Genomic DNA, 56,912 nt, shown 5'->3' on the forward strand with positions numbered 1-56,912 from the left:
AGTGCACCGGCCTCGACGGTCGTGGTGATGTCCTGCGAGGCGGTGACACCGGCGAAGGCGCCGATGACGTAGGGGACCGCGCCGGAGTCGGAGCCCAGGTACGCGGCGGGGTTCGCCGGGACGAAGGTCGCCGAGAAGGAGTGGTCGCCGGTGGCCAGGCTGCTGCTGGTGAAGGACGCCTGACCCGCGGAGACCGGCACCGTGGCCAGCGTGGTGGTCGTACCGCCCACCGTGTCCTGGAACTTGACCGAACCGGCCGCCGAGGCGGGCGCCACCGACGCCGTCATGCTGACGGGGCTGTACTGCGCGGCCGTGCCGGAGGGCGAGACGGCCAGCGCGGTCGTGGTCGCCGTCGCCGGGGCGGCGTTGACCGTGTAGGAGACCGCGGACGACGTCGATCCGTTGTAGGCGGCGCTCGACGGCGTGAAGACGGCCGTCAGCGCGTGGGTGCCCGCGCCCAGGCTGCTCGTGGTGAGCTGCGCCTGGCCGCCGGCGACGGCCACCGGGCTGCCCAGTGCCGCGCCGTTGTCGCGGAACTGCACGGTGCCCGCGGCGCCGGCCGGGCCGATGTTCGCGGTCAGCGTGACCGGGGTGCCCGCGTCCACCGGGCCGGCCGGGCTGACGGCGAGGGAGGTGGTGGTGTCGGTGACCGCGGCCGGGTCGGTGTTCTGGTAGGCCGTGTTGGACGTGAACCAGACCGAGGCCGGGAAGTCACCGAGGCTGGTGCCGTTGAAGGCCGTACGGCAGGTGACGAGGAAGGTGTACTTCCCCGTCAGGGTGGTGAATCCGGCCGTGTTCGCGTAGTCGCGCATCGTCTGGGACAGCGGGATGATCAGCCCGCCCTCCGGGGTCGATCCGTACGTGCCGATCGGCGAGTTGCCGACCACGTTCTGGCCGCCGGCCGGGAAGCCCGAACCGGTCACCGAGACGATGATGTTGGTGGCGCTGTCCGGGCAGGGGCCGGACGTGGTCAGCGACATGCTGGAGGTGTCGGAGCCGGTCGCAGGGGTGACCGCCGCGGTGCCGATCTCGGCGGCGTGCGCCGAGGGGGCCAGGGCCAGGCCGCCCGCCAGCACGGCCACCAGGCTCGCAAGGCCACCCGCCAGGCTCCGCGAGAGCGTGTTCTTCCACACAGTCGTGCTCTCCTTCTGGGAAGGATTCGGAAGTTACGTGAGCGATGGGTCAGGCATGGGGGGTTGGGACGCTGCCGAGGGCGCGCTGTGGGACGCGCGCCACCGAGGCGTCAGGAGGTCTGCTTGCTGGTGTCGCCGCAGTTCGCGTTGGTCGCGAAGCCGTAGGTGTTGATCACGCTCTGCTGCTGGCAGATGAGCGAGTTCGGGCCGACGAAGACGGTGCTCCACGGCGCCGTCCCGATCTTGCTGGTCGGGATGACGTTGTAGACGTCGCGCTTCACACCGAAGTTGCTGTTGAGGGTGTTCGGCGCGAGACCGTCGACGGTGCCGAGGATCGCGCGGCCGCGGAGGTCCGCGATGGTCTGCGAGGCCTGCGAGTTGTACTGCGCGATGGAGAAGGGGACGATCGACTTGTCGTCGAGGACACGGCCGTCGTGCTCCTGGACGGGCGCGCCGCCCTTGGTGTCCTTGATGCAGGGGTAGACACCGGCGACCACGTCGGCGTCGGTGATCCCCATCTGGGACTCCCAGAAGCTGCGCGTACCCGAGCCGGCCTGCGGCAGGTACACGGTGAGGCTGTAGTTGGGAGCGCTGCCCACGTAGTTGGGGTCGCAGTGGTAGATGGCCTTGAGGTCGTTCAGCGTGAGCTTGCGCGGCACCGTGCTGGTGGGCGTGATCGAGTAGCTCACCGCGTCCACGGCGAACGGGACGTAGGTCAGCCCGGGGTTCGCGGCGCCCAGGTTGAGGCTGGAGGACCGGGAGAAGTCCAGGCACTTGTTGTCCGCCTGCAGCGAGTTCAGCAGGGCGGTGCGCCCGGCGCCGGACCCGTTGGGGCGGTTGATGGTGCAGCCCGGGGTGGTGGCGGGGTCCTTGGTGGTGATCTGGGCGGAGCCGGTGGCGTCGTACGAGCCGATGACCTTCTGGCCGCCGATGGTGATGGCGTTGGCCAGGCCGTTCATCACATCCTGCGTGGTGTCGGAGCCGACACCGGAGAGCTGGCGGTAGGGCGGCGGACCGGAGGGGTCGGCGACGGCCTGGCCGGCGCCGAGTGCGCCGGTGAGGAGACCGGCGATGCCGACGGCGGCGATGGCTGTCTTTCTCGTGTTCACGTGCGATACCTCTCGGTTAGGCTTTCGCCGGGTGATGCCCGGCGCGTGTTCGGACAGTTCGTTGGCGCGGACCTGTCGGTGTTCCGGGTTCGGGCATCACCTCCCTTGGTTTCCGGGTGACGTGGCCCCGGCGCGCCGGGCCGCGAGTCCCGCCGACAGCCGCGGCACCACCCTGGGCAGGAGGTGGCCGCCGGCCGCGGCGGCGAGCCCGACGACGAGGGCGATCAGGAGGGCGTAGCGCACGGCGCCGAGCGCCCATGCCGGAGTACGGATGGGGGGTCCTTCGGAGGCCGCGGCGGGCGCGCCCGCGGAGGGCTTCCCGGACGGCTGTGCGGCCGCGGGCGGGGAGGCGTCGGCGCCTCCGGCCGCGCCCGGCTGCCCGCCGGACGCCCCGGCGCCCGCGGCTGCGCCGCTCCCTGCCGTACCGCCGCCGGACGCGTCCGAGCCGCCCGCGTCGCCGCCGGGGCCGGGACCGGGACCTGCGGCCGAAGTGCCCGCCCGGGACGCGATGGCGTCGGCCGCGACGCGGGTCTGCGCGCGCAGGCCCTGCGGCAGCGGGGCGTACCCCGCGGGGAGCGTTCCGGCCGCCACCCCAGGCTGCTGGCCCGCGCCCGCCGCGTACTTCAGGAGTGCCGCGTAGTCCTGGCCCTCCTGCTTGGTCAGTTGCTCGGGCACGGTCGCGGCGTAGGTGAGGAGGGTGAGCGGGTAGGCGTTCGCGACCTTCGTGCCCGGGTCGGGGCTCAGCACTCCATCGACGCCGCTGGGCTTCATCGCCGCCTGGCCGGCGAGCAGACCGGCCTCGTCGGGGCCGACGAAGCGGGCCGCCGCGTTCTGAAGCTTCGCCGTCACCAGCCCGTACCGGCTCGCCGTCGCCGTGTCGGTCACGGCAAGGACCGCCCGCCGGCCCGCGCTCTGCGGCGGCGTCTTCTTGTAGCCGGGGGGCGTGGCGGTGGCGTCCCAGCTGGCCCGGGCCAGGGTGTCGCCCCGGGCGGCCGCGCGGGCGGCCGCGTGCATGTCGGAGGCGTACGGGTGCTTGTCCTGGATGCACAGGGGGTGGTCCGGGTGGTCGGCGAACTCCTGGCAGAACGGGTCGCTCTTGGGGAAGGAGTTCAGGGGCAGTTCGATGCCCCGGTAGTGCGGGTTGACCTTCATTCCGGAGAAGGCGGGGTCGCCGTGGCGTCCCTTGGTGTCGGGAGTGCCGTTCAGGAACTCCCGGGCGGCCGGGTCCTGGTCGACCCAGCTCCACAGCTGCCCCGTCGCGTCGGACAGCGCCTCGGACACCAGCGCGTCGCCGAGGCTGCCACGGAAGTCGAGGTCCTTGTAGGCGGGGTTGTACTTGTGGAACTCCGGGTCGTGGCCGAGGTTGAAGGGGTTCTCGGCGGTGCTCGTCGCGAAGCGCGAATTGCCGTCCTGATACGACTCGCTGAGCAGCTTGGCGATGAGCCTCGGGGTGAGGTTGAGGCTGGTCAGCCGTGCTCCGTCGCGCGCCTTGACCTCGGCGGGCGCGTTGAAGCCGGCCTGGCTCTCGATGAAGAAGCCGATGGTCAGTCCGGACAGCGCCACGGGCGCGTAGACGGGTTTCCGACCGGCCGGCACCCGGTCGCCGGGGACCGGACGGCCCAGGAAGACCATGCCGGGCGCGTCGGAGACCAGCTGGGTGCGAGCCGTGTCGTCGGTCACCCGGGCATACCCGAAGATCGTCTTTCTGCCGGTCCGGCACAGGGCCGGCTGCCAGCGGATGACGGCCTCGGCGACGATCTCGTGGCCGAGTGCGCTCCGTTCGTCGGCGCCGATCGGGCAGAAGCTGCCGATCGGTTCGAAGCGCAGCGGCACGACGAGGCGGTGCTTCCAGTTGCCGGCGGTGAGCGGCGACGACTGCAGCTGTCCGCTCGGCTGGGAGCGGTACGAGCCGCCGTCGACCTCGGTCTCGCCGCGCGGCACGACCACCAGCCAGCAGGATCGTCCCGGCGACCCGTTCGAGGCGCCGGCCGGCACCTCGCCGCAGCCGAGACCCGGCGCCTCCAGCGCCGTCTGGGCCTCGAAGTACACCTCGCCCTTGCCGTCGGGGCCGCTGCGGGCGTGGGGGACCTCGTTCGTGGTGCTCACGTCGTAGAAGTCGTTCCAGTTCCCCTTCGCGCTCACCTCGCCGGTGACGGATCTGAACGGGACGTACGAGATGCCGGTGCCGGTCGCCGGAGGAAGCTGCTGGGCCGGGTCCTTGAGGCCGCCGTACGTCAGCTGCCGGGTGTTGGTGAACGCGCCGGCGGTCGTGCCGATGTCCAGTGCGGACGAACCGCCGAACTGGCACTGCTCGGGGTCGGGTCCTGCTGCGCCGTCGCCCCAGCACTGCATGATCTGGAGGTAGTTGGCGGCGTAGGTGGTGTCCGAGATCGTGGGGGCAGCGCCCCGCCAGCTGATCTTCACCGCCTGGTTGACCAGGTTCCGGGTCTGGCTGACCGTCACCTTCAGATCCGCGTAGGGGCCCCGTCCGGAGACGGTCACCGCGGATCCGTCCCCGGCGGCGGCCCGGTCGGCGGCGTCGGCCGGCCACGGGGCCGAGGCCGCCACGGCGGCACCGATCACGGAGAGCAGGACGAGCGCGACGGTGGCCGATGTGCTGACGAAGCGGCGGAGAGCGGCGATCATGACCTGCCTCGCTTCAGCCGCCTGCTGAGCAGCGGCGGTCCGACGGTGAGCGCCACCAGAAGTACGCCCGCCACCGCCATGAGCGCGCTCTGCATGCCGCCGCCGATGCCCCGGGAGGTCGTGACGGGTACGGCGAAGGCGTCACCGCTGCCGCCGGCGGCCGCCGCGCCGTTCTCCCCGATGACCTGACCCGTGTCCGGGTCGATCGTGGCCCCACCGGGGCCGCCCGTGGCCCCGCCGCTGCCGGTTCCGGTGCCGGACGTCGTACCGCCCGCACCCTTGCCGCCCGCACCGGCGGTCGAGCCGCCGGAGCCGGTGCTGCCGCCGCCCGTGGCGCCCTGGGCCGAGCCGCCGGACGAACCGCCGCCGGAGGCGGAACCCGAGCCGTTGACGGTGGTCGGGGTCTTGGCGCCGCCCGTGCCGGTGGAGCACTGCGTCGTGCCCTTCTTGTCGCAGTCGGGCGGGTAAGGCGCCGTCTTGGCCAGCGTGTTGGTGCCGTCGCTGGAGAAGGTGGGGTTGCGGCAGTTCTTGATGTTGATGTTCTCGGGGTCCACGCCGGGGATCTTGCGGACCTGCTTCAGCCCGGCCTCCACGAGGTTGATCGGGAGGGGCGAGTAGCCGAGACGGTCGACCCGCTGCTGCCCCTGGCAGAGGAAGTAGTACGCGAAGGCGCCGAGGGTCTTGCCCTTCTGGGCGTTGAAGTTGGACTCCAGCTTGGTCGGGATGATCATGTAGCTGTAGCTGGAGAGCGGGTAGGTGCGCCTGTCGGTGTCGTTGTAGACGGCTTCGAGCTTCTGCGTCAGATACTTCGGCGAGGAGGGGTTCTCCTCGATCTGCGCCTTCGTGAGCGCCACCGCCACGTTCCTGGCGGTCGGCTCGGTGTAGTACCCGGCCTCGTTGAGCACCTTCGCCACCGGGAATCCGGTGGTGTACACGGCGAAGGAGTACTCGACGTAGGTGATGGTGCCGACGTTGCCCTTTTCGGCGACGTAGCCGGACACGCCGTTCGAGCCCGACTGACCGACGAAGCCGCTGCCCGGAACGACCGGGAAGTTCGACGTCTCCCCGCACGGAGTCTGGCGGCCGGCCCTGCGGCAGTAGGCGTCCCACACGGATCCGTGCTTCGTGCTCAGCCACTTGGTGAACTGCGCGGTGGTGCCGGAGCCGTCCGAGCGCACCACCGGCACGATCCGGCGGGCGGGCAGCGCCGCGGCGAGCGCCGGGTTGTCGGCCTTGATCGCCGGGTCGTTCCAGGTCTTGATCTGCCCGGTGAAGATCTTGGCGACGACCTCTCCGGACAGCCGGAGATTGGTCACCCGCTTGTTGCCGATCGTGAGGTTGTACATGAACGCGGTTCCGCCGGCCACGATCGGCATGTAGGCGTATTTCCGGGACGGCGGCGAGTCGACGACGCCCGAGTCCTTGATGCCGTAGGGGATCTCGGAGACGGCGTAGTCCACGGTGCCGTTGCGGAACTGGTTGCGGCCGTCGGACGACCCCGTGGGGTTGTAGTTGACCGTCATGCCGTACTGCTTGACGTTGGCGACCCACTGGTCGATGGCGTTCTGGCTCCAGGTGGATCCGGCACCCGAGATCGGGACGTACGTGGCGGCGACGGCGGGCTCGGCGCCCGGCATCGCGACGCCGAGCAGGAGGGCGGCCACGAGAGCGAAGGCGGTCACGACTCTCGGGAGGAGGCGTGCTGTCGTTGCCGGAGGCGATCCGGGCATGGCTGGTGACTCCTGGGCGGTGTGGTCGGTACGGGGCGGGGCGGTGCGCGCTGGTGCGGGTGCGGGCCGGCGTGCGCGGTGTTCGGTCACTCCGGGGGCCGGACAGGGGCATCGGACGGGCCGGCCGGTGGTGCGTCCGCGTCCGGGAAGCCCCCCGGCACCCCGGCCGCTTGCTGCCTGAGCTGTGCCCGCCTGCTCATGCGCTCGGCGTCGCGGCGCGAGGCCACCACGCGCCGGTGCTGCTGATTGCGGGTCAGCTCGCCCGGACCGCGCCCGCCGACCACCCGGGCCACCACGAACAGCAGGAGCACGAGGACCATCAGCAGCGCAGCGGAGCCGAACCCACGAACGATCAGGCTGGGCTGGGGAGATCCCACGAGTCCGAAGGTCGCCAGCGGCAGCGAGACCTGCGGACCGCTGAACGGATTGGCGTTCACGCCCTTCGCGAGGCCGGAGGTGAGCAGCACCGGTGAGGTCTCGCCGATCCCCCGGGCGGTGCCCAGGATCACCGCGGTGGTGAGCCCGGAGCGTGCGGTGGGCAGCACCACGGTCCACACCGTGCGCCACTGGCTCGCGCCGAGGGCGTACGACGCCTCGCGCAGCGAACCCGGCACGAGCCGGATGACCACGTCGGCGGCGCGGATGATGATGGGCAGCATCATCACGCTGAGGGCCAGAGCGGCTGCGAACCCGGATTTGTCGACGCCGAGGATGAGGATGACCGTGGCGTAGATGAAGAGTCCGGCCACGATCGACGGCAGCGCGGTCATCGCCTCGACGATGGTCCGTACGAACCGGGCGTACCTTCCCGGCACTTCGTTGAGGAACACCGCGCACGCCAGCCCGAGGGGCACCGTGATCACCAGCGAGATGGCGATCTGCTCCAGCGTGCCGACGATGGCATGGACGACACCGCCCTGGGTGAGCGGCTCCAGCGGACCGGTGCGCGACATGTCCTCGGTGAAGAAGTTGAGGTGCACCAGGGCCGACCTGCCGCGCCACAGGGTGTATGCGACGACCAGGACCAGCGCCGCAAGCACGAGCAGGGCAAGGCTCTGCCACAGCACCGCCGCGACCTTGTCCCGTACCGTCACGCCGTTCTCGTCGAAGGAGACCAGCACGGCGTACAGGCCGAGGAAGAGGACGTAGGCAAGGACCACGAAGCCGAGGAGCGAGTCGAACGGGGCGATCCAGATGAAGAGGAGGGCCGTGAGCGCCGCCGACCCGACGGCCGCGCCGGCCAGGGCGAGGAGGTCCGAGGCATGCACGGTCGAGGTGTTCCTGCGGACTTCGAGGGACTCGTGGTCCGCCGCACCGGCCGCCCGCCGTACGGTCGTCGGCGGCTGTGCGGGCGAGTCCTCGAGGAGGTCGGTCATCTCAGGCCTCCGCCCCGCTGCCCGAGCGGCTGCGGGCCGCGATCGAGGACGCGATGAAGTTCACGACGAGGGTCATCAGGAACAGCGCGAGCCCCGCGGCCATCAGGGCCGACATACCGAACTCGCTCGCGGAGCCGTAGCGCAGCGCGATCAGCGCGGACACGGAGTTGGCGCCGTTCTGCAGGACGTGCCACTGCACGACGAAGACCGGCGAGATGATCATGTAGACGGCGATCGTCTCGCCGAGTGCCCGGCCGAGGCCGAGCATGGTGCCGCCGATGACACCGCCCCAGCCGAACGGCAGGACGACGGCTCGGATCATGCCCCACCTGGTCGCCCCGAGCGCGAAGGCTCCCTCGCGCTCGCCCGGAGGCGCCTGCGAGAACGTCTCGCGCATCACCGAGCAGGCGATCGGGGTGACCATGAGCGCCACGACGATGCCGGCGATGAAGGTGGAGGACGTGTAGACCGTCGTCGTCTGCAGGGGGTCGTGCGGGTCGGACCCGTCGACCGCGAAGAGCGGGATCCACGAGAGGTACGCGGAGATCCAGCGGGACAGCCCGACGATGTGCCCCTGCAGGAAGAACACGCCCCACAGTCCGTACACCACGCTCGGCACGGCGGCCATGAGGTCCACGAGGCTGACGAGGGTCCGCTTCAGCTTCCGCGGCGCGTACTCGGAGATGTACAGCGCGGTGCCGAGCGCCAGCGGTACCGCGATGCTGATCGCCACGAGGCCGATGAGGACCGTGCCGGTGAGCACCGCGGCAATGCCGAAGTTGCGCGAGTCCGGCTCCCAGGCCGAGGTGGTGAGGAAGGAAACCTTGGCGACGCCGAGCGCCTGGGCGGCACGGTAGGTGAGGAAGACACCGACCAGCAGCATGATGACCAGGACCACGGCCCCGCTGCCGCGCGCCGCCCCCCGGAACACGCGGTCCGCCGGCACGTCCCTGCCACGCACCACTCGCGGCGCGTCCAGGGGGTCGGGACCCGGTCCGGACGGCTGTCCGACACCGGGCATGACAACGGTCATCACACCCCCGCCCCGGCCCGGACACGACCACGGTCACGGCCATGGGCCTGCGCGACGGCGTGGCTCTCGTCGTCCGGCTCTGCCCGCGTAGACCCCGCCCGGGGACGGGCGGGTCCGCGCAGCGGCACTCCGCGCAGCCGCGGCCGGTTCGGCATCCCCTCGGGCAACTGGGCCACGGGGACTGCGGCCAGGAACTGGCCGAGATTGAACTGGCACTCGCGATGGCGCAGATAGGGCCGCCCGGCGACGGCGCAGGCCCGCCCCTCGATCTCCACGCGCCACGTCCAACTGTGCGCCGCATCCGACATGCTCATGAGCACGCGGGCCCCCGCGACCTTCTCCCGCAGCTCGCCCACCGCGGCCTGGCACGCCGCGAGGCTGCCGAACGCCTCGACGCTGCGGCCCAGTTCACGGTTGTTCGCGCCGACCAGCCGCCATCCGACGGGCTTCTCCCCGCCATCCGGTCTCTGCGGCGATACGCGCACCACGTACAGGAAACGTGCCCGAACCATCGAAACCACCCCCTCCCGCTTCCACCTCTGCGCCAACCGCCACAGGTCGGAAGAACTCCCCGAGCGCACCCGACGGTCGCGGCTTGTGAAGGGCCTGTGTGCACAGATAGGTGAAGGCCGAACGGAGGGAAAATGAATGAGAGGCTCAGACGGACCCAAGGTAATCGTGATCAAGCCCCTGATGACGCTGCGCGGATACCAGGGGGCCGACGACGATGCGTCAGAGTGTCAGGGGCCGACTGCCGCTGCGTGCGGCATCGCTGTGGGGTCTCATGATCGCCCCGACCGGCGAGGGTGCCGGCCGGGACGTGTGTGAGGGTGACCTGAGCAAGTCGGGTCACCTGCGGCCGTCATCAGTACCAGTCCACCAGCACGGCCCGGCCCGCAAGGGCGGCTGCGATTTCATGGCGCACCCTCTCCGTCACTGTGCTCCGTCTGTGCCTGGACGGTGGACCCTCCAGTGTGCTGGAAGGTCAAGGGCCGGCCTGGAGGCGGGCGCATCGGTGAGCCGGCCGCCGCGAGCTGGGAGCTCCATGGTCAACGGAGCCCCGAGGCAGTGGCTCGCTCGCCTCCGCAGGCACGGCGTCCTCCTCCCGGCGGCGGCCGCGGTCGTCCTACCGATCACCTGCGGCAACGTCCGTCCTCCTTCGCCGCAGACCGGGTGCGCGCGTCCGGCCGGGCGCCCCGGCGTCATGAACCGGGTTGGGTTTCATGAGTAGCTCAGCTGCTCGGCCCAGTCGGCTCCGCGCCCCTCCGGGGTGAGGTCGAAGATGTTCCACAGTGGCTCAAGGGTGCCTACGTGACGGGGGTCCTGACCGGGTTCGGTGGGCGCGTAGAGCATCTCCGAGCCCCAGAAGTGGCGGATCTCCCCGCCGTCGCGCCGAAAGACATTCAGCATCGGCATGGCCGCACCGTCGGCCGTCTCGGCACGGTAGTCGCTGCTGTAGGTGTTGCCGGCCGAGGACAACAGGCGCAGCCGCCGCCAGCCGCGCTCCTCGGCGAATGTCAGGAGCCGCGAAAGGGGCGCTCTCGCCACGACCGCGAAATTGACGCGCTGGGTGACGTGCTCGGCCGCGCCGTCCAGCTGATCCAGCAGGGCCGTGCAGGAGGGACAGGGCCCCTCCTCAAGCTTCAATTGCGCCGTGCGGCCGCCTTTGGGCCCCGGTCGCTGGTCGCCGGGGTGACGCGGGAACATGTAGCTGTAGATCACCAGCGAGTCCTTGCCGGGCGCGAACAGCTCCGACAGCCTTACTTCGGCCGGGGCGCCGTCAGCCCCTTCCCCCTGGAAAACGTAGTCCTCCGGGACGAGACCACCGGATGGTAGATCACGCCTTGCGGCCGCGACCGCTTCGGTGGCACGACGCAGCTCGATCTCCTGCTCGAGTAGCCGGTCGCGTGCCGCACGATACGCCGCCGACTCTCCTGGAAAGGTAACGCTCATTGCCCCGTCCACCCTTTCTTGTCGCCCCATTCATCCCTTCAGCCAGATTTACTCCCTCGCGGCATGCGACGCGAACCGCTGATCAGGGCGGTGCGGCAACGGATTTTGTTGGTCGGGCCATGCCGACGTCCGGCACGTCCGCCGCCGGTATCAGCACCGAGCCGCCGTTCTCCTCCACCCTTCGCACGATCTCGTCGGCATCCGCGACGGCAAAGTACGGCAGCCGAGCATGCGCGCCTCCAAAGGCCAGGTGGGACCACCGCTCCGCAGCCCCGCACGACCCCGGCAACGATGCCCACGTCCACGGCGTCCTCCCCCAGCACCCGGCGCGGCGGGCCGCCAGATTCACACTCGAGTGCCCGCGCCCGCGTGCCGTTCGTGCGACGTCGCTGACAGCAGGGTGCGCCACCGTTCCGAGCGTCCACATCGCCGCACCCGGTGTGTGCGCGGGGTCTTTAACTGCTGCTCTTCAAAGTCGGATGAGTGAGCGTAACCATGTATGAGTGAGTGTCGTTGTCAGAGCATGAATCTCACGGAATGGGCGAAGACGCAGGGCGTGCATCCGCAGACCGCGTATCGCTGGTTCCGCGAAGGGACGTTGCCGGTACCGGCTCAGCGGGTCGGCCCGCGCACGATCCTCGTGAACGTGGAGGTCAACGCGGCGCCCGAGGCGATCGGCGGGCTGGGCCTGTATGCCCGCGTCTCCTCCCATGACCAGAAGACCGACCTGGAACGGCAGGTCGCCCGGCTGTCCCAGTGGGCGGCGCAGGCCGGCCACCGGGTGGTGCGCGTGGAGGCCGAGATCGCATCCGGTATGAACGGTGCCCGCCCCAAAGTCAAGCGGCTGCTGGCCGATCCGGACGTGACCACAGTGGTGGTCGAGCACAAGGACCGGCTGGGCCGGATGAACACCGAACTTGTCGAAGCCGCCCTGTCCGCGCATGGGCGCCGCCTCGTGGTCCTTGATGACGGCGAGGTCCAAGACGACCTGGTGCGCGACATGGTCGAGGTGCTGACCTCGTTCTGTGCTCGCCTGTACGGTCGCCGGTCGGCGAAGAACCGTGCCCGCAAGGCTTTGGAGGCCGCCGAGCATGGCTGACTCCGCACTGCGCACGATCGAGGCGCCGTTCGTTGCGCTAGGCCCGTCCGGGGTGGCGACCCGCACCAGCATCAAGGGCATGTCCCAGCGGGACCGTGAGGTGCTGCCCCTGGTGGGCGCACACCTGAGTTCGCTGGCTTGTGCCGACCTCAAGGCACGTTGCCGGGCGGGTACCGATCACGACAGCGACCAGTGGGCGGAGCGCAAGCGGGCCCTGACCGAGGAGTCGTCCTCCCGCTGGGCCGGGAGTATCACGAAGGCCACCCACGACCAGTGGGGCCTCTCGCGCCGTGCCCACCTCGCCCATATCCAGAACCTTGAGGCCGGGGTGCGCACGATCGCGCACCGCCTCTCCCAGCCGGTCGGACAGAAGGGCACGAAGCGGGCGCCGGGTGGCTACCGCACGAAGCAGGAGTGGTTCCAAAAGACCCGGCGCCTGCATGTGCTGGAAAACCGGCTGGAACGCGAGCGGTCCGACCGTGAGGCCGGTGTCGTGCACGTGGTGCGGGGCGGGAAGCGACTGGCTCGCAACCGGCATAATCTGGAAGCTGCCCAGCTCACCGAGCACGAGTGGCGCGAGCGCTGGGATGCCGAACGCTGGTTCCTCCAGGCAGACGGGGAGTCAGGGAAGCGTTTCGGGAACGAGACCATCCGCGTCAGCTTGGACGGCGAGGTCGGCATCAAGCTCCCGGCTCCTCTGGCGTACCTGGCCAACGCCCCGCGCGGCCGGTACGTGCTCGACGGCCGGATCGACTTCCGGCACCGCGGTGAAGAGTGGGCCGACCGCGTAGCGGCGAACCGTGCTATCGCCTACCGCATCCACCTGGACGTGGACCGGGGCCGCTGGTATCTCACCGCATCGTGGACGATTCCCCCGGTCCAGACCGTTCCCCTGGCCGTGGCCAGGGCAAACGGACTCATCGGTGTGGACACCAACGCCGACCACTTCGCAGCATGGCGTCTGGATGAGCACGGCAACCCGATGGGTAAGCCCCGCCGATTCTTCTACGACCTCGACGGGCCGGCCACGTACCGGGACGCCCAGGTGAGGCACGCCCTCACCCGCCTCCTTCACTGGGCACGGCGTGAAGACGTCTCCATCGCGATCGAGGACCTGGACTTCGGCGCGGAGAAGACGCGGGAGAAGCACGGCCGCAGGAAGCGGTTCCGCAAGCTGATCTCCGGCATGCCCGTCGCCAAACTGCGGGCACGGCTCGTGTCCATGGCCGCCGAACTCGGCATCAGCATCGTCGTCGTCGACCCCGCCTACACCTCCCGCTGGGGCGCCGAGCACTGGCAGAAGCCCCTCAGCAGCAAGAACCGCAAGACCACCCGCCACGACGCCGCTGGCGTCGCGATCGGGCGACGCGCTCTCGGGCACCGCGTCCGGCGACGGACGGCACCGCCCCCACACGACCAGAGCGATCGTGTGGGGCATCGGACCGCCCAGGCCGGACACGGCACCCGCGGGCGTGAGGAAACCCGCCCCCGCATCCCCGGACCACGGACACGATCCGTGTCGCCGGACGCGGCGAGAACGCGGGTGACCAGTGCATCCACAACCGTTCGGGATGCGCCAGTTGAACAGGTTTGGGTCCAAGACTCACTCCTGCTCACTGATTAGGAACGGTCCCTTCGTACCGGCGAGGCCGCTGTCTCTGCTACGCGCCGATCACCGGTTGCGCGCACGGCTTGGGAATAGCCGGGCGGGTGAAGAAGGCGAGGTTCGAGGTGAGGAGACCGACGTCCAAGGGGTGGTCGACGGGCGATTGTCAGTGCCCGGTGTCACGCTGAGGTCAAACAGGATCTGCGAAAGGGAAATCGCCGAGAACGGGCCGTTGTCGCTCCGCTCCCGGACGACGACGCCTCCCTTCCGGCCCACCAGCGAGCCGCGCGGCTTCTTCGCAGGTCAGCCGCCTAGCTCGTTGTCCCCCGAACGGGGAGGCTCAGGCCACCTCTTCCTTTTGGACTTCCGCCGGCGGCGGCGTCTCAGTGATCGCCATGCGGGCCGGGCGCAGGAAGAGGAAGAGGACCGGGGCGAGGTAGAGCACCCAGAAGAGGGCTTGGAGCCCGCTGGGGTTGGGCTGAAAGTTGAAGATGCCCTTGAGTAGGGTGCCGTACCAGCTGTCCGGGGGGATCGTGGCGCTGATGTCGAACAGTCGGTTGTCCAAGCCGGGCAGGATGCTCGCCTCCTGGAGGTCGTGGACTCCGTACGCCAGGACGCCGGCCGCGACGACGACCAGCAGGGCGCCGGTCCAGGTGAAGAACTTCGCAAGGTTGATCCGCAGCGCGCCGCGGTAGAACAGCCAGCCGAGTGCGACGGCCGTGAGCAGGCCGAGGACGGCGCCGGCCAGCGGGCGGGCTCCGTCACCGGTGGCCTGGACCGCGGACCAGACGAAGAGGGCGGTCTCCAGTCCTTCGCGGCCCACGGCGAGGAAGGCCGTGGCCACCAGGGCACCGGTGCCGATGGCGAGAGCCTCGTCCAGCTTGCCGTGCAACTCAGCCTTCAGATGCCGGGCGGTGCGGCGCATCCAGAAGACCATCCAGGTCACCAGGCCGACGGCGAGGATGGACAGCCCGCCGCCGAGCATCTCCTGCGCCTCGAAGGTCAGTTGACCGGAGCCGAATTGCAGCACCGCCCCCACGCCCAGGCTGAGTGCGACGGCGATGCCCACGCCGAGCCAGATCGGCGGCAGCTTGCTGCGGTTGTCGGTCTTGACCAGGTAGGCGACGAGGATGCAGACGACGAGGCTGGCCTCAAGGCCCTCACGAAGGCCGATGAGGTAGTTGGCGAACACGCGGTCTCCTTGTACGTGGTCTTCACAGCCGCCGGGTCAGGGCTGGCTGTTGAGGAAGCCGATCAGGCTGGCGCCCCACCAGCAGGTCTGGCTCACTGTGGCCGCGGCGCCCGACTGGATGAGCAGATGGCGCGGTACGCGGTTGTCCTCGCACAAGTGGAGCCGCTGACCGAGCCAATGGGCGTAAAGGCCATTGAGAGTGAGGGCCAGGACGAGCCCGAGCTTGACCAGGGTCAGCGGCGATTCCAGATTGGGGCGCAGGAACAGGCCGGTGACGACCAGCCCGGCCAGCCCGAGCCAGATCGGCACCTGCAGCGTGCAGGCGGTGCTCAGGATGTCGGCCAGTCGGCGTCGTCCCAGCAGCCACAGGACGGCGAACCAGTCGACGGCGAGTACGGAGCCCAGGCCGACGACGAGCGCCGCGACATGGAAGAAACGGGCCACGGTCTGCAGTGTCGGGTCGGCGTGCACATGGCCGGACATCCAGCACACGCCGGTCAGGGCAGCTGAGCTGAAAACGCCCAGCGCGGCGAGGACCCACAGAGGTGTGGGCCGCTCAGAACCCCCGGCGCGGCGGGGTATCGGAGCGGCCATGGGTCTGTCGGACGTGAGGGCCACCGGTCAGCTCTCGTCCTTCAGTTCCACGCCTGCGAACGTGGCGGTGACCGTCTCGCTGAGCGCGGGCTTCTCCCCGCTGGCTCCGTGCCGCAGGAACGTCGGCGGCTTGAGGGTGGCGCGCAGGGTGTACTTACCGGCCGTGGGGATGGAGAAGTTGTTGGCGTAGTGGAAGAACTCGGCGTGGTAAAAGTTCAGGTCCTGGGCCTGGACGACCTTGCCCTTGCCGTCGACGACTTCGAGCCGGATCGGCACATTCGGCACGATGCGGCCGGTCTTGGCCTCCATCGGAATGATCTCGATGTGGTGGGTCTCGTTCTTGGCCGGCTCACGGTTGACCAGCTTCCCGTGCGCGCCGTGCTCGCTCTGGAACCACGGCTCGGCGGCCTCGACGATGTAGCCGATGCGGTACTCACCGGCCTTGGTCTCCCCGCCGCGGGCCGCGATCTCCGCCTCGAGCACGGTGTGCTGGTGCGCCACACCGGCCGGGGCGCTCTCCTTCACCTTGCCCTTGGGCGCGTCCGCGGCTTTGTCGGCGTCGGTGCCGCCGCAGGCCGTCAGGGCGAGCGCGAGTGGGGCGGCAAGACAGAACGAGCGCAGAGAAGGCTTAGACATGGCCGAAATCTTTCGGTCGAAGGTAAGGTAAGGCGAACCTAAGAGCTCGCCGTGCGCCCGTCAAACCGTCTCACAATGCAGTCATTCTTCGCATATCGGGGCGGCCGCGCCAACCCTGGCTGCATGCAGGCAGATTGACGGCTCATCAACCGGCCGCAAGGCGCAGCCTGCGACTGTTGGAGCGTCAGTATTTGGACAGCCAGGGAGTCGTCTCACCTAAACTGCGGCCGCCCCAGCCGCCCGACGCCCTCAGGAGCCTGATGTGATCTCTCGCGTAGCCCGTCTCGCCGCCCTCGCCCTCCTCGCCGCCTGCCCGCTCGCCCTCCTTACCGCCTGCGCCCAGAAGGGCAGCGGCGGCGACGTCGCGAAGTCCGGAGCCATTACCGTTCGGGCCACCGATGACGCGTGCGAGCTGTCCCGTACGTCAGCACCTGCCGGGTCCATATCGTTCGAGATCACCAACGAGGGCAACAAGATCACTGAGTTCTACCTCTACAGCCCGGAGGACAAGGTGGTCAGCGAGGTCGAGGGCATCGGCCCTGGTACATCGCGCACGATGACGGTGAAGGTGACCGAGGCCGGCACGTACGCCACCGCCTGCAAGCCCGGCATGGTCGGTAAAGGCATCCGAGGCGCGTTCGCTGTGACGGCGAAGCACCCCGGATGATCGTGCTGGAGGCTGCGGGCTCGGGCCAGGCGTTTCGCCGAACAGGCCGCCGAGCGGCTGCGCCGGGAACCTCTGCGAGTCGTGGCCGGCCTGGACGGCAAGGGCCTGGCCGAGCGGCTCGGCCGGCAGCGTTCGAAGGTGTCCCGCCTGGAGAACGGCAAACTGCCGACAAAACGCCCCCGGCGCGCCTCACACAGGAGGCCACGAACCGGGGGCACACTCATTCCTGCAGATGGAAACGTTCCTGCAGGACCACCTCTCGGTGGGGCGGGTGGGACTCGAACCCACGGCCGACGGATTATGAGTCCGCTGCTCTAACCGGCTGAGCTACCGCCCCTAACGGCGCGTCGCGCACATTTGTGCGCGCCGTCTGCCGCAGCATAGCCGCTCATACGATCTCCTGCCTCGGATGGTCGGCGTCGCTATGACCATGAGGACTGCGCTGCCGCCTGCGCGGTTCCGGAAGCCCGGAAACACATGGAAAAAGGACCCCGTAGGGTCCTCTTCCTCGGCAAGCTCCCCCGACTGGACTCGAACCAGTAACCCTCCGGTTAACAGCCGAATGCTCTGCCAATTGAGCTACAGGGGACCGCGCTCCCCCGACTGGACTCGAACCAGTAACCTGCCGGTTAACAGCCGGCTGCTCTGCCAATTGAGCTACAGGGGAATGCTGCGTGTGCACCGATCGTACCTACCTCGGGCTTCCCGGGCGGCGCTCGCTCGCTGCGACACATACATTAGCGCAAGCAGGGGGGTGGTCCGCCAATCGGTTCGCCCCTGTTGACCTCGTGACCTCAGATCCCGGCGTCGGGGACGACGCAGGCGAAGGGTGGCAGCGATGCGATACCGGCTCACGTTCATCGCCGGACTGGCCGTCGGTTACGTGCTCGGCACCCGGGCCGGGCGCGAGCGTTACGAGCAGCTGAAGAAGTCCGCCCGGGAGGTCGCGCAGAACCCGGCCGTGCGCAACGCCGCGGAGTCCGCCGCGCAGACGAGCCGCGAGATGGCGGGGAAGGCCTACCACGCGGTGAGCGACAAGGTCGGGGACCATGTGCCCGACTCGGTGGCCGAGCGGGTGCGGTCGCTGCGGGAGCGGAGCCAGGGCGGCAGCGAGGACGACTGGGGTACGAGCAACACATGAGAACGGCCCCTGCGTGGCTCTGGTCGCGTGCCTGGCGCCGCTTCATGCGCCCCTCCATGCACAGCGCCGGTCCTGCGTGGCGCGTCGCTCCAGGCACGGCCCTGAGCCCCCCAGGCGCAGCCCTGGTCCCCGCACGGCTCCGGCCGACGCGTGCCCCCGGCACCGAGCGATGGCGACCCGCGCGGCGGACCGGGGCCGCTTCGGCCGTCCCCGGGCCGTGGCGGGCCCCCGAGTGCGGCAGAATCTGAAGGTATGGGGATAGTCGCCGGGCTGGACAGTTCGTCCGCCTTCACTCGCATCGTCGTCTGCGACACGGACACGGGCGCCGTGCTGCGCCAGGGCTACGCACCACACCCGGTCGAGGCGAAAGCGAGCGACGTCGATCCACAGGCATGGCTGCTGTCGCTGGGTGAGGCCGCAGCCGGCGGGCTGCTGGAAGGCGTGCAGGCCATCGGCGTGTCGGCACAGCAGCACGGGCTGGTGCCGCTCGACGCGTCCGGGGCCCCGGTGCGGGCCGCGCTGGTCGGGAACGACAAGCGGGCGCAGGTCGCGGCCGCGGATCTGATCGAGGCGTTCGGCGGGCGGCAGGCCTGGGCCGAGGCCGTCGGATGCGTACCGCAGTCGGGGCTGCCCGTCGCGAAACTGCGCTGGCTGGCGCGGAGCGAGCCCGAGGCGGCCCAGCGCACCGCGTCCGTGATGCAGCCCCACGACTGGCTGGTGTGGCAGCTGCTGGGCAGGCCCGCGCGCCGTACGACGGACCGGGGCGCGGCGTCGGCGACCGGGTACTGGTCGGCGGGCACGGGCTCGTACCGCCCGGACCTGGTGGAGCTGGCGCTCGGCCATCAGGCCGCGCTGCCCGAGGTGCTGGGCCCTTCCGACGCCGCCGGGACCACCCCGGAGGGGCTGCTGATCTCCGCGGGCACCGGCGAGACGATGGCCGCGGCGTTCGGGCTCGGGCTCGGGCCCGGTGACGCGGTGGTGTCGCTCGGAGCCTCCGGTTCCGTGATGGCCGTGCATCACGAGGCACTCGCCGACCCGTCCGGAATGATCACGTCCTACGCGGACGCCACCGGTATGCATCTGCCGGTCGTCCACACCCTCAATGCCGTAAGGGCCCTGCGGGGCACCGCCGAGCTCCTGGGCATCGAGGACCTGGCCGAGTTGTCCGCGCTGGCGATGAAGTCGACCCCGGGCGCCTCCGGTCTCGTCCTGCTCCCCTACCTCGAGGGCGAGCGCACCCCGCACCTTCCGCACACCGCGGGCACCCTCACCGGCCTCCGTCGCGAGTCGATGAAGCGCGAGCATCTGGCGCGCGCGGCCTTCGAGGGCATGCTGTGCGGGCTCGCCGACGCGCTGGACGTGCTGCGCGGGCGGGGCGTGGACGTGCGGCGGGTGTTCCTGCTGGGGCAGGCCGCGGAGCTGCCCGCGGTGCAGGCGGCGGCGCCGGCGATCTTCGCCGCGCAGGTCGTCGTACCGCAGCCCGCCGACTACGCGGCGCTGGGTGCGGCCCGGCAGGCCGCCTGGGCGCTCGGGGTGGCGCAGGGGCAGCTCGCCCCGCACGCCCCGCCGGCCTGGCAGGGCGCGGCGGCGCAGGTCTTCGAGCCGGGCGAGGAGCTGCCGGTGGGCCAGGCGGTGCGACAGCAGTACGTCGCGACGCGGGACCAGGTGCACCCGGGCGCGTTCGGCGCCTGACGGGCGGGCCCGGGAGGCCGGGAGCGCGTTCCTTCGCGGGTGCCCGTTCTTGACCGGAGCTTGGCGAAATCCCTTGGGCAACGGGTGGTGGAGTACCGCAAGATTGGGGCGACTCCACGATTTTGCCGACCCGAGAGACCTTGGCGTGCTCATAAGACTGCTCCGGGCGTTCCTGCGTCCGTACCGCAAACCCCTCACCGTGCTGGTGGCGCTGCAACTGCTGCAGACCAGCGCCACCCTCTATCTGCCCACCTTGAACGCCGACATCATTGACAACGGTGTCGTACAGGGCGATACCGGCTACATCCTGACGTTCGGCGCGCTGATGGTCGCCGTCAGCATCGTCCAGGTCGCCGGCAACATCGGAGCCGTCTACTACGGCGCCAGGACCGCGGCCGCACTCGGCCGCGACGTACGGGCCGCCGTCTTCGACCGCGTGCAGTCGTTCTCGGCCCGCGAGGTCGGGCATTTCGGCACGCCCTCGCTCATCACGCGCACGACCAATGACGTCCAGCAGGTCCAGATGCTGGTGCTCATGGCGTTCACGCTGATGGTTTCCGCGCCGATCATGTGCGTCGGGGGCATCGTCCTGGCGCTGGGCCAGGACGTTCCGCTGTCGGCGGTGCTGCTCGCGGTCGTGCCGGTGCTGGGCATCTCGGTGGCACTGATCGTGAAGAAGATGCGGCCGCTGTTCCGGACCATGCAGGAGCGGCTCGACACGGTGAACCGGGTGCTGCGCGAGCAGATCACCGGCAACCGGGTGATCAGGGCGTTCGTGAAGGACCCGTACGAGGAGGAACGGTTCCGCGGGGCGAACACCGAGCTGACCGATGTCTCCATGGCGACCGGCCGCCTCATGGCGCTGATGTTCCCGGTCGTGATGACCGTCGTGAACGTGTCGAGCATCGCGGTGGTCTGGTTCGGTGCGCACCGCATCGACAGCGGCGGGATGCAGATCGGCGCGCTCACCGCATTCCTCGCCTATCTGATGCAGATTGTCATGGCCGTGATGATGGCCACCTTCATGTTCATGATGGTGCCGCGCGCCGAGGTGTGCGCCGAGCGGATCCAGGAGGTCCTGGACACCCGCTCCAGCGTCGTACCGCCGGCGCGGCCCGTGCGGGAGCTGGCGCGCCGCGGGCATCTGGAGGTGCGGGGAGCGCACTTCCGCTACCCGGGTGCCGAGGAGCCCGTGCTGCGGGATGTGGAGCTGGTGGCCCGGCCGGGTGAGACGACCGCGATCATCGGGTCGACGGGCAGCGGCAAGTCGACGCTGCTCGGGCTCGTCCCGCGGCTGTTCGACGTGACCGGCGGCGAGGTGCTCGTCGACGGCGTCGACGTACGGGAACTGGAGCCGGCGCTGATGGCGCGGACCGTCGGGCTCGTACCGCAGAAGCCGTATCTCTTCTCCGGCACGGTCGCCACCAATCTGCGGTACGGGAATCCCGACGCGACCGACGAGGACCTGTGGAACGCGCTGGAGGTCGCCCAGGCCGCCGACTTCGTCCGCGCACTCGACGGCGGGCTGAACGCGCCGATCGCGCAGGGCGGCACCAATGTGTCGGGCGGTCAGCGGCAGCGGCTCGCGATCGCCCGGACGCTGGTGCAGCGGCCGGAGATCTATCTCTTCGACGACTCCTTCTCGGCCCTGGACTATGCGACGGACGCGGCGCTGCGCGGCGCGCTGGCGCTGGAGACGGCCGAGTCGACCGTCGTGATCGTCGCCCAGCGGGTGTCGACCATCCGTGACGCCGACCGGATCGTGGTCCTCGACGAGGGCCGTGTCGTGGGCACCGGGCGCCATCACGAGCTGATGGACAGCAACGAGACGTACCGGGAGATCGTGCTCTCCCAGCTGACCGAGGCGGAGGCTGCCTGATGGCGGGTCCTGGCGGACGCATGATGATGGGCCAGTCGGGCGAGCGGTCCATGGACTTCAAGGGCTCGGGCAAGCGGCTGCTGCGACAGCTCGCGCCCGACCGGCCCACCCTGTGGCTGATGCTGGTGGCCTGTGTGCTGAGCGTGGGCCTTTCGGTGGTCGGGCCGAAGATCCTCGGCAACGCGACCGACCTCGTCTTCGCGGGGGTCGTCGGGCGTCAGCTGCCGGACGGCACGACCAAGGAGCAGGCCGTCGACGGCCTGCGCGAGCGGGGCGATGGCGGGCTCGCGGACGTGCTGTCCGGCGTCGACTTCACCCCGGGCCACGGCATCGACTTCGCCGCGGTCGGGAACGTCCTGCTGGTGGCGCTCGTGGTGTACGTGGCCGCGGGGCTGCTGATGCTGGTCGCGACGCGGGCGTCGATCCGGGTGATCAACCGGACCGTGTACCGGATGCGTGAGGACGTACAGACGAAGCTGTCGCGGCTGCCGCTGTCCTACTTCGACAAGGCCAAGCGCGGTGAGGTGCTGAGCCGCGCGACGAACGACATCGACAACATCTCGCAGACCATGCAGCAGTCGATGGGCCAGCTGATCAACTCGCTGCTGACCATCGTGGGCGTGCTGGCGATGATGTTCTGGATCTCGCCGCTGCTGGCGCTGGTCGCGCTGGTGACGGTGCCGCTGTCCGTGTTCGTCGCGGCGAAGGTCGGCAAGCGCTCGCAGCCGCAGTTCGTGCAGCAGTGGAAGTCCACGGGCCGGCTCAACGCGCACATCGAGGAGATGTACACCGGCCACGCGCTGGTGAAGGTCTTCGGGAGGCAGGAGGAGTCCGCGAAGGACTTCGCCGAGCAGAACGACGCGCTGTACGAGGCCGGATTCCGGGCGCAGTTCAACAGCGGGATCATGCAGCCCGTGATGTTCTTCATCTCGAACATCAACTATGTGCTCGTGGCCGTGGTCGGCGGTCTCCGGGTCGCCTCGGGCACCCTGTCGATCGGTGACGTGCAGGCCTTCATCCAGTACTCGCGGCAGTTCTCGATGCCGCTGACGCAGGTCGCGTCGATGGCGAACCTCGTGCAGTCCGGTGTCGCTTCGGCCGAGCAGATATTCGAGCTGCTGGACGCGGACGAGCAGGAGCCCGAGCCGGCGACCGCGGCCCGCCCCGCGAAGCTGCGCGGCGCGGTCGCGCTGGAGAAGGTCGCGTTCCGATACGACCCGGAGAAGCCGCTCATCGAGGATCTTTCCCTGAAGGTCGAGCCGGGGCACACGGTCGCGATCGTCGGCCCGACGGGCGCAGGCAAGACCACGCTCGTGAACCTGCTGATGCGGTTCTACGAGGTCACGGGCGGCCGGATCACCCTCGACGAAGTCGACATCGCGACCATGTCGCGGGACGACCTGCGGGCCGGGATCGGCATGGTGCTGCAGGACACCTGGCTGTTCGGCGGGACGATCGCCGAGAACATCGCGTACGGGACGTCCGGCAAGGTCACGCGGGAGCAGATCGAGGAGGCGGCGCGGGCGGCACACGCCGACCGCTTCATCCGTACCCTGCCCGACGGTTACGACACCGTCATCGACGACGAGGGCTCGGGCGTCAGCGCCGGCGAGAAGCAGCTCATCACCATCGCACGGGCGTTCCTGTCCGACCCGGTGATCCTGGTGCTCGACGAGGCGACGAGCTCGGTCGACACGCGTACCGAGGTGCTGATCCAGAAGGCGATGGCGCGCCTCGCCCATGGCCGGACGAGCTTCGTGATCGCGCACCGGCTCTCCACGATCCGGGACGCGGACGTGATCCTGGTGATGGAGGACGGGTCGATCGTCGAACAGGGCACGCACGAGGAGCTGCTGGCGGCGGAGGGCGCGTACGCCCGGCTGTACGCGGCGCAGTTCGCCCAGGCGGTCGCCGAAGTCGACTGACAGGTAAGGGGGTTCGGGCCCGGCGGGCACGCCGGGCCCGCTCCTGCGGGTGACGGGGACAACGGGGGACCGGGACCGGGACGTGGGCAAGGCCGCGGTCAACGCGGCCGGCGCGGGTGACGAGACGACGGCGGCAGCGCGGGCGACCGCACGCGGGCGACCGCACGCGGGCGACGGCACGCGGGCGACGGCGACGCTCAGTCCAGGTAGCCGCGCAGCTGGTCCGCGAAGGCGTGGTCCCGCAGCTTGTTGAGGGTCTTGGACTCGATCTGGCGGATGCGTTCGCGTGTCACGCCGAAGATCCGTCCGATCTCCTCCAGGGTGCGGGGCCGCCCGTCGGCCAGTCCGTACCGGAGCTGGACCACCTTGCGCTCGCGCTCGCCGAGGGTGGAGAGCACCGCTTCGAGGTGCTCGCGGAGCAGGAGGAACGCCGCGGACTCGACGGGCGATGCGGCGTCGCCGTCCTCGATGAGGTCGCCGAGCGCCACGTCGTCCTCCTCGCCGACGGGCGCGTGCAGCGACACGGGTTCCTGGGCGAGGCGCAGCACTTCGCCGACCCGCTCGGGCGCCAGGTCGAGCTGGGCGGCGACCTCTTCGGGGGTCGGTTCGTAGCCGCGCTCCTGGAGCATGCGCCGCTGGACGCGCACGACGCGGTTGATGAGCTCGACGACATGGACGGGGACGCGTATGGTCCGGGCCTGGTCGGCGAGGGCCCGCGACATGGCCTGGCGGATCCACCAGGTCGCGTACGTCGAGAACTTGTAGCCGCGCGCGTAGTCGAATTTCTCCACGGCCCGGATCAGCCCGAGGTTGCCCTCCTGGACCAGGTCGAGCATGGTCAGCCCGCGGCCCACGTACCGCTTGGCGACGGAGACGACGAGGCGGAGGTTGGCCTCGATGAGCCGGCGCTTGGCCATCCGGCCCATGACGACGAGCTTGTCGAGGTCGACGGCGAGCTGCGAGTCCAGGTCCGGGGTACTGCTGAGCTTCTCCTCGGCGAACAGGCCGGCTTCGACGCGGCGGGCGAGCTCCACTTCCTCGACGGCGGTGAGGAGCGGAATCCGGCCGATCTCACGGAGATACTGCCGGAAGAGATCCGACGAGGGACCCGCACCGGTCTCCGCGCGGCCACCCGGCGGCGGCTCGGGCAGGTCGGGCGTCTCGGACAGCTCCGGCACCGCCTCGGCCTCCGGCGTCGGTGGCGGCTCGTTCTCGGGATGGTGCGCGGCCCGGCTCTGCGGCGGAACGGCCGTGACCGTATCGGCTTCTGTCAGGGTCTGGGTCTGCACGGTGGCGACCTCCAGGGTGAGCGCTGCCGGTTGGGGGGCAGGCGGCAGCGGGACGGCGACGGCGGCCGGGCCGCCGTCCGTCCCGTACACGATGAGCGGATCCGCGGGGGTGAGTGGCCCACCTTCCGTGGACCGGCCGCGCTCCGAGGACTCAGGCACCGCACCCCAGTGTGGGGTACGACACATCACTGCCACGAGGGGCGTGCGGTGACTTTTTGAGTCCGGTCCGTGACCGGGTGGTTACGGGGGCGGGTGCCGGGAGTCCGGGACCGGCCCGCGGCCGGGGGTCCGGGGGTCGACCCCCGGGACAGCACAGCGAGTCCGGTCCGTGACCGGGTGGTTACGGAGGCGGGTGCCGGGAGTCCGGGACCGGCCCGCGGCCGGGGGTCCGGGGGTCGACCCCCGGGACAGCACAGCAAGTCCGGTCCGTGACCGGGTGGTTACGGGGACGGGTTCCCCTTGCATGGGCGGCAGTTACTCGCGTGCGGGCTGTGGCGGTGGTCTGGGACGATCGGCCCAGGGGGTGGGACATGGGTACGGCATGGGAGCGGCGCGACATTCCCAAGGGTCCGAACGACCCGACGGAACCGGAGGTGGAGCGCCGGCGGCGCAAGCTCGAGCCGCCGCGCACGCTCATGACGTTCACCGGGCAGGGCCTGCGGCAGGAACGGATCTTCGATCCGGCGCTCCTGCACTTCAGCGATGCGTACCGGGCATCGGAGCCGGTTTTCGACGACCGCCCTGCGGGCATGGCCTGGCGGACGGCCCGCCGTGAGGCGCTGCACTCGGTGCTCGCCGCGATCGCGGGCTCGGCGTGGGTCGACTGTCTGACGCTGCGCGGCAGCGTGCTGCTCGACGCCTGGTTCGGTGACGCCGCGCGGGAGCCGGGCGATCTGGACTTCGTGGTGGTGCCGCCGGACTGGCGCATCGAGGAGGGCCGTACGCAGCGGATGCTCGACGCGGTCGCAGAGGCTGCCGAGCGTACGGCGGAGCAGCGCGGCGGCCGGGTCCGGATCTCCGCGCGCGGTGCGCGGTCCGAGTACATCTGGACCTACGACCGGGTGCCCGGCCGGCGCATGGTGCTCCCCTGGGCAGCACCCGGCGTGCCCGGCGGGCTCGTGCAACTGGACTTCGTCTTCAACGAGTTGATGCCGGTCCCGCCGGAGCCCACCGAAGTGGGTCCAGGGTCCCTGCTGTGGGCGGCCACGCCGGAGCTGTCATTGGCCTGGAAGCTGCTCTGGCTGTTCACCGATCTCCATCCGCAGGGCAAGGACCTGTACGACGCGGTGCTGCTTGCCGAGCGTCACCCCTTGCCGTACGAGCTGCTGGAGGCGGTCTTCAAGCCCTACGACGCGGCGTGGTACGCCTCGAATCCCGTGGCGCTGAGCCACTTCCAGGACCTCGACTGCGAGAGCGAATGGGCGGACTTCCGCGCCGAGTACCCGCACCTCGCCGGTGACTGCAGGGCGTACCACGACCGCCTGATCGCGGCGCTGGCGCCCACCTTCGCCGGCCGCTGAAAACCGCCGGACGGCCTACAGCGCCTCCGCGCCCCTGTTCCGCAGCGACTGCCCGTACTGCTGGAGCACCCACAGTTCGTTCTGCACGGCCGCGACGTGCTCCGGGTCCGCCTGGGCGCCGAGGCGGGCGAGGGTGCCCTGGACGTCGCGGATGCGGCGGTCGACCGCGCGGAGGCGGACCTGGACGAGCTGGACGCCCGCGTAGGTCTCGTCGACGGTCTTGGCGTGGACGGCCTCCACGGCGAGCTCGGTGATCATCGCGCGGACCGTGTCGTTGGGCGCGGCGTCGCGGACCCGGGCGAGATAGGCCGGCGCGTCGGGGACGCCCTGCTCGGCGCCGCCCGCGTCGGCGATGGCCTGGCGCACGGCGGCGTAGGGCGGGGCGGTGAACTCGTCGGGCCCGTACGCGTCGAAGGCCGGGGAGACCAGCTCGGGGTGCTGGAGGGCGAGCTTGAGCAGCTCGCGCTCGGTGCGGTGGGCGGGGCTGCGGAGGTTGAGCGCGGGGCCGCTGGGACGCGCGGCGGGGCGCCCGGTGTCGTACGAGGGCGCCTGGCCCTGGCGCGCGGGCGCCGGGCCCTGACCGCCGCGGTCGCGCGCCCACCGCGCGAGCTGGGCGACCCGCTTCACCACGAACTGCGTGTCGAGGATGCCGAGGAGCCCCGCGAGCTGGACCGCGACCTCGTGCTGCGAGGCGCTGTTCTTGATCCGGGCGACGATCGGCGCGGCCTCGTCGAGCGCGGCGGCCCGGCCCACCGGGGTCTCCAGGTCGTAGTTCTTCACGATCTGCCGGATCGCGAACTCGAAGAGCTGGTTACGCGGCTCGGCCAGCTCCCGCACCGACTCGTCGCCCTTGGCGAGGCGCAGCTCGCACGGGTCCATGCCGTCGGGCGCGACGGCGATGAAGGTCTCGGCGGCGAACTTCTGGTCGTCCTCGAAGGCGCGCAGGGCGGCCTTCTGGCCGGCCGCGTCACCGTCGAAGGTGAAGATCACCTTGGCGCTGCCGTTGTCCATCAGCAGCCTGCGGAGGATCTTGATGTGGTCGCTGCCGAAGGCGGTGCCGCAGGTCGCGATGGCCGTGGTCACCCCGGCGAGGTGGCAGGCCATGACGTCCGTGTAGCCCTCGACGACGACGGCCCGGCTGGATTTGGCGATCTCCTTCTTCGCCAGGTCGATGCCGTACAGCACCTGGGACTTCTTGTAGATCGCCGTGTCGGGGGTGTTCAGGTACTTCGGGCCGTTGTCGTCGTCGCGGAGTTTGCGCGCGCCGAAGCCGACGACATCGCCGGAGATGTCCCGGATGGGCCACATCAGCCGACCGCGGAAGCGGTCGATGGGGCCGCGGCGGCCTTCCTGGGAGAGCCCGGACAGGACGAGCTCCTTGTCGGAGAAGCCCTTCCCGCGCAAATAGCGGGTGAGGTGGTCCCAGCCCGCCGGGCTGTATCCGACGCCGAAGTGCTGGGCCGCGGCCTGGTCGAAGCCGCGCTCGGCGAGGAACTTCCGGCCGATCTCGGCCTCCGCGCCGGTCTCCAGCTGCTCGATGTAGAACTGGGCCGCGATCTGGTGGGCCTCGACCAGGCGGATGCGCTCGCCCCGCTGGTGGCTCGGGTTGTACCCGCCCTCCTCGTACCGCAGCGTGATGCCGGCCTTGGCGGCGAGCCGCTCGACCGCCTCGGAGAACGACAGGTGGTCGACCTTCATCACGAAGGTGAGGGTGTCCCCGCCCTCCTGGCAGCCGAAGCAGTGGAAGAGACCCTTGCTCGGGCTGACCTGGAAGGAGGGGGACTTCTCGTCGTGGAAGGGGCACAGGCCCTTGAGGTTGCCACCGCCCGCGTTGCGCAGCTGGAGGTATTCGGACACGACGGAGTCGATCGGGACGGCGTCCCGTACCGCCTTCACGTCGTCATCGTTGATCCTGCCTGCCACGCGCCGATTCTACGGGCCGGGGGTCCGGGGGGTGCCCCCCGGGAGACGCAGCTACGGGCCGGGGGTCCGGCGGGTGCCCCCCGGGAGACGCAGCTACGGGCCGGGGGTCCGGCGGGTGCCCCCCGGGAGACGCAGCTACGGGCCGGGGGTCCGGGGGGTGCCCCCCGGGAGACGCAGCTACGGGCCGGGGGTCCGGGGGTGTCCCCCGGGAGACGCAGCTACGGGGCGGGAGTGACGGCGCTGAGCGGAGTGGACGGGTTGGCCAGTGCCTCGGTGTCCACCGGCGCCCCGGAGCGGACCAGCTCCTGGATCGCCTCGGTGACGTCCCACACATTGACGTTCATTCCGGCGAGAACCTTGCGGTCCTTGAGCCAGAAGGCGATGAACTGCCGTTTGCCGACGTCGCCGCGGAGCACGACCTGGTCGTAGGAGCCGGGCGGAGCCCAGCCCGAGTACTCCATGCCGAGGTCGTACTGGTCGGAGAAGAAATACGGGATCCGGTCGTACGAGACGTCCTGGCCGAGCATCGCGCGGGCGGCGGCGGGGCCGCCGTTCAGCGCGTTCGCCCAGTGCTCGACGCGGAGCCGGATGTCGAGGAGCGGGTGGTGCACGGCGGCGACGTCACCGGCCGCGAAGATCTCGGGGTCGGAGGTGCGCAGGGAGGCGTCGACGGCGACGCCGCCGCCGTGGGCGCGGTCGACCAGGGCGAGCCCGGCGGCTTCGGCGAGGCCGGTGCGCGGGGCGGCTCCGATGGCGGCGAGGACGCTGTGGGCGGGGTGCTCATCGCCGTCGTCGGTGCGGGCGGCGAGGACCATGCCGTCCTGGCCGGTGATCTCGGTGAGCCGCACGCCGAAGCGGAAGCGGACGCCGTGCTCCTGGTGGAGGTCGGCGAAGATCTGGCCCAGCTCGGGACCGATGACCTGGTGGAGCGGGGTGGGCTCGGGCTCGACGATGGTGACCTCGGCGCCGTAGCCGCGGGCGGCGGCCGCGACCTCCAGGCCGATCCAGCCGGCTCCGGCGATCAACAGATGGCCGTTGTCACGGCCGAGGCCGGCGAGAACCTGCCGCAGCCGGTCGGCGTGGGCGAGGCGGCGCAGATGGTGGACGCCGGCCAGACCGGTGCCGGGGATGTCGAGGCGCCGGGGCTCGGCGCCCGTGGCGAGCAGCAGCTTGTCGTAGCGGACGGTGGTGCCGTCGCCGAGCCGTACGGACCGGCCCTCGCGGTCGATGGCGGTGACGGGCTGGCCGAGGTGCAGCTCGACATCGTTCTGGGCGTACCAGGCCGGCTCGTGGACGAAGACGCTGTCGCGCTCCTCCTTGCCGGTCAGATAGCCCTTGGAGAGGGGCGGGCGCTCGTACGGGTGGTCGCGTTCGTCGCCGATCAGGATGACCCTGCCGGTGAATCCCTCGGCGCGGAGAGTCTCCGCAGCCTTGGCCCCAGCGAGTCCCCCGCCCACGATGACGAATGTCTGATGCGCGTCGACCACTTGATGCCTCCTTTTGGCTTCCGCTTCCCCTGCACGCTACGCCGCCTTCTGGGAGCCTCCCGCACGGAGCGTGATGGGGGAAGAGGGGGTGTTCCGGTGGGCGTGTCGGTTCCGGCCATCTCACGCAACCCGCGTGCGCGCCGTGCGCGGCCCGTACGCGGCACGCCCGGGCGGCCCCGGGTGCTCAGCGGCGGTGCGAGGTCGGGCGGGCGTGGAGCGTGCGGGCCGAGGCGTCCGTGAGCGAGGCGATCTGGTCCACGATCACCCGCTTGCGCGACCGGTCGTCGGCCGCCGTGTCGAAGAGCGCGCGGAACTGCGGGTCCAGGCCCTCCGGGGCGCGGGCGACCAGGGCCTCGGCGAGCTCGGCGACGACGATGCGCTGCTCGGCGCGGAGTGCCTCCTGCTCAGCGCGCTGCATGACATAGCGGTCGGCGACGGCCTTGAGGACGGCGCACTCGAGGTGGGCCTCGTCCGGGACGACCAGCTCCGCGGCGTACCGGGTGAGCCGGCCGGTGCCGTACGCCTGCCGGGTCGCGCCCTCGGCGGCCAGGCAGAACCGGCCGATCAGCTGGCTCGTCGCGTCCTTGAGGCGGGCCTGGGCGATGGCCGAGCCGTCGTAGCCGTGCGGCCACCACTCCTCGTCGACGAGACGGTCGAGGGCGTCGGCGAGCGCCTGCGGATCCGTGCCCTCCGACACGTAGCGGCCGATGGCCACCGCCCAGATCTCCTGGCGCTCATGCTCGGACAGCAGCGCGTTCGGGTCGATGTGGCCGGCGTGGAGGCCGTCCTCGAAGTCGTGGACCGAATAGGCCACGTCGTCGGACCAGTCCATGACCTGCGCCTCGAAGCACTTGCGGTGGCCCGGGGCACCTTCCCTCACCCAGGTGAAGACCGGGAGGTCGTCCTCGTACACCCCGAATTTCGGCGAGGCGGGGTCGGTGGGGTGTCCGCCGCGCGCCCAGGGGTACTTGGTGGCGGCGTCGAGCACCGCGCGGGTGAGGTTCAGGCCGACGCTGACCAGCTCATCGGTGTCCCGGGCGTGGACGAAGCGCTTGGGCTCGATGCGGGTGAGCAGCCGCAGGGACTGGGCGTTGCCCTCGAAGCCGCCGCAGTCCTTGGCCACGTCGTTGAGCGCCTGCTCGCCGTTGTGCCCGAAGGGCGGATGGCCCATGTCATGGGCGAGGCACGCGGCCTCCACCAGATCCGGGTCGCAGCCGAGCGCCGCGCCCAGCTCACGGCCGACCTGGGCGCATTCCAGGGAGTGCGTCAGCCGCGTGCGGGGGCTCGGGTCCCAGGCAGCGCTGCGCGAGCCGGGCGTCACCACCTGGGTCTTGCCGGCGAGGCGGCGGAGCGCCGCGGAGTGCAGCACCCGTGCGCGGTCGCGCTGGAAGGCGGTGCGGCCCGGGCGTTTGTCGGGCTCGGCGGCCCAGCGCGCGGTGGCCGCGGCGTCGTAGAGCTGCTCGACGCCGTGGATGCCGTGGCCGCCGTGGTTGTCGGGATCGGTGCTGCTGCCCGTGCTGCCTTCCATGCACCCGACGGTAACCGCAGACACCGACAGCGTGGCTCAGGCGGTGACCAGTTGGCGCCGGTGCGCCACGGACGGCGTGGCGGCCGTCTCGTCGTACCGCTGCAGCACGAGCCGCGCCATCGCGGGGTGCGCGCCGAGCGGGGCGGCCGAGGTCCAGGGTGCGGCGGCCGCGGCCGCCGACGCGAACCGTCCGGGCGCGGTGAAGTACGAGGCGACGGCGATACGGTGCCGGCCCCGGGCCGCCAGCGCGCGCACCGCATCGGAGACGGTGGGCGCGACGGCGGAGGCGTACGCCGGGACGACGGGCACCCCGCCGAGACGCTCACTCAGCATCGCTGCGGTGTGGCGGGTGTCGGCGGCCGACTCGGGGTCGCGCGACCCGGCCGCGGCGAGCACCACCCCGGCGCTCCGGCTGCCGTTGTCCGCGCTGCGCCATCCGGCCTCGGCCAGCCTGGCGTACAGCGCCTCGACGAGCAGCGGATGCGGGCCGAGCGGCGGCGCGATCCTGGCGCGGAGCCGTGGTGCGGCGGCGAGGGCCGCGGGGATGTCCCGCTTCACGTGGTAACCGCGGCCGAGCAGCAGCGGTACGAGGACGGCCTCGCGGTCGCCGTCGGCGGTGAGGGCGGCGAGGGTGTCGGGGAGCAGCGGCTCGTCGAGCTCGATGTGCCCGAGGCGTACGTCGAGGCCGGGACGCAGCTCGCGCACCCGGTCGAGCAGCCGGGTCACGGCGCGCAGGGCACGGGGGTCGCGGCTGCCGTGCGCGACGGCGACGAGGGCGGGGGCGGGCGTGGCGTGGGCGGCGGGTTCCCGGATCCCGGATATGGACGGGCCGCCGGTGGTCGTACCGGGAGAACTCATAGGTCTGCGCACTCCATTGAGCTGGACATGACTGAGCTGCGCCCCGAGCTGTGCCGTGATACGGCCGAGGAGCTGTGTCGTGCTGTCGAGGGGCAGCGTGTTCGGGGCCAGGGACTCGCGAGGGTGTGCCGACTCCGTCATGAACCGATCCTGGCGGGCGGAGGTTGCCGCGTCGTTGCGCCAGGGTGACGGGTGTTTTCCATGGCCTCACCGGCCCGTCGGCCGCGTTGTCAGACCCGGCTGCGCGCCGCGGAAGCCGTGCGCGAAGGCGTCAGCTCGCCAGCCAGACCCGCAGGGTCGCGCCCGGTACACAGCCCTGCCGCATTGCCGCCTCGAGGGCGTCCCCCTGTTCGTAGCCGACGACCGGGATGCCCGGCCAGAGGCGGGCGACGGTGGCGATGCAGCCGGACCAGGCACGGTCGAGGTCGGCGTCGCCGGCCGCGAAGACGTTGGAGACGCCGATGACGGAGTCGCTGCGGCTCACGACCGCTCCGGCGACCGTACGGGTCCCGCGGTCCGTCGTGCCGGCGAGAACGGTGGTGGCGCGGTCGGCGAGGAGTTCGGGGCGGAAGAGGCCGGCCAGGCTCTCGTCGCCGCCGGACCAGGCCTCCTCCCAGGCGGCCAGACCGCGGACGGTGCGGACCGGCCGCCAGGAGACGTCCGACGGGGCGACGGGGGCCGCGAGGGTGGCGGGGCGGTGGATCCAGCGTGCCTCGAAGAGCACGTCGAAGCCGTCGGCCGACAGATCGAGGCGCCCGAAGCTGTCCTTGACGGAGCAGCCGGGCGCCGTGCGGTCGATCCCGTCCAGTACCTCGCGGGCCGTGGCGTACGGCGACAGGGTCACGGCGTCGGGGTACAGCGGCGGGGTGCGTCGATCGCTGGTCCAGGCGCGTTCGCCGAACACCCCCGGGGTCCCGTGTGCGCGGCACATCGCGTCGCACCATTCGGCGTTGTTCCGGGCAGACGCAGCGATCATGGGCCAATGATGCCGCACCGCTCAGGCGGAGTTGCACCATTTCAGCAGTCCTGTTTCCTCCGGACAAGTGTCGGCGTGGTCGGCGGCGTGGTCGGCGGCGCAGTTCTCCTGATCACATCCGCATGCGGCACTGAACCGTTCCGCCCGTCGCAGCGTCGGACGAGGTGAGTCGGGGCACAACCACCGGACCAGGGGGTCTCATTCGATGCGGAAGCTGCGGAAGCTGCAGAAGCTGCCGATGCGGAGTCTGCCGCTGCGGAATCTGCGGAAGCTCTCGCTGCTGCCGAGCAGCCGGCGGGGGCGGCGGCGCGCCGTACAGGCCGTGATGCTCGGGTGCGTACTCGCCCTGGCACCGGCGACGTGGCTGCACGCGGTCGCCGACAGCCGCATCCGCGCCGTCGCCGACGTGCCCGCGCGCGACGTGGCCGTCGTCTTCGGCGCCGGGCTGTGGAAGGGCCGCCCGACCCCGTATCTCGCGCACCGGCTCGACACGGCCGCCGAGCTGTACCGGACCGGGAAGGTCAAGGTCGTGCTCGTGACCGGGGACAACAGCCGGGCCGAGTACGACGAGCCGGACGCCATGCGCGCGTACCTCACCGCGCGGGGCGTCCCGGCCGGGCGGATCGTCAGCGACTACGCGGGCTTCGACACCTGGGACTCGTGCGTACGCGCCAAGAAGATCTTCGGGGTCGACCGGGCGGTGCTGGTGACGCAGGGGTTCCACATCAAGCGGGCGATCGCCCTGTGCGAGTCGGCGGGAGTCGAGTCGTACGGCGTCGGGGTCGCCGAGCCGCAGGACGCGACCTGGTACTACGGCGGGGCGCGGGAGATGTTCGCGGCGGGGAAAGCGGCCCTGGACGCGGCCTTCGAGCCGGACCCGCGGTTCCTCGGGCGGCAGGAGCGGGGCGTCACGGAGGCCCTGGCCTCGGCCGGCACGCCCTGAGCAGCCGCTCACCGCGCACCGCCGAGCAGCTCACCGCGCACCGCGGGCCGGGCGGAGGGCCGCGTACCGGAGCCGTAATGCGAGGTGCCCGCCGCCGTAACACGGACGACGCACGCTGAGTGCCATGTCCCAAGCACCTGCCCCCGTTCCCGCCCCCACCGCCACGCTCGTTCCCACCCACTGCCCCTACTGCTCACTGCAGTGCGGCATGAACCTGCGCGGAACCGGGGCCACGGTCGAGGTCGTCGAGCGCGACGACTTCCCCGTGAACCGGGGCGCCCTGTGCGGCAAGGGACGTACCGCACCCGCGGTGCTCTCCTCCCAGGCACGGCTGACCGGGCCCCTGGTCCGACGCCCCGCCACAGGCAGGCTCGAACCGGCCACCTGGGAGGAGGCCCTCCGCGCCACCGCCGACGGGCTCCGGCGGACCCGCACGGTCCACGGCGCGGACGCCGTCGGCGTGTTCGGCGGCGGGGGTCTGACGAACGAGAAGGCGTACGCGCTCGGGAAGTTCGCCCGGGTCGTGCTCGGCACCTCGCAGATCGACTACAACGGCCGCTTCTGCATGTCGTCGGCCGCTGCCGCGCACCACAGGGCGTTCGGTCTCGACCGCGGGCTGCCGTTCCCGCTGGAGGACATTCCGCGCACCGGGTGCGTCATCCTCGTCGGCTCCAATCTCGCCGAGACGATGCCGCCGGCGCTGCGCTATCTCAGGGAGCTGAAGGAGAACGGCGGCACACTGATCGTCGTCGACCCGCGCCGTACGAAGACGGCCGAGCAGGCCGACCTCCATCTCGCGCCGCGCCCCGGCACCGATCTCGCGCTCGCGCTCGGACTGCTGCACCTGGTGGTGGCGCAGGGGCGTACGGACGAGGAGTTCATCCGGGAGCGCACGACGGGCTGGGAGGAGGCCCGGTCGGCCGCGATGGCCCACTGGCCCGAGCTGGTCGAACGGATCACCGGCGTCGGGGTGCCGCAACTGCGCGCCGCGGTGGACATGTTCTGCGACGCACCCGCCGCGATGGTGCTCACGGCCCGCGGCCCCGAGCAGCAGTCGAAGGGGACGGACACGGTCGGCGCCTGGATCAACCTCGCCCTCGCGACGGGGAATGCGGGCAGGCCGCTGGCCGGATACGGCTGTCTCACCGGGCAGGGCAACGGTCAGGGCGGGCGCGAGCACGGCCAGAAGGCCGACCAGCTGCCCGGCTACCGCAAACTCGACGACCCGGCGGCGCGGGCGCACGTCGCAGGGGTGTGGGGCGTCGATCCCGACTCGCTGCCGGGGCCCGGACGCAGTGCGTACGAACTCCTCGACGCGCTGGGCCGGGACGTGAAGGCACTGCTGCTGATGGGGTCCAACCCGGTGGTGTCCGCGCCGCGCGCCGCGCATGTGGAGGAGCGGATCCGCGCGCTCGACTTCCTCGCGGTGGCGGACGTGGTGCTGTCGGAGACGGCGGAGCTGGCGGACGTGGTGTTCCCGGTGACCCAGTGGGCGGAGGAGACGGGGACGATGACCAACCTGGAGGGCCGTGTGCTGCTGCGGCGGCGCGCGATCACGCCTCCGGAGGAGGTACGGAGCGACCTGGAGGTCCTGAACCGGCTGGCCGGGCTGCTGGGACACGAGAAGGGGTTCCCGACGGACCCGGAGGAGGTCTTCGGGGAGCTGCGCCGGGCCTCGGCGGGAGGCCCCGCGGACTACTCGGGCATCAGCTACCGGCGGCTGGAGGAGGAGAACGGCGTCTTCTGGCCGTGCCCGGAGGCCGCGCCTGCGAGTGGCCCCGGACCGGGCCGGGACCCGCACCCGGGGACCCCGCGGCTGTTCCTGGAACGCTTCGCGACCCCGGACGGGCGGGCACGGTTCGTGCCCGTCGTACACCGGGAGGCCGGTGAGGAGACGGACGCGGAGTTCCCCGTCGTGCTGACGACCGGGCGGGTCGTGGCGCAGTACCAGTCCGGGGCGCAGACCCGCCGTGTCCCCGAGCTGAACGCCGCGGCGCCGGGGCCGTTCGTCGAACTGCATCCGCACCTCGCGGCGCGGGTGGGGGTGGCGGACGGCGAGCCGGTCGTGGTGGTGTCACGGCGGGGGCGGGCGGTGGCACCGGCGCGGGTGACGGATGCGATCCGGCCGGACACGGTGTTCATGCCGTTCCACTGGGCGGGTGACGGACGGGCGAACACCCTGACCAATCCGGCGCTCGACCCGGTGTCGCGGATGCCGGAGTTCAAGGTGTGCGCGGTGCGATTGGAGCGGACGGACTCCGGGTGACCTTTCCCCTCCCCGCCCCTTCCCGAACTGGGGGCTTCGCCCCAGGACCCCCGGGTGCGTGACCGCTACCGTCCGGTCGGCCCGCGTGTCCGTCCTCAACCGCCGGACGGGCTCAAAATGAGCCCGCCGTCGATTGAGGGGAAATCTCAGCCCACCGCCGACCAGTCGCCCCCCGGGATCACCGTCCCGTGTGCCCGCAGCTCGGCAGCCACCTTCTCCTCCGCCACGTACACCCACGCCGGGACAGCGGTGCCTTTCGCCGTGTGGACGTCGCGCTCCACCCGTACGTACAGATTCCGCGGGTCGCCCGGCCCGAAGTACTCCTCCAGGTGGTCCAGCACCGCCGTCAGCTCCCGGTAGTGCCCGGGCGCCGCCGTGACGAGCTCACCGGTGACGGTGCCGTCGCCGCCCTCCACGGCGTACGGGTACCCGGGGCCTTCGTACAGCAGCGCACCCCGCAGCAGGGCAGGCTCCTCCGCAGAGGTGCGGCCGCGCAGGAAGCGGTCGTGGTTGTGCTCGCCCGGGCGCAGCGTGCCGTAGACGAAGAACGGCAACTGACGGCCCGCCGGCTCCCTCACGGCTTCCCCGGTGCGGTCGGTGCGGTCGTCTCGGCCTCGATCCACTCCAGGTACGCGGCGCTCCCCCGCACCACCGGCGTGGCGATGATCTCCGGGGTCTCGTAGTCGTGGTGGGCCCGGAGATGCGCCTCGAGCGCGTCGTAGCAGGCCTCCGTCGTCTTGAAGAGGATCTGCCACTCCTCACTCGTCTCGATGGCGTTCTGCCAGCGGTAGACGGACGTGACGGGCGCGGTGATCTGCGCGCAGGCGGCCAGCCGCGCCTCCACCGCGCCCCGTGCCAGCTCCTCGGCCTTCGCGGCGCTGTCGGTGGTGGTCAGGACCGCCAGGGCCCGGGTCACCAGGGTCACGAGCACGCACTCCTCACAGGGGACTTCACTGCGGACCTCACAGGGATTCGGCCCCTAACCTAGGCGACTGACCTGGGCGACCGCCCCCGGCTCGTGGGCGACCCGGCGGAACAGGGCCGTCCAGAGGAAGGACTCGCCGAAGTACGCGGACTCGTCCGGCTCGTCGTGCATGCGGCGCAGTTCGACCTCCGTCAGGTCGGAGAAGATCCAGCGCAAGGACTCCGCCGTGTAGGCGAGTCCGCCGTGGAGGCGGGAGTCGCGGTAGAAGTCCGAGTCGGGGAGTTCGGATCCCATCCCGCCGGCCGCGAAGCAGGTCAGGGCGAAGTGGCCGCCGGGCGCGAGGACACGGTCGATGAGGGCGAGGTAGCTGATGCGGCGGTGCGGCGGCAGATGGTGGAAGCAGCCGGAGTCGTAGATCAGGTCGTACGGGCCGCCGAGCTCCGTCGCCGTCAGGTCGAACGCGTCGCCGCAGTGGAACCTGACCCCGTCGGCTCCCGCCTCACGGGCGCGGTCCCCGGCCCACGCGATGGCCGCAGGGGAGAGGTCGACGGCGTCCACGTCGAAGCCGAGGGAGGCGAGGTGGAGGGCGTTGCGGCCCGGGCCGCAGCCCAGGTCGAGGGCGCGGCCCGGGGTGATCAGCCCGCGGTCGGAGTACGAGGCCAGGTTCTCGTCGGGCTTCGCCACGAAGAACGGCACCGGCTTGGAGCGGTCCGCGTAGAAGCCGTCCCACCAGGAGGCCGCGCCGGCGGTCCAGCGGTCGGCCTCCGGCGCGAACAAGCCGTCCAGGAGTCTCAGTACGTCGTCCACCGTGCGTATGTCGCGGTCCATCCAAGTCCCCTCTTCCCGATGGGGAGATGGTAGGTCCGCGCGCCACATGAGCCCAGCTCAGGAGGGTTGCGGGGAATACGCCGAAGGGCGTCGGCAGGCGTCCTGGCGGCTGGGGGGAGGGCGGGAACCCCGGCCCCCCGCGCGTGCGGGTGAACGATCCCCCAGGCGCCCCCCGAGGGCCGTCACGGGGCCGTTCCCGCCCCAGCCACGGCGACTTTCCGGGGGCCTCAGCCCGCGTAGGGGTGCCGGGTCCTGGCGTCGCGCAGCGCCGCGCCCCACCAGGCGAGCTGGTCGAGCATCGTCTTCGCGGCCGCGTCCGGTCCGGTGGGGTCCTTGTGACGTCCGTCGGCGTCGAAGTGGGCCCGGGCGTTGTGGAAGGAGACGGTGTCGCGGACGGTGACGGCGTGCATCTCGGCGAAGACCTGCCGCAGTTGTTCGACCGCGCGCAGTCCGCCGGACATGCCGCCGTACGAGACGAAGCCGACGGGCTTGGCCTGCCACTGGGTGTAGTGCCAGTCGATGAGGTTCTTGAGGGCAGCGGGGAAGGAGTGGTTGTACTCGGGGGTGACGACGATGAAGGCATCGGCGTCGGCGAGCCGGGGCGTGACCTTCGCGAGCTCGCCCTTGACGCGATCGCCGGGGGCGTACGACAAGGACGTGGGCAGATCGACGTCGGCGAGGTCGACCACCTCGACGGTGAAGTCCTCGCGATCGGCGGCCCGGGAGAGGAACCAGTCGGCGACGACGGGCCCGAAGCGGCCTTCGCGGTTGCTGCCGACGACGACGGCGAGCCCGAGGGGGCCGGCCGGGACGGTTTGCGCAGGTGTGGTGAGGTCCATGCCCAGAGGCTCGTACTTAAACCATGGTTGAGGTCAAGCGGCTACGCTGGGGTGCATGACCCATCTCGCCTGGGACGCCAAGGAAGCCACCATCGGTGAGCTGGCGGAACGCAGCGGTGTCGCCCCCTCCGCGCTGCGTTTCTACGAACGCGAGGGGCTGATCAGGAGCCGCCGCACGTCCGGCAACCAGCGGCGCTACAGCCGGGACGCCCTGCGCCGCGTCGCGTTCATCCGCACCTCGCAGCGGCTCGGCATCCCGCTCGCCACGATCCGCGAGGTGCTCGGGCTGCTGCCGGAGGACCGTACGCCCACGCGGGAGGACTGGGCGCGGATCTCGGAGTGCTGGCGCGACGACCTCGATCTGCGGATCCGTACGCTCCAGCGGCTACGGGACAATCTCACCGACTGCATCGGCTGCGGCTGTCTCTCGCTGGACCGGTGCGTCCTGTCCAACCCGGGCGACGAGCTGTCCTCGCACGGTCCGGGGCCGCGCCGCCTGATCGAGGACTGATCGCTGCCGGCACGCCGACGCCCACGCACCGCGCTCCTGGAGTCGGTTCCGGCTTCCGCCCGCCGGGCAGCCGTTCCGCCCTACCGTGGGCACATGACTCCGACCAGCGCATACATCGAGATCGACGGACGCCCGGCCGCCGAGGTGGACCCTGCCGAGCTTGCCGTTCTCCAGAGCGGCTACGGCCACTTCACCGCGATGCAGGTGCGCGACGGGCGGGTGCGCGGGCTCGCGCTGCATCTGGAGCGGCTGGACGGCGCGACGCGCGAGCTGTTCGGCAGGACTCTGGACGGGGAGCGGGTCCGCTCGCTCGTACGTCACGCTCTCGCCGCGACCGGCCGGCGCGACGCCTCCGTGCGTGTCTACGTCTACGAGACGGCCGTCGTGGTGACCGTCCGCGATCCGCAGACGATGGCCGAGACGCCGCGGAGCCTGATGTCGGTCCCGTACCAGCGGCCCGTCGCTCATATCAAGCACCTCGGCGGCTTCGCACAGGCGTACTACGGGGCCGCCGCTGTCCGCGCGGGCTTCGACGACGCGCTGCTGACCGGGCCCGGCGGCGTGATCTCGGAGGGCGCCATCACCAATGTCGCCTTCTGGGACGGCGCTTCGGTGGTCTGGCCGGACGCGCCCGCGCTGCGCGGTATCACGATGGCCCTGCTGGAGCCGCGGCTGCCGTCGGTGCGGCGCGAGGTGCGGCTGGCGGATCTCCCGTCGTACGAGGCGGCCTTCCTCATGAACTCGCGGGGATTCGCGCCGCTGCGGCGGATCGACTCGACGGAGTTCCCGGTGGAGGAGTCGCTGATGAAGCGGGTGCGGGAGGCGTTCGAAGGGGTCCCCTGGGACGAGATCTGACAGCCGCGCGACCCGGGGCGACACGCCGGGACGCCAAGTCGGGACCGCCCCGGCGTGTCGGGCGTCACCCTTTCGGCGCGTCCGCCCGTACGGAGCAGCCAATGGCCCAGCGCACTGACCGTGACCTGCGACGATGCCCCGCGGCAAGGGCGACACGCGGTGATGTGCGGACGAATCTGATCGTGCATCAGCAGGCGTGGGCGGCGGACTGGCCGTTACCTCGGAGATGAAGAGGACGCCATCGCTCCCGGAGGACGACATGCGCACCACTGCCCGCCCGCCGGCCGGTCTGTCCGGCCCCGTGCTGGCAGCCGCCGTCTGTCTCGGCGCGCTCGCCGCCGCCTCGTCGGCGTACGCGGACGACTTCGAGCCATTGGAGATCACGCCCTCGATCGTGTCCCCCGGCGCGACCGTCACCGTGAACAGCTCCGCTTGCGGCAAGGGCGCCCACGGCACGGGGGACGCCCAGTCGCTCGGCGCGGGTGACTTCAAGGCGGCGCCGGGGACACACAAGGAGGTCGTGGTCGGACGGTTCAAGGTGCCGAAGGAGACGAAGCCGGGGAACTACGGCATCGGCGTCCTCTGCGACAACGGCAAGGAGGCCACCGGGGACCTGGTCGTCCAGTCCCACGGGCAGCAGCCGACCGGCCATGTGAAGACGGGTACCGGCGGCAGCGTCGGGCCCGACACCACCCAGATCGCGGCGGGGGTGGCCGTTCTGGCCGCAGCCGCCGCCGGCGGGACCTGGCGCCTGCGCCGTCGGGCGAGCGGCGCGCAGGTGAGCTGACGGGGCTCGGCCTCCACCGTCCTCGTAACCGCCGTCCCCGCCCCCGTCATGCGTCCGGCTGACGGGGGCGGGGAACCATTTCCCGGTCCGGATCCGGCATCCGGACCGGCATCCGGAATCCGCGATCGAAGGACTTCTGATGCAGGACAGGAGCGCGAGCCGGGGCAGGCGAAGGGGGACGGGCTGGCTGCTGGTCGTCGCCGTGTGCGTCGGCACATGGCTGGTCCAGAACGGCTCCAGGACGACCATCACCCCGCCCGTTCCGTCCGCCGCCCAGGCCTTCGCCGCCGGTCAGCACACGGACGCGGCGGCCGACCCGCTGCCGCCGTCCGAGCCGGTCCGCTTCCGTATCCCCCGTATACGCGTGGACGCCCCGGTCATGCCGCTCGGTCTCGCCCCCGACAACAGCCTCGAGGTACCGCCCGCGAGGAAGTCCAACCTGGCCGGCTGGTACCGGGGCGGTACGTCTCCGGGTGCGCGCGGCACCGCGATCGTGGCCGGGCACGTCGACAACGCGCGGGGCCCGGCGGTCTTCTACGACCTGGGCACGCTGCAGAAGGGCCACCGGATCGAGGTCCTCCGCGAGGACGGCCGCACGGCGGTGTTCACGGTCGACGCCGTCGAGGTGTACCGGAGCGAGAACTTCCCTGACGGCAAGGTGTACGGTCCCGCGGACCGCGCCGAGCTCCGCGTGATCACCTGTGGCGGCGGCTTCGACAGCAGGTCCGGGTACCGGGGGAACGTGGTGGCGTACGCCCACCTCATCGGCGTCCGCGAGCGGCGCGGCTGAGCCCGTTCGCGGCTGAGCCCGTTCGGGCGACGCGCCCCTGGCGCCCCTGGCGCCTAGGTCCACTGGTCGAAGGCGAGCTTCGCGACCAGGGAGAAGACGACCACCAGCAGAACCCTGCGGACGAACTCCGACCCCTTCTTGAGGGCCATCCGCGCGCCGACCATGCCGCCCGCCAGGTTGAACACGGCCATCAGCGCGGCCAGCTGCCACAGCACAGTGCCCTGGTACGCGAACATCGCGAGCGCCCCGGCGTTGGTGCACACGTTGACGATCTTGGCGGTCGCGGAGGCCGTGACCAGGTCCAGGTGGAGCACCGCGGTGAGCGCCAGCACCAGGAACGTGCCCGTTCCGGGACCGAACAGCCCGTCGTAGAAGCCGATCCCGCCGCCGACGAGGACGATCGCAGTGACGACCCGCGCGCGGGTGACCGGCCCCCGGTCCCCCTCGGAGCCGAAGGACGGGCGCAGCATCACGAACGCCGCGACACCCAGCAGCACCACCATGATCACCGGGCGGAGCACCTCGCTGCTGAGGCCCGCCGCGAAGAAGGCCCCGCCCATGGACCCGGCGAGGGCGGCGAGCCCGATCCGTACCGCCGTCCTCACCTGGACCGGGGCCTTGCGGACGTACGTCACCGCCGCGCCCGTGGTGCCGACGATGCTGACGGCCTTGTTGGTGCCGAGGACGTGCGCGGCGGGCACCTGCGGCATCCCGAGCAGCAGCGCGGGCAGGAGCAACAGCCCTCCGCCGCCCACCACCGCATCGATCCAGCCGGCCGCCGCGGCGGCGACGCACAGGAGGACGACGGTGGTCAGCGATATGTCGGGCATGCCCGCGACCCTATGGATCAGATACGTGTGCCGTCCATCATTCCCGGGAGAGTTGAGCTACGTCTGAGGTTCCGCCGACGGGCGACCCTGCGGACGTGTGCACTCCTCACACATCGGTCGACCGTGCGCTGAGGGCAGTGTTCCGCACGGGAAACAACCGGGATCCCATCGGGTAACACCCACGCCACAAGCTGCGTACATGGATTCGAGGATCGTGGTGATCGGCGCCGGCCTGGCGGGCGCGCGGCTGGCGCGCCGACTGGCCCCGGCGAGCGACGTCACGCTGCTCGGCGAGGAGCCGCACGCCCCCTACAACCGGGTGCTGCTCGCCGATGTCCTCGCCGGGCGGTACGCGCCCGAGGTGATCGCTCTGCCGCCCGTGCAGGGCGGCGGTGAGGTGCGGCGCGGCGTGCGGGCCGCCTCGATCGACCGGGTACGGCGGGTGGTGCACTGCGCGGACGGCACGTCGGTGGCATACGACCGGCTGGTCCTGGCGACCGGCTCGAACCCGGTGCTGCCGCCCCTGCGCGGCGTCGGCGGACAGCTGCCGGACGGCGTCCACCCGTTCCGCACCCTCGACGACTGTATGGCCCTCGCGGCCGCGGCCCGCCCCGGTACCCGTGCCGTGGTCGTCGGGGGCGGCCTGCTCGGTGTCTCGGCGGCCCGGGCCCTGGCGGAGCGCGGTGCGGACGTGGTCCTCGCCCATCAGGGCACCGACCTGATGGACCGCCACCTCGACCCGGCGGCGGGCGCACTGGTCCGGCGTCATCTGGAGGACCTGGGCGTGGAGGTCCACACCGAGTGCCGCGCCCGGGGTCTGCGCCAGCACGACGGGGCGGTCACCGGCGTCGAACTCGCCGACGGCTTCGTCCTCGACGCGGAGTGCGTGGTCCTCGCGTGCGGCGTCCGTCCGCGCACGGGGCTCGCGGCGGATGCGGGCCTGGAGGTGCGCCAGGGAATCGTCGTCGACGATCTGCTGCGTACGTCGGACCCGTACATCCACGCCATCGGTGACTGCGCCGAACACGCGGGCACGGTCTACGGCCTGGCCACCGCGGCCGTCGAACAGGCGGACGCCCTGGCGGCGGTCCTGACCTCGGACCTGCTGCCCGGCGCCGCTCCCTCGGAGCCCGTCCGTCGTTCGATGACGGACACACCGGCCCACCCGGCGGTACCGGACCACTCCGCAGCCCCCACGCCCGAGGGGCTGCCGGGGCCCGGGGACCCGCAAGGCCCCCGCTACACCGGCACCCGCGCCCTCACCCGCCTCACCCTCTCCGGCGCCGGCACGTTCGACATCGCCGCGTTCGGGGACCCGTCCCCGCAGCCCGGCGACGACGTCGTGCAACTGGCCGACGCCACCCGGGGCGCGTACCGGAAGGTCGTCGTCCGCGGGGATCGCCTCGTCGGCGGCGTACTCCTCGGCGACCTCGCCACCGTCGGCGCGCTCGCCCGGGCCTGGGAGGGCGACGACCCCCTTCCGGACGCACCGCTGCTCCACCTGCTCACCACCGATGGAGGACTCTGAGATGACCACCCCCACGATCGTGCTCGTCGGCCATGGGATGGTCGGCCAGCGCTTCCTGGAGGCCCTCGCCGAGCAGGGGGTCACGCAGCGCGCACGGATCGTCGTGCTGTGCGAGGAGCCGCGCCCGGCGTACGACCGGGTCCAGCTCACCTCGTACTTCTCGGGCCGCACCCCGGACGAGCTCTCCCTCGTCGAGGACGGCTTCATGGACCGGCACGGCATCGAGCTCCATCTCGACGACCCGGCCGAGCGCGTCGACCGCGCCGCCCGCACGGTCACGTCGCGCGCCGGACGGACGTACACGTACGACACGCTCGTGCTCGCCACCGGCTCGTACCCGTTCGTACCGCCCGTGCCCGGCCGGGACGCCGAGGGCTGCTTCGTGTACCGGACCATCGAGGATCTGCTCGCGATCGAGGAGTACGCGAAGACCTCCCGCACCGGTGTCGTCGTGGGCGGCGGGCTGCTCGGTCTTGAGGCGGCGGGCGCGCTCAGGGGCATCGGGCTGGACACGCACATCGTGGAGTTCGCGCCCCGGCTGATGCCGGTGCAGGTCGACGACGGCGGCGGCGCGGCACTGCTGCGCACCATCGAGGGCATGGGGCTGACCGTGCACACGGGCGTCGGTACCCAGGAGATCGTCACCACCGACTCCGCCGTCACCGGCATGAAGCTCTCCGACGGCTCGACGCTCTCCGCCGACCTCGTCGTCTTCTCGGCCGGTGTGCGCCCGCGCGATCAGCTCGCCCGCGACATGGGCCTGGCGGTCGGCGAGCGCGGCGGGATCGTCGTCGACGAGCAGTGCCGTACGTCCGACCCGGACGTGTACGCGATCGGCGAGTGCGCGCTCGCGGCGGACGGCCGGGTGTACGGGCTGGTCGCGCCCGGCTACGAGATGGCGAAGACCGTCGCGGACCTCCTCGCCGACGAGACCGCCGAAAGCTCCTTCACCGGTGCCGACATGTCGACGAAGCTGAAGCTGCTCGGTGTGGACGTGGCGTCGTTCGGCGACGCGCACGGCACGGCCGAAGGCTGCCTGGACGTCGTCTACTCCGACTCCCGCGCCGGCGTCTACAAGAAGCTGGTCGTCAGCCCGGAGGGGGCCCTGCTCGGCGGTGTCCTGGTCGGCGACGCCGACGCGTACGGGATGCTCCGCCCGCTCACCGGCTCCGTCCCGCCGGTCCCGCCCGAGCAGCTCGTGCTGCCCGCCGGCGCCGGCGCGCCCGTCGCGCTAGGCCCGTCCGCCCTCCCCGACGACGCCGTCATCTGCTCCTGCCACAACGTCACCAAGGGTGCGATCTGCGAGCACACCTCGCTCCCCGAGGTGAAGAAGTGCACCAAGGCCGGTACGGGCTGCGGCAGTTGCGTCAAGGTCATCGGCCAGCTGCTGCCGCAGTCCACGGACAAGGGTCTGTGCGGCTGCTTCCCGTACACCCGCAGCGAGCTGTACGAGATCGTCCGCACGCTGCGTCTCACCTCGTACGCGGAACTGCTCGACTCCCACGGCCGTGAGGAGGCGCGCGGCGGCGACGGCTGCGAGACCTGCAAGCCGGCCGTCGGCTCGATCCTCGCCAGCCTGGGCAACGGCTACATCCTCGACGGCGAGCAGGCCGCCCTGCAGGACACCAACGACCACTTCCTGGCGAACCTGCAGCGCAACGGCTCGTACTCGATCGTGCCGCGCATCCCCGGCGGTGAGATCACGCCCGACAAGCTGATCGTGATCGGGGAGGTGGCACGGGACTTCGGCCTCTACACGAAGATCACGGGCGGCCAGCGGATCGACATGTTCGGCGCCCGCGTGGAGCAGCTCCCGGCGATCTGGACGCGTCTCGTCGACGCGGGCTTCGAGTCGGGGCACGCATACGGGAAGGCGCTGCGGACGGTCAAGTCGTGCGTGGGGCAGACCTGGTGCCGCTACGGCGTCCAGGACAGCGTCCGGATGGCCATCGACCTGGAGCTGCGCTACCGGGGCCTGCGCGCCCCGCACAAGCTGAAGTCGGCGGTCTCCGGCTGCGCCCGCGAGTGCGCGGAGGCGCAGTCGAAGGACTTCGGCGTGATCGCCACCGCGAGCGGCTGGAACCTGTACGTCGGCGGCAACGGCGGCGCCACGCCGCGCCACGCGGATCTGCTCGCCCAGGACCTGTCGGACGCCGAACTCGTCCGTCTCATCGACCGCTTCCTGATGTTCTACATCCGCACGGCGGACCGGCTGGAGCGCACCTCGGTGTGGCTGGAGCGCCTGGAAGGCGGGCTCGACCACCTCCGGGACGTCGTCGTGCACGACTCGCTCGGACTGTGCGGCGAGCTGGAGGCGCTCATGGCCGAGCACGTGGCCGGCTACCGCGACGAGTGGGCCGAGACGCTCGACGACCCGGACCGGCTGCGCCGCTTCGTGTCGTTCGTGAACGCGCCGGACGCGCCGGACCCGAGCGTGAAGTTCGTCCCCGAGCGGGACCAGATCAAGCCGGACCTGACCGTTCTGACCACCCTGGAAACCCTCGAAGGGACCCTGACGCGATGACACTCCAACTCGATCTGGAGGGAACCTGGTTCCCGGTCTGCGAGCCCTCCCGGCTCACCCCGGGCCGGGGCCTCGCGGCACTGCTCCCCGACGGCCGCCAGGCCGCCGTCTTCCTGGACCGCTCGGGCCGCCCGTACGCGATCGACAACCGCGACCCGTTCACCGGCGCCCAGGTGCTCTCCCGAGGCCTGCTGGGCTCCGTCTCTGGCCGGCCCTTCGTCGCGTCGCCGCTGCTGAAGCAGCGCTTCGACCTGGAGACGGGCCGGTGTCTGGACGACGACGAGGTGTCGGTGCGGGCGTATCCGATCCGGTGTACGGAACGGGTGGCCGCGTAAATGCCATGCGTCCGCGCGCCGGGCTCCGCTACGGTCGGCGCCCATGACGCCTCCCCGCATACGCCCTCCTTTCACGGCCGACGAGCGGACGCAGCTTCTGGGCTGGCTCGACATGCAGCGCGCGATCGTCCACTGGAAGAGCGAAGGCCTCTCCGAGGCGGACGCGCACCGGTCGGTGCTTCCGGACTCGCCGCTGATGACGATGGCGGGCATCGTCTCCCATCTGCGCTGGACCGAGCAGACCTGGTTCGAGGTGCTGTTCCTCGGCCGGCCCGCCGACGGGCCGCAGTTCGCCGAGTGGCGGGGTGACGGTCCCGAGGACGCCGACATGATGGTCGAGGACGTTCCGCTCGCGCAGCTCCTTGAGGAGTACACGCGTCAGTGCGCGGTGTCGGACGAGATCATCGCGTCCCACCCCCTGGACGAGGTGGGCAAGCACCCGGACTTCGACTCCGCTGCCGCGTCGCTGCGCTGGATGCTCCTCCACATGGTCGAGGAGACCGCCCGGCACGCGGGGCACATGGACGCGATCCGGGAGCTGCTCGACGGCGAGAAGGGCTACTACTGACCCAGCAGGGCGCGGACGAGTTCCACCGGCCGGCTGAGGGCGACGAGGTGGCCGCCGGGGATCTCCTCGATGTCGATGCCGAGGCGTTCGCGGACGACACGGCGCTGGAAGCCGACCGGGAAGAACCGGTCGTCGCGACCCTGCAGGAAGCGGGTGGGGACGTCGGGCCACCGCTTCAGGGGCCAGGGCTGGGTGAACAGGGCGGCGGGCGGCCCGGCTTCGCCGGCGGAGAGGGCCTCTTCGGTGATCTCGGGCGGCACGTCGTGGAAGAAGTCCGTCCGTACGTCGAAGCCGGCGTCCGCGCCGCGGCCCATGCGGTTCAGGAGGTCGGCCCTGGCCTTGTCGTGGCCGGTGGCGGTCCACCACTCCCCCGCCGACTCGCCGGGCGCAGGGACCATGGCGTTGAGCAGCACCAGCTGGTCCACCGGCACGCGCTCACAGACGAGCGGCGCGGTGAAGCCGGCCAGGGACTGGGCCACCAGGACGATCACCGTCCCTGCGTCCGTCCCGGCCGTACGCCCGCCGATCGCCCGGACCACGGCGTCCGCGTGCTCGGCCAGTCCCGCAGAATCCTCCGCCGGGAGGTCGACGGCGACCGCCTCATGGCCCCGGGCCCGGAGCTCGGGGACGACCCGGTGCCAGTACCAGGCCCGGCCGTCGGCACCGGGGATCAGCACGAAGGCCGACATGGTCACCGCCGGTCATCGCTCGGGGGCCGCGTCAGGAAGGCGCCGGACGAAGTCGAGGACTCCCACCCAGGTGGGCCGCAGCGCGATGCGCGCCATGCGTACGCCCGGAACGTCGACCTCGGCGACGTTCCGCGCGCCCTGCTCGGGGCCGTAGTAGCGGCGGTGCGCCAGCGCGTACTCCGGCACGATCCCGTCCACCTCGGTGACTTCCACCGGCCCGCGCAGGAGCAGGACCTCGGGCGGCGGTCCGGGGGTGTCGATGGTGACGGCGACGGCGGGGCGGGCCCGGAGGGAGACGATCTTGTGGGCGCCGGCGAAGGACGCGAAGACGAGCTCCTCGCCCGTCCAGTGGAACATCATCGGCATGACGCGAGGCGTCCCGTCCCGCGCCACGTAGGCGAAGCGGGCCAGCTCGGTGGAGGCGAGCAGGTGCCGGGCCATATCGCTGTGAAGCAGTCGTACATCGCCCTGCGGCAGGTCCGTCGGGTTCGCACTCGCCATGGCAGCCTCCCTCGCCCCCGCTCCCACCGATCCTAGGTCCGGGCCACCGACCTCGCCGGGAAGCAGCGCGCGCCGCTCGTCGGACACTGGACTCGTGACGAATCGAGCGCATGACGACTGGGCTCGCTACTGGCGGGACCCGGACCGCCCGCTGGAAGCCATGCACGCGCACTTCTCCACGCACGTGTACGCGCGGCACAGCCACGATGCGTACTCCTTCGGCTTCACCGAGGCGGGCGCCCAGCGGTTCAGCTGCCGCGGCGGCGCGCACACGAGTGCCGCCGGGCTGCTGATGGCGTTCAACCCGGACGACCCGCACGACGGGCGGGCCGCGGCCGACCTCGGCTACCAGTACCGGATGGTGCACATCGGGCCGGAGCTGGTGCGCGAGGTGCTGTCGGACGCGACCGGCGGGCGGGGGTCGATGCCCCTGTTCACGGCGCCGGTGCTGCACGATCCGAGGCTGCGGGGCACGCTGCTGCGGCTGCACACCGCGCTGGCCGGCGGGGCGGATCCGCTCGTACGGGACGAACGGCTGACGGCCGCGGTGACGGCGATGGTGCGGCGCGGCGCCTCCGGGCCGGTCCGGGTCGCCCCCGAGGCTCCGGGTGGCGCCCGCGCACGCGCCGCGCGCCGGGCCCGCGACCTGCTGCGGGAGCGGTGCGGGGACCAGGTCCCGGCGCAGGAGCTGGCGGACGCGGCGGGGCTGAGCCGGTTCGCGCTGTACCGCGCGTTCCGTGCCGAGTACGGCATGACGCCGAGCGACTACCAGCGGCTGCTCCGGCTGCGGCGGGGCCGGGAGCTGCTGGCGGGCGGGGTGACGGCGGCGGAGGCGGCGGTCGAGGCGGGATTCGCGGACCAGCCGCACTTCCATCGGTGGTTCGTGCGGTGCTACGGCGTGACGCCGGGGACATATCAGCGCGCGGCACGGACCCGGTGATCGCCCCGCCCGGGACTCGACCATACGCATGCGTACGGTCAGGCGTAGGCTGGCATGAACAGGTCCACCGATGAGTACCGGATGAGTACGGACGAGTACCGGAGGAGCACCGCATGCCGACGACCACCTCGAAGACGACCGGCTGGACGACGCGCGACATCCCCGACCAGAGCGGACGCACCGCCGTGGTCACCGGGGCCAACAGCGGCATCGGACTCGTCACGGCCCGCGAACTGGCCCGCCGCGGCGCGCGCGTGATCCTCGCGTGCCGCAGCGAGGCCCGCGGCAAGGAGGCCGAGGCGCTCATCCAGCGGCAGGCCCCGGGCGCGGACGTGGAGTTCCGGCCGCTGGACCTGGCCGACCTCGCCTCCGTACGGCGGTTCGCCGAGTCGTACGAGCAGGACACCCTGGACCTCCTCGTCAACAACGCGGGTGTGATGGCGCTGCCGTACGGCACCACCGCCGACGGCTTCGAGACCCAGTTCGGGGTCAACCACCTGGGGCACTTCGCCCTCACCGGGCTTCTGCTGCCCAAGCTGCTGAACACGCCGGGCGCCCGCGTCGTGACCGTGTCCAGCGGGATGCACGCGCTGGCCAACATCGACATGGGGGACCTCAACAGCGAGCGCCGCTACCGCCGTTGGGTGGCGTACGGGCGCTCCAAGTCGGCGAACCTGCTGTTCGTGCACGAGCTGGCGCGGCGGCTGAAGGCCGCGGGCTCGGACGTCGTCGCCGCTGCCGCGCACCCTGGCTACGCGGCGACGAACCTCCAGACCGCGGGCGCGAGGATGGAGGGCCGCCGGGCGGCCGAGCGGCTCGCCGAGCTCGGCAACCGGATCTTCGCCCAGCCCGCCGAGACGGGCGCGCTCCCCACGCTGTACGCGGCCACGGAGCCCGGCGTCCGGCCCGACTCATTCACCGGGCCGCGCTTCCAGGGCTGGCGGGGCGCACCCGCCCCGTCCTGGCGGGCCAAGTGGACGCTGAACGACGCGGCCGGTGAGCGGCTCTGGGTGGCGTCCGAGCAGCTCACCGGTGTCACGTACGACGCGCTCAAGGGCTGACGGTCCTACTGGCCCTGTCCCTCGACGGCCTTCGGGTCCATCCACATGACCTCCCAGATGTGGTGGTCCGGGTCCTGGAAGGAGCGGAGGTACATGAAGCCGTGGTCCTGGGGCTCGTTGGCCGGCGACCCGCCGGCCTCGAGGGCCACGTCGGCCAGCTCGTCGACCTTCTCCCGGCTCTCGGCGCTCAGCGCGAGGATCACCTCGGTGGTGGCGGAGGCGTCGGCGATGTCCTTCTTGGTGAACTCCTTGAAGTGGGGCTCGGTGTGGAGCATGGCGAAAACCGTGTCGCTGAACACCAGACAGGCGGCGGTCTCGTCGGTGAACTGCGGGTTGAAGGAGTAGCCGAGCCTGCTCCAGAAGGTCTTCGACTTCTCGAGGTCCTTCACCGGCAGGTTCACAAAGATCATCTGAGCCATCTCGGTTCTCTTCTCTCGTCGTGGCGCACTGGTCGTGTGGGTAGACCGATGAGCCGCTCGGGACTCATCGGTGTATGCCCCAGCGCGACAGCATGTGGCGCTTGTCGTCGTACGTCAGCCACGTCCCGTCCCCGAGCGGCTGTGCGGGGCTGTCGACGGGCTCCGGGTATGCGATGCGCCCGCGTATCCCCAGGGTGTGCGCGTCGAGCAGCCAGTGGTGCGCGAGGTCGGGGTCCTCGTCGTACTCCGTCGTGGTCGCGATGACGGTGTCCGCGTCCACGAATCCGCAGGTGTAGTCCCACGACGGACGGTCCTCGTCCTCGTCCGGCTCCTCGCCGTCCTCCAGGCCGACGACGGGCAGGACGTCCGCGTGGCCCGTCGCCAGCACCTCACCCTCCAGCGTGTGCAGCCTGATGTCGTCACCGTAGTGCTCCATCGTCAGGAAGCCGCCGTGTCCGGGGTGGACGTCGAGGAGGATGCGGTCCTCGGTCTCGTTGAGGTCCCAGGTGGTCAGGGACGTGCCGTCCCACCGGCCCCAGTACAGCAGGATGCCGTCCTGGCCCATGCCGATGCCGAGCCCCATGTGCACCCCGTCGGGGTGGGAGAGGTGGTTCGAGCCGGAGGTCACGCTGTCCAGGACCAGGCAGGCCAGCTCCGTGCCGTCCATGGCGTCCAGCACGACCCACCGCTCCTCGTAGTTGTCGTCGTCGACACCCGGCACATGCGCCCACACCAGACGGCCGTCGTCCGAGACCCGGCAGGACCCGGACTCGATGCCCCGGCAGAGCTCCGTCTCGTCGCCGGTGTGCGGGTGCCCCATCTCCTGGTCCCAGCAGCCGTGCACGTACGTCCACAGGGTCTCGCCGCCCGCCCCCCACCGCCCGCACCGAGCGCTGCCCCGAGAGCACCGCGAACGCACCGTCCGGGCTCACCGAGTGCACTCCGAGGTCCCAGCCCGGCCAGGGGAGCGGGAACGTGGCCAGCGGCGCCGTCTCCCCCGCCCACAGCCGGTCCAGGTCGTGGACCACGAGCGAACCCCCGGCCCTGAGCAGCGCCCTGCACGCGCCGCCCGCGCGGCTCTCCAGGGCGAAGCCGTTGACGAGCGCACCTGCGCCCGGCAAGGACACGGAGGCGAGCAACTGCGCGGAAACCGACGTGGTGATCGACATGCGGCAAAGCTAGCTCCCCCCACTGACAACGCCCCGACACCGACAACGCCCCGACGCCACCGCCGTCGGCCCGGTCCGCACCCCTGGCCCACCGGACGTTTCCGCTTCATCGCTCGTTGATGCCATGTCAACTCCGTACTCCTAGGGTCCGTTGGCGCGCGACCCGTTCGCCGGCCGGTGAGCGGGACGGTCACGACACCCCTGGAGTGACAGTGGAACGACGCAGCTTCCTACGCGGTGCGGTCATCGGCGGTACGGCCGCCGCCTTCGGCGGAACGCTGATGCAAGGGGCGGCCTACGCGGCCCCGGCGCAGCCGGGCCCGAGCCCCTACGGGCCGCTCGGGACGGCGGATGCGAACGGCATCATGCTGCCCAGCGGTTTCACCAGCCGGGTGATCGCCCGGTCCGGGCAGACGGTGTCCGGCACCTCCTACACCTGGCACAACGCCCCTGACGGCGGCGCGTGCTTCGCCGACGGCTCCGGCTGGATCTACGTGTCCAACTCGGAGATCAACCCCGGCGGCGGCGCCAGTGCCGTGAAGTTCAACTCCTCCGGCACCGTCACCAGTGCCTACCGCATCCTGTCCAACACCCGGCAGAACTGTGCCGGCGGCGCCACCCCGTGGAACACCTGGCTGTCGTGCGAGGAGGTCAGCCTCGGCTACGTCTACGAGACCAACCCGTGGGGCGGCACCGCCACGCGCCGCGACGCCATGGGCAAGTTCAAGCACGAGGCGGCGGCCGCCGACCCGGTCCGCCAGGTGATCTACCTGACCGAGGACGAGTCCAACGGTTGCTTCTACCGGTTCATCCCCACCACCTGGGGCAATCTCTCCTCCGGCACGCTCCAGGTGCTCAAGGCCGGCACCGGCACCTCCGGCAGCTTCACCTGGGGGACCGTGCCCGACCCGGACGGCTCGCCGACCGTGACCCGCGACCAGGTCTCGGGCGCGAAGCGGTTCAACGGCGGCGAGGGCTGCCACTACGCCAACAACACCGTCTGGTTCACCACCAAGGGCGACAACCGGGTCTGGCAGATCAACCTGGCGAACAGCACGTACGAGCTGGCCTACGACGACTCGCTGGTCGTCGGCGGCGGCGCCCCGCTCACCGGTGTCGACAACATCACCGGCGCGTCCTCCGGCGACCTGTATGTCGCCGAGGACGGCGGGAACATGGAGATCTGCATCATCACGCCGGACGACGTCGTCGCGCCGTTCCTGCGGATCAACGGCCAGTCCGGCTCCGAGATCACCGGACCGGCCTTCTCCCCGAACGGGCAGCGGCTCTACTTCTCCAGCCAGCGCGGCACGAGCGGCAGTTCGTCGGGCGGTATCACCTACGAGGTGACGGGGCCGTTCCGCGCGTAGGCGCCACCGGACCGCACCACCACCGGGTCCCGCTGGACCACCGGATCCCGCTGGGCGCCGCCCCTGAGCAGGGCGGTGCCCAGCGGGGTCATCGTGTGCAGCACGGCGTTGCCGTTCCGCAGGGTGACCACCAGTCCGGCCTCCCGCAGGACGCAGGCGTGCTGGCTGGCGGAGGCCAGCGACACCCCGGCCCTGCGGGCGAGTTCGCTCGTCGTACAGCCGTTGCCGATCGACCGCAGGACGGCCGAGCGGGTGTGGCCGACGAGCCGTCCGAGCGAGACCTGGTCGCGCTCGGCGTCGGCGGCCGGCGGGGCGCCCGTGTGCGTGACGGGATAGACCAGCACGGGCGGCAGCGCCGGGTCCCGCCGCACGACCGGCGTGCCGCGGCAGAAGTACGACGGCTGCAGCAGCAGCCCGCGGCCCTCCAGACGGATGTCCCGGTCGACCGGGTAGTCCGCCTCCAGGACCGGCGCACGCCAGCGCAGCATCGGTGGCAGCGAGTCGAGCAGTTCGTCCGCCCCGCCGTCGAGCAGCGCCCGGCCGCGGGCGGCCCGGTCGGCCTCCACCGCGGCCTGGATCTGCGCCCAGTACGGCTCCACGGCGGCCCGGTGGTAGCTGCGCAGGGCACCGATGAGCCGGGCCATCGGCTCGGCCACACCCTCGTCGAGCCCGGCGAGCCGGCCCGGCATCCCGGGGTGCGGGCGGTCGGCGGCGAGCAGCGCGAGCTCGGCGCGCAGCCGCCGCACCGGCGTCGCGCGCACCGCTTCGAGGCCCTCGTCGAGGCCGTCGAGCCCCTCGGGCGGGGTCAGAAAGTCCGGGAAATAGCCGCGCGGCGGCACGAGCGCGGCCAGCAGACGTGTTTCACCGTTCAACCGGGCCCGGGTTTCCGTGCGCCATTCCCCGTAGACCGTGGCACCGCGCCGGTCCCGTAAACGGTGAAAACTGAGAATGGTCTCCCACAAAACGTCCGGCCTGGCCGCCATCCGTACCCTCGCAAGGTCCTCGCCGGTGAAATGGATACGCAGCACGGAACCCCCACTGTTGCATCCGCAATCGTCCCGGTCCCTGAGTATGCACGCAATCACAGGCCGTCACCACGGAGTTTCAGCCACAGTTGAAACGCAGTGCGGAGGACCGCAGCGAACCGAAAAGCTGTACGACGTCGGGCACGAAACCTTCGGGTACCGAGGGGCGAGGTAAAGACCGTGGGGGGCTTTCCACGCCCGGCGGCGGTCGGCGGAGGTTGCGGCTCCGTGTCCGGCATCGGTAATGGGGCGCGGCCGGCGGGTGGGGATCCGCCGTCCGCGCCCCGCCTGTTCTTTGCTCAACGAATGGCGGAAATCCACCTTTGCTTAATGCCCGCTACTGGTCCGTCGTTCAACAGCGGCACAACGGCGGTACAACGGCGTACAACGGCGGCACGACAGCGCCACCGCTGCTGTGCGGGGCTGTGTGCGGCTGTGCGCGGCTGTGTGGAAAAGGCAGGTGTTGTGCGAATAGGAAACGAGCGGGACGGACACCTCCGCACAAGGTGTTCGTCCCGCTCGTCTCTTGGTGCGCCGGGGCCGCCGGCCGGTCGGTGAGGGTCGGGGACCACCGACGGCCCCGGGGTCAGGGGCCGGCGCCGCTCGGCGCCGGCCGGTGGGTCAGCGGCTGTCGCTCCCGGAGGACTGCGCCGACGCGCGGCCGGCCTCCAGTCGCGCCACCGGGATCCGGAACGGCGAGCAGGACACGTAGTCCAGGCCCACCTCGTGGAAGAAGTGCACCGACTCGGGGTCGCCGCCGTGCTCACCGCACACACCGAGCTTCAGGTCCGGGCGGGTGGCCCGGCCTGCCTCGACGGCGTTCCGGACGAGCGAGCCGACGCCGTCCTTGTCGATGGTCTCGAACGGGCTGACGCCGAAGATGCCCTTCTCCAGGTAGGCCGTGAAGAAGCTGGCCTCCACGTCGTCCCGGCTGAAGCCCCACACGGTCTGGGTGAGGTCGTTCGTGCCGAAGGAGAAGAACTCGGCGGCCTCGGCGATCTGACCGGCGGTCAGCGCGGCGCGCGGCAGCTCGATCATCGTGCCGAGCGCGAGCTTGAGCTCGATGCCGGTCTTCGCCTCGACCTCGGCGATGACCTGCTCGGCCTCCTCGCGGACGATCTCCAGCTCCTGGACGGTACCGACGAGGGGGATCATGATCTCGGCGCGCGGGTCGCCCTTGGCGTTCTTGCGCTCGGCCGCGGCCTCGGCGATCGCCCGTACCTGCATGGTGAACAGGCCGGGAATGACCAGGCCGAGGCGGACACCGCGCAGACCCAGCATCGGGTTCTGCTCGTGCAACCGGTGCACGGCCTGGAGCAGGCGCAGGTCGTTCTCGTTGGAGTCCTTGCGGGCCTCGGCGAGGGCGACGCGCACCGACAGCTCGGTGATGTCCGGCAGGAACTCGTGCAGCGGCGGGTCGAGCAGCCGCACCGTCACCGGCAGCCCGTCCATCGCCTCGAAGAGCTCGATGAAGTCCTTCTTCTGCAGCGGCAGCAGCGCCTTCAGCGCGTCCTCGCGCTCGTCGTCGGTGTCGGCGAGGATCAGCTTCTCGACCATCTCGCGGCGCTCACCGAGGAACATGTGCTCGGTGCGGCACAGGCCGATGCCCTGCGCACCGAAGCGCCGTGCCCGCAGCGCGTCCTCGGCGTTGTCCGCGTTGGCCCGTACGCGCAGGCGGCGCACCCGGTCCGCGTACGCCATGATCCGGTGCACGGCGGCGACGAGCTCGTCGGCGTCGTCGGCGCCCGCGTGCATACGGCCCTCGAAGTACTCGACGACCGGGGACGGCACGACCGGGACCTCACCGAGGTACACCTTGCCGGTGGAACCGTCGATGGAGACGACGTCGCCCTCCTCGACCACCGTGCCGTTCACGGTCATCCGGCGGCGCTTGGTGTCGACCTCCAGCTCCTCGGCGCCGCAGACACAGGTCTTGCCCATGCCACGGGCGACGACGGCCGCGTGCGAGGTCTTGCCGCCGCGCGAGGTGAGGATGCCCTCGGCCGCGATCATGCCGTCGAGGTCGTCCGGGTTGGTCTCACGGCGGATCAGGATGACCTTCTCGCCGGAGCGGGACCACTTGACGGCCGTGTACGAGTCGAAGACGGCCTTGCCGACCGCCGCGCCCGGGGAGGCGGCGATACCGCGGCCGAGCTTCTCGACCTTCGCCGACTCGTCGAAGCGGGGGAACATCAGCTGGGCGAGCTGGGCGCCGGT

At 71.3% G+C, this 56,912-nt stretch carries 50 protein-coding genes and 3 tRNA genes (2 of these 53 running past the window's edge); 22 read left to right on the top strand and 31 right to left on the bottom strand.

Annotated features, from left to right (window positions below):
- The 8 genes from ACWCXB_RS11600 to ACWCXB_RS11635 form a co-directional block, all read right to left on the bottom strand.
- Positions 1–1,133, bottom strand: partial view of an Ig-like domain repeat protein gene (locus tag ACWCXB_RS11600; RefSeq protein WP_450721560.1) — the 5' portion only. It extends 442 nt beyond the left edge of the window; the window shows 1,133 of its 1,575 coding nt (coding positions 1–1,133); the start codon lies at positions 1,131–1,133; the stop codon falls past the left edge of the window.
- Between the two features lie 110 nt (positions 1,134–1,243).
- Positions 1,244–2,242, bottom strand: a complete 999-nt coding sequence (locus ACWCXB_RS11605; RefSeq protein ID WP_450721562.1) for a hypothetical protein — start codon at positions 2,240–2,242, stop codon at positions 1,244–1,246.
- 96 nt (positions 2,243–2,338) lie between these two features.
- Entirely contained in the window at positions 2,339–4,888 is a 2,550-nt protein-coding gene (locus ACWCXB_RS11610; RefSeq protein WP_450721564.1) for a hypothetical protein, read from the bottom strand.
- Entirely contained in the window at positions 4,885–6,570 is a 1,686-nt protein-coding gene (pstS, locus tag ACWCXB_RS11615; protein WP_450721566.1) for a phosphate ABC transporter substrate-binding protein PstS, read from the bottom strand. Before pstS ends, ACWCXB_RS11610 begins: the two co-directional genes overlap by 4 nt.
- 134 nt (positions 6,571–6,704) lie before the next feature.
- Positions 6,705–7,994 (bottom strand): phosphate ABC transporter permease PstA, encoded by a 1,290-nt coding sequence (gene pstA, locus ACWCXB_RS11620; RefSeq protein WP_450721568.1) that lies wholly within the window; start codon positions 7,992–7,994, stop codon positions 6,705–6,707.
- Between the two features lies 1 nt (position 7,995).
- Positions 7,996–9,027: a phosphate ABC transporter permease subunit PstC gene (gene pstC / locus ACWCXB_RS11625; protein WP_450721570.1), complete on the bottom strand. Its 1,032-nt coding sequence runs from the start codon at positions 9,025–9,027 to the stop codon at positions 7,996–7,998.
- Positions 9,027–9,539 (bottom strand): hypothetical protein, encoded by a 513-nt coding sequence (locus ACWCXB_RS11630; protein WP_450721572.1) that lies wholly within the window; start codon positions 9,537–9,539, stop codon positions 9,027–9,029. The genes pstC and ACWCXB_RS11630 overlap by 1 nt, the downstream gene beginning before the upstream one ends.
- A gap of 709 nt (positions 9,540–10,248) precedes the next feature.
- Positions 10,249–10,992: a DUF899 family protein gene (locus ACWCXB_RS11635; RefSeq protein WP_450721574.1), complete on the bottom strand. Its 744-nt coding sequence runs from the start codon at positions 10,990–10,992 to the stop codon at positions 10,249–10,251.
- 511 nt (positions 10,993–11,503) lie between these two features.
- Between ACWCXB_RS11635 and ACWCXB_RS11640 the strand changes: the two genes are divergently transcribed.
- The gene (locus tag ACWCXB_RS11640; protein WP_450721576.1) at positions 11,504–12,079 is read left to right on the top strand and encodes an IS607 family transposase; all 576 of its coding nucleotides are present in this window, start codon (positions 11,504–11,506) and stop codon (positions 12,077–12,079) included.
- On the top strand, positions 12,072–13,703 hold the full coding sequence (locus tag ACWCXB_RS11645) for an IS200/IS605 family accessory protein TnpB-related protein (protein WP_450721578.1): 1,632 nt from the start codon (positions 12,072–12,074) through the stop codon (positions 13,701–13,703). The genes ACWCXB_RS11640 and ACWCXB_RS11645 overlap by 8 nt, the downstream gene beginning before the upstream one ends.
- A gap of 322 nt (positions 13,704–14,025) precedes the next feature.
- Here ACWCXB_RS11645 and efeU read toward each other — a convergent pair whose 3' ends face one another.
- The 3 genes from efeU to ACWCXB_RS11660 all read right to left on the bottom strand — a co-directional run bounded on the left by efeU (position 14,026) and on the right by ACWCXB_RS11660 (position 16,107).
- Entirely contained in the window at positions 14,026–14,877 is an 852-nt protein-coding gene (gene efeU / locus ACWCXB_RS11650; protein WP_450721579.1) for an iron uptake transporter permease EfeU, read from the bottom strand.
- 36 nt (positions 14,878–14,913) lie between these two features.
- A complete protein-coding gene (locus ACWCXB_RS11655; RefSeq protein WP_450721581.1) occupies positions 14,914–15,369 on the bottom strand; it encodes a hypothetical protein in 456 nt (151 codons plus the stop codon).
- Positions 15,370–15,498: 129 nt separating this feature from the next.
- Positions 15,499–16,107 carry an iron transporter gene (locus tag ACWCXB_RS11660; protein ID WP_450721583.1) on the bottom strand — a complete coding sequence of 203 codons (609 nt, stop codon included), beginning with the start codon at positions 16,105–16,107 and terminating at the stop codon, positions 15,499–15,501.
- A gap of 262 nt (positions 16,108–16,369) precedes the next feature.
- Between ACWCXB_RS11660 and ACWCXB_RS11665 the strand changes: the two genes are divergently transcribed.
- Positions 16,370–16,774: a cupredoxin domain-containing protein gene (locus ACWCXB_RS11665; RefSeq protein ID WP_450721585.1), complete on the top strand. Its 405-nt coding sequence runs from the start codon at positions 16,370–16,372 to the stop codon at positions 16,772–16,774.
- Positions 16,775–17,037: 263 nt separating this feature from the next.
- On the opposite strand, the gene ACWCXB_RS11670 is transcribed toward ACWCXB_RS11665, so the two are convergent.
- The 3 genes from ACWCXB_RS11670 to ACWCXB_RS11680 all read right to left on the bottom strand — a co-directional run bounded on the left by ACWCXB_RS11670 (position 17,038) and on the right by ACWCXB_RS11680 (position 17,441).
- Positions 17,038–17,111, bottom strand: a tRNA-Ile gene (locus tag ACWCXB_RS11670).
- Positions 17,112–17,290: 179 nt separating this feature from the next.
- Positions 17,291–17,363 (bottom strand) — tRNA-Asn (locus ACWCXB_RS11675).
- A gap of 5 nt (positions 17,364–17,368) precedes the next feature.
- Positions 17,369–17,441 (bottom strand) — tRNA-Asn (locus tag ACWCXB_RS11680).
- A gap of 171 nt (positions 17,442–17,612) precedes the next feature.
- On the opposite strand from ACWCXB_RS11680, the gene ACWCXB_RS11685 reads away from it, so the two are divergent.
- The 4 genes from ACWCXB_RS11685 to ACWCXB_RS11700 all read left to right on the top strand — a co-directional run bounded on the left by ACWCXB_RS11685 (position 17,613) and on the right by ACWCXB_RS11700 (position 23,411).
- A complete protein-coding gene (locus ACWCXB_RS11685) occupies positions 17,613–17,915 on the top strand; it encodes a YtxH domain-containing protein (RefSeq protein WP_450721587.1) in 303 nt (100 codons plus the stop codon).
- 252 nt (positions 17,916–18,167) lie between these two features.
- Positions 18,168–19,607, top strand: a complete 1,440-nt coding sequence (locus ACWCXB_RS11690) for an FGGY family carbohydrate kinase (RefSeq protein WP_450721588.1) — start codon at positions 18,168–18,170, stop codon at positions 19,605–19,607.
- 145 nt (positions 19,608–19,752) lie between these two features.
- Positions 19,753–21,486, top strand: a complete 1,734-nt coding sequence (locus tag ACWCXB_RS11695) for an ABC transporter ATP-binding protein (protein ID WP_450721590.1) — start codon at positions 19,753–19,755, stop codon at positions 21,484–21,486.
- Positions 21,486–23,411 (top strand): ABC transporter ATP-binding protein, encoded by a 1,926-nt coding sequence (locus tag ACWCXB_RS11700; RefSeq protein ID WP_450721592.1) that lies wholly within the window; start codon positions 21,486–21,488, stop codon positions 23,409–23,411. Before ACWCXB_RS11695 ends, ACWCXB_RS11700 begins: the two co-directional genes overlap by 1 nt.
- Positions 23,412–23,608: 197 nt before the next feature.
- On the opposite strand, the gene ACWCXB_RS11705 is transcribed toward ACWCXB_RS11700, so the two are convergent.
- Positions 23,609–24,859, bottom strand: coding sequence for an RNA polymerase sigma factor (locus ACWCXB_RS11705; RefSeq protein ID WP_450721594.1), 1,251 nt, complete (start codon positions 24,857–24,859; stop codon positions 23,609–23,611).
- 371 nt (positions 24,860–25,230) lie between these two features.
- On the opposite strand from ACWCXB_RS11705, the gene ACWCXB_RS11710 reads away from it, so the two are divergent.
- Positions 25,231–26,220 carry a nucleotidyl transferase AbiEii/AbiGii toxin family protein gene (locus tag ACWCXB_RS11710; protein WP_450721596.1) on the top strand — a complete coding sequence of 330 codons (990 nt, stop codon included), beginning with the start codon at positions 25,231–25,233 and terminating at the stop codon, positions 26,218–26,220.
- Between the two features lie 15 nt (positions 26,221–26,235).
- Here the strand turns inward: ACWCXB_RS11710 and dnaG are convergent, their stop codons facing one another.
- The 5 genes from dnaG to ACWCXB_RS11735 all read right to left on the bottom strand — a co-directional run bounded on the left by dnaG (position 26,236) and on the right by ACWCXB_RS11735 (position 32,992).
- Entirely contained in the window at positions 26,236–28,143 is a 1,908-nt protein-coding gene (gene dnaG / locus ACWCXB_RS11715; RefSeq protein ID WP_450721598.1) for a DNA primase, read from the bottom strand.
- A gap of 218 nt (positions 28,144–28,361) precedes the next feature.
- Entirely contained in the window at positions 28,362–29,630 is a 1,269-nt protein-coding gene (locus ACWCXB_RS11720; protein WP_450721600.1) for an NAD(P)/FAD-dependent oxidoreductase, read from the bottom strand.
- Positions 29,631–29,814: 184 nt separating this feature from the next.
- Positions 29,815–31,158, bottom strand: coding sequence for a deoxyguanosinetriphosphate triphosphohydrolase (locus ACWCXB_RS11725; RefSeq protein WP_450721601.1), 1,344 nt, complete (start codon positions 31,156–31,158; stop codon positions 29,815–29,817).
- A gap of 36 nt (positions 31,159–31,194) precedes the next feature.
- Positions 31,195–32,157, bottom strand: coding sequence for a sirohydrochlorin chelatase (locus tag ACWCXB_RS11730; protein WP_450721603.1), 963 nt, complete (start codon positions 32,155–32,157; stop codon positions 31,195–31,197).
- Positions 32,158–32,287: 130 nt separating this feature from the next.
- Positions 32,288–32,992 (bottom strand): hypothetical protein, encoded by a 705-nt coding sequence (locus ACWCXB_RS11735; protein WP_450721605.1) that lies wholly within the window; start codon positions 32,990–32,992, stop codon positions 32,288–32,290.
- 238 nt (positions 32,993–33,230) lie between these two features.
- Between ACWCXB_RS11735 and ACWCXB_RS11740 the strand changes: the two genes are divergently transcribed.
- Both ACWCXB_RS11740 and ACWCXB_RS11745 read left to right on the top strand, forming a co-directional pair.
- Positions 33,231–33,935 carry a SanA/YdcF family protein gene (locus ACWCXB_RS11740; RefSeq protein ID WP_450721735.1) on the top strand — a complete coding sequence of 235 codons (705 nt, stop codon included), beginning with the start codon at positions 33,231–33,233 and terminating at the stop codon, positions 33,933–33,935.
- A 124-nt stretch (positions 33,936–34,059) separates the two neighbouring features.
- On the top strand, positions 34,060–36,201 hold the full coding sequence (locus tag ACWCXB_RS11745) for a molybdopterin oxidoreductase family protein (RefSeq protein ID WP_450721607.1): 2,142 nt from the start codon (positions 34,060–34,062) through the stop codon (positions 36,199–36,201).
- Positions 36,202–36,347: 146 nt separating this feature from the next.
- On the opposite strand, the gene ACWCXB_RS11750 is transcribed toward ACWCXB_RS11745, so the two are convergent.
- The 4 genes from ACWCXB_RS11750 to ACWCXB_RS11765 all read right to left on the bottom strand — a co-directional run bounded on the left by ACWCXB_RS11750 (position 36,348) and on the right by ACWCXB_RS11765 (position 38,793).
- Positions 36,348–36,779 (bottom strand): gamma-glutamylcyclotransferase family protein, encoded by a 432-nt coding sequence (locus tag ACWCXB_RS11750; protein ID WP_450721609.1) that lies wholly within the window; start codon positions 36,777–36,779, stop codon positions 36,348–36,350.
- Entirely contained in the window at positions 36,776–37,117 is a 342-nt protein-coding gene (gene cutA, locus ACWCXB_RS11755) for a divalent-cation tolerance protein CutA (RefSeq protein ID WP_450721737.1), read from the bottom strand. Before cutA ends, ACWCXB_RS11750 begins: the two co-directional genes overlap by 4 nt.
- Positions 37,118–37,180: 63 nt before the next feature.
- Positions 37,181–37,954, bottom strand: coding sequence for a class I SAM-dependent methyltransferase (locus tag ACWCXB_RS11760; protein WP_450721611.1), 774 nt, complete (start codon positions 37,952–37,954; stop codon positions 37,181–37,183).
- Positions 37,955–38,181: 227 nt separating this feature from the next.
- The gene (locus tag ACWCXB_RS11765) at positions 38,182–38,793 is read right to left on the bottom strand and encodes an NADPH-dependent FMN reductase (protein WP_450721613.1); all 612 of its coding nucleotides are present in this window, start codon (positions 38,791–38,793) and stop codon (positions 38,182–38,184) included.
- 55 nt (positions 38,794–38,848) lie between these two features.
- Here ACWCXB_RS11765 and soxR point away from each other — a divergent pair, with 55 nt between their 5' ends.
- The 4 genes from soxR to ACWCXB_RS11785 all read left to right on the top strand — a co-directional run bounded on the left by soxR (position 38,849) and on the right by ACWCXB_RS11785 (position 41,736).
- Positions 38,849–39,304 carry a redox-sensitive transcriptional activator SoxR gene (gene soxR, locus ACWCXB_RS11770; RefSeq protein WP_450721615.1) on the top strand — a complete coding sequence of 152 codons (456 nt, stop codon included), beginning with the start codon at positions 38,849–38,851 and terminating at the stop codon, positions 39,302–39,304.
- Between the two features lie 93 nt (positions 39,305–39,397).
- Positions 39,398–40,159, top strand: a complete 762-nt coding sequence (locus ACWCXB_RS11775; protein WP_450721617.1) for an aminotransferase class IV family protein — start codon at positions 39,398–39,400, stop codon at positions 40,157–40,159.
- 259 nt (positions 40,160–40,418) lie between these two features.
- Positions 40,419–40,946, top strand: coding sequence for a hypothetical protein (locus ACWCXB_RS11780; RefSeq protein ID WP_450721619.1), 528 nt, complete (start codon positions 40,419–40,421; stop codon positions 40,944–40,946).
- A gap of 139 nt (positions 40,947–41,085) precedes the next feature.
- Complete coding sequence (locus ACWCXB_RS11785) at positions 41,086–41,736, top strand: class F sortase (RefSeq protein ID WP_450721621.1); 651 nt, start codon at positions 41,086–41,088, stop codon at positions 41,734–41,736.
- Between the two features lie 53 nt (positions 41,737–41,789).
- Here the strand turns inward: ACWCXB_RS11785 and ACWCXB_RS11790 are convergent, their stop codons facing one another.
- Positions 41,790–42,566, bottom strand: a complete 777-nt coding sequence (locus tag ACWCXB_RS11790; protein WP_450721623.1) for a sulfite exporter TauE/SafE family protein — start codon at positions 42,564–42,566, stop codon at positions 41,790–41,792.
- 199 nt (positions 42,567–42,765) lie between these two features.
- Between ACWCXB_RS11790 and ACWCXB_RS11795 the strand changes: the two genes are divergently transcribed.
- Genes ACWCXB_RS11795 through ACWCXB_RS11810 form a run of 4 tightly spaced genes read left to right on the top strand, consistent with a single transcriptional unit; the run spans position 42,766 to position 47,521 of the window.
- Positions 42,766–44,094 (top strand): NAD(P)/FAD-dependent oxidoreductase, encoded by a 1,329-nt coding sequence (locus ACWCXB_RS11795; protein WP_450721625.1) that lies wholly within the window; start codon positions 42,766–42,768, stop codon positions 44,092–44,094.
- 1 nt (position 44,095) lies between these two features.
- The gene (gene nirB, locus ACWCXB_RS11800; protein WP_450721627.1) at positions 44,096–46,618 is read left to right on the top strand and encodes a nitrite reductase large subunit NirB; all 2,523 of its coding nucleotides are present in this window, start codon (positions 44,096–44,098) and stop codon (positions 46,616–46,618) included.
- Positions 46,615–46,953, top strand: coding sequence for a nitrite reductase small subunit NirD (nirD, locus tag ACWCXB_RS11805; protein ID WP_450721629.1), 339 nt, complete (start codon positions 46,615–46,617; stop codon positions 46,951–46,953). The genes nirB and nirD overlap by 4 nt, the downstream gene beginning before the upstream one ends.
- A gap of 43 nt (positions 46,954–46,996) precedes the next feature.
- A complete protein-coding gene (locus ACWCXB_RS11810; RefSeq protein ID WP_450721631.1) occupies positions 46,997–47,521 on the top strand; it encodes a DinB family protein in 525 nt (174 codons plus the stop codon).
- Here the strand turns inward: ACWCXB_RS11810 and ACWCXB_RS11815 are convergent.
- A complete protein-coding gene (locus ACWCXB_RS11815; protein WP_450721739.1) occupies positions 47,515–48,210 on the bottom strand; it encodes an alpha/beta fold hydrolase in 696 nt (231 codons plus the stop codon). The genes ACWCXB_RS11810 and ACWCXB_RS11815 overlap by 7 nt on opposite strands.
- 12 nt (positions 48,211–48,222) lie before the next feature.
- Positions 48,223–48,711, bottom strand: a complete 489-nt coding sequence (locus ACWCXB_RS11820) for a pyridoxamine 5'-phosphate oxidase family protein (protein ID WP_450721633.1) — start codon at positions 48,709–48,711, stop codon at positions 48,223–48,225.
- A gap of 160 nt (positions 48,712–48,871) precedes the next feature.
- On the opposite strand from ACWCXB_RS11820, the gene ACWCXB_RS11825 reads away from it, so the two are divergent.
- Together ACWCXB_RS11825 and ACWCXB_RS11830 are read left to right on the top strand one after the other, a co-directional pair.
- Positions 48,872–49,651, top strand: a complete 780-nt coding sequence (locus tag ACWCXB_RS11825) for an AraC family transcriptional regulator (RefSeq protein ID WP_450721741.1) — start codon at positions 48,872–48,874, stop codon at positions 49,649–49,651.
- A gap of 113 nt (positions 49,652–49,764) precedes the next feature.
- Positions 49,765–50,712: an oxidoreductase gene (locus ACWCXB_RS11830; RefSeq protein WP_450721635.1), complete on the top strand. Its 948-nt coding sequence runs from the start codon at positions 49,765–49,767 to the stop codon at positions 50,710–50,712.
- A gap of 5 nt (positions 50,713–50,717) precedes the next feature.
- Here ACWCXB_RS11830 and ACWCXB_RS11835 read toward each other — a convergent pair whose 3' ends face one another.
- Positions 50,718–51,131, bottom strand: coding sequence for a VOC family protein (locus ACWCXB_RS11835; protein ID WP_450721637.1), 414 nt, complete (start codon positions 51,129–51,131; stop codon positions 50,718–50,720).
- 64 nt (positions 51,132–51,195) lie between these two features.
- On the bottom strand, positions 51,196–51,951 hold the full coding sequence (locus ACWCXB_RS11840) for a hypothetical protein (protein ID WP_450721639.1): 756 nt from the start codon (positions 51,949–51,951) through the stop codon (positions 51,196–51,198).
- A 155-nt stretch (positions 51,952–52,106) separates the two neighbouring features.
- Here ACWCXB_RS11840 and ACWCXB_RS11845 point away from each other — a divergent pair, with 155 nt between their 5' ends.
- Both ACWCXB_RS11845 and ACWCXB_RS11850 read left to right on the top strand, forming a co-directional pair.
- The gene (locus ACWCXB_RS11845; protein WP_450721641.1) at positions 52,107–52,313 is read left to right on the top strand and encodes a hypothetical protein; all 207 of its coding nucleotides are present in this window, start codon (positions 52,107–52,109) and stop codon (positions 52,311–52,313) included.
- 199 nt (positions 52,314–52,512) lie between these two features.
- Positions 52,513–53,670, top strand: coding sequence for an alkaline phosphatase PhoX (locus tag ACWCXB_RS11850; RefSeq protein ID WP_450721643.1), 1,158 nt, complete (start codon positions 52,513–52,515; stop codon positions 53,668–53,670).
- Here the strand turns inward: ACWCXB_RS11850 and ACWCXB_RS11855 are convergent.
- Together ACWCXB_RS11855 and ppdK are read right to left on the bottom strand one after the other, a co-directional pair.
- Entirely contained in the window at positions 53,640–54,698 is a 1,059-nt protein-coding gene (locus tag ACWCXB_RS11855; protein WP_450721645.1) for an ArsR/SmtB family transcription factor, read from the bottom strand. The two genes, ACWCXB_RS11850 and ACWCXB_RS11855, sit on opposite strands and share 31 nt — an antisense overlap.
- Positions 54,699–55,316: 618 nt before the next feature.
- On the bottom strand, positions 55,317–56,912 hold the 3' portion of the coding sequence (gene ppdK / locus ACWCXB_RS11860) for a pyruvate, phosphate dikinase (protein ID WP_450721647.1). Its footprint extends 1,113 nt past the window's final position; the window shows 1,596 of its 2,709 coding nt (coding positions 1,114–2,709); its start codon lies beyond the right edge, outside the window — the gene reads right to left on this strand; it ends in the stop codon at positions 55,317–55,319.

Source organism: Streptomyces sp. NPDC001514 (assembly GCF_053597075.1).

Bases quoted from the DNA above. Each gene is read 5' to 3' on its own strand.
- ACWCXB_RS11790 (WP_450721623.1), bottom strand. From the start codon at position 42,566: ATGCCCGACATATCGCTGACCACCGTCGTCCTCCTGTGCGTCGCCGCC.
- ACWCXB_RS11810 (WP_450721631.1), top strand. From the start codon at position 46,997: ATGACGCCTCCCCGCATACGCCCTCCTTTCACGGCCGACGAGCGGACG.
- ACWCXB_RS11630 (WP_450721572.1), bottom strand. From the start codon at position 9,539: ATGGTTCGGGCACGTTTCCTGTACGTGGTGCGCGTATCGCCGCAGAGA.
- ACWCXB_RS11730 (WP_450721603.1), bottom strand. From the start codon at position 32,157: ATGACGGAGTCGGCACACCCTCGCGAGTCCCTGGCCCCGAACACGCTG.
- ACWCXB_RS11660 (WP_450721583.1), bottom strand. From the start codon at position 16,107: ATGTCTAAGCCTTCTCTGCGCTCGTTCTGTCTTGCCGCCCCACTCGCG.
- ACWCXB_RS11640 (WP_450721576.1), top strand. From the start codon at position 11,504: ATGAATCTCACGGAATGGGCGAAGACGCAGGGCGTGCATCCGCAGACC.
- ACWCXB_RS11835 (WP_450721637.1), bottom strand. From the start codon at position 51,131: ATGGCTCAGATGATCTTTGTGAACCTGCCGGTGAAGGACCTCGAGAAG.
- ACWCXB_RS11795 (WP_450721625.1), top strand. From the start codon at position 42,766: ATGGATTCGAGGATCGTGGTGATCGGCGCCGGCCTGGCGGGCGCGCGG.
- ACWCXB_RS11690 (WP_450721588.1), top strand. From the start codon at position 18,168: ATGGGGATAGTCGCCGGGCTGGACAGTTCGTCCGCCTTCACTCGCATC.
- ACWCXB_RS11775 (WP_450721617.1), top strand. From the start codon at position 39,398: ATGACTCCGACCAGCGCATACATCGAGATCGACGGACGCCCGGCCGCC.
- ACWCXB_RS11610 (WP_450721564.1), bottom strand. From the start codon at position 4,888: ATGATCGCCGCTCTCCGCCGCTTCGTCAGCACATCGGCCACCGTCGCG.
- ACWCXB_RS11815 (WP_450721739.1), bottom strand. From the start codon at position 48,210: ATGTCGGCCTTCGTGCTGATCCCCGGTGCCGACGGCCGGGCCTGGTAC.
- ACWCXB_RS11700 (WP_450721592.1), top strand. From the start codon at position 21,486: ATGGCGGGTCCTGGCGGACGCATGATGATGGGCCAGTCGGGCGAGCGG.
- ACWCXB_RS11645 (WP_450721578.1), top strand. From the start codon at position 12,072: ATGGCTGACTCCGCACTGCGCACGATCGAGGCGCCGTTCGTTGCGCTA.
- nirB (WP_450721627.1), top strand. From the start codon at position 44,096: ATGACCACCCCCACGATCGTGCTCGTCGGCCATGGGATGGTCGGCCAG.
- ACWCXB_RS11725 (WP_450721601.1), bottom strand. From the start codon at position 31,158: ATGGAAGGCAGCACGGGCAGCAGCACCGATCCCGACAACCACGGCGGC.
- ACWCXB_RS11760 (WP_450721611.1), bottom strand. From the start codon at position 37,954: ATGGACCGCGACATACGCACGGTGGACGACGTACTGAGACTCCTGGAC.
- pstC (WP_450721570.1), bottom strand. From the start codon at position 9,027: ATGACCGTTGTCATGCCCGGTGTCGGACAGCCGTCCGGACCGGGTCCC.
- ACWCXB_RS11765 (WP_450721613.1), bottom strand. From the start codon at position 38,793: ATGGACCTCACCACACCTGCGCAAACCGTCCCGGCCGGCCCCCTCGGG.
- ACWCXB_RS11830 (WP_450721635.1), top strand. From the start codon at position 49,765: ATGCCGACGACCACCTCGAAGACGACCGGCTGGACGACGCGCGACATC.
- ACWCXB_RS11820 (WP_450721633.1), bottom strand. From the start codon at position 48,711: ATGGCGAGTGCGAACCCGACGGACCTGCCGCAGGGCGATGTACGACTG.
- soxR (WP_450721615.1), top strand. From the start codon at position 38,849: ATGACCCATCTCGCCTGGGACGCCAAGGAAGCCACCATCGGTGAGCTG.
- ACWCXB_RS11745 (WP_450721607.1), top strand. From the start codon at position 34,060: ATGTCCCAAGCACCTGCCCCCGTTCCCGCCCCCACCGCCACGCTCGTT.
- pstA (WP_450721568.1), bottom strand. From the start codon at position 7,994: ATGACCGACCTCCTCGAGGACTCGCCCGCACAGCCGCCGACGACCGTA.
- ACWCXB_RS11740 (WP_450721735.1), top strand. From the start codon at position 33,231: ATGCGGAGTCTGCCGCTGCGGAATCTGCGGAAGCTCTCGCTGCTGCCG.
- ACWCXB_RS11785 (WP_450721621.1), top strand. From the start codon at position 41,086: ATGCAGGACAGGAGCGCGAGCCGGGGCAGGCGAAGGGGGACGGGCTGG.
- ACWCXB_RS11840 (WP_450721639.1), bottom strand. From the start codon at position 51,951: ATGGGGCACCCGCACACCGGCGACGAGACGGAGCTCTGCCGGGGCATC.
- ACWCXB_RS11710 (WP_450721596.1), top strand. From the start codon at position 25,231: ATGGGTACGGCATGGGAGCGGCGCGACATTCCCAAGGGTCCGAACGAC.
- ACWCXB_RS11735 (WP_450721605.1), bottom strand. From the start codon at position 32,992: ATGATCGCTGCGTCTGCCCGGAACAACGCCGAATGGTGCGACGCGATG.
- nirD (WP_450721629.1), top strand. From the start codon at position 46,615: ATGACACTCCAACTCGATCTGGAGGGAACCTGGTTCCCGGTCTGCGAG.
- ACWCXB_RS11685 (WP_450721587.1), top strand. From the start codon at position 17,613: ATGCGATACCGGCTCACGTTCATCGCCGGACTGGCCGTCGGTTACGTG.
- ACWCXB_RS11825 (WP_450721741.1), top strand. From the start codon at position 48,872: ATGCACGCGCACTTCTCCACGCACGTGTACGCGCGGCACAGCCACGAT.
- ACWCXB_RS11780 (WP_450721619.1), top strand. From the start codon at position 40,419: ATGCGCACCACTGCCCGCCCGCCGGCCGGTCTGTCCGGCCCCGTGCTG.